Annotated in this window: 64 protein-coding genes (2 of these 64 only partly in view); 8 read left to right on the top strand and 56 right to left on the bottom strand. The window is 69.1% G+C overall.

Features of this window, described 5'->3' with window-relative positions; translation table 11 throughout:
• Positions 1–632 carry the end of an isocitrate lyase gene (locus ACFWHT_RS12965; protein WP_378829153.1) on the top strand. Its footprint begins 964 nt before the window's first position, so only the last 632 of its 1,596 coding nucleotides appear in the window; its start codon lies beyond the left edge, outside the window; its stop codon occupies positions 630–632.
• 69 nt (positions 633–701) lie between these two features.
• On the opposite strand, the gene ACFWHT_RS12960 is transcribed toward ACFWHT_RS12965, so the two are convergent.
• Positions 702–1,211 (bottom strand): Lrp/AsnC family transcriptional regulator, encoded by a 510-nt coding sequence (locus ACFWHT_RS12960; RefSeq protein ID WP_378829151.1) that lies wholly within the window; start codon positions 1,209–1,211, stop codon positions 702–704.
• A 115-nt stretch (positions 1,212–1,326) separates the two neighbouring features.
• Between ACFWHT_RS12960 and ald the strand changes: the two genes are divergently transcribed.
• Complete coding sequence (ald, locus tag ACFWHT_RS12955; RefSeq protein ID WP_378829149.1) at positions 1,327–2,421, top strand: alanine dehydrogenase; 1,095 nt, start codon at positions 1,327–1,329, stop codon at positions 2,419–2,421.
• A gap of 24 nt (positions 2,422–2,445) precedes the next feature.
• On the opposite strand, the gene ACFWHT_RS12950 is transcribed toward ald, so the two are convergent.
• Entirely contained in the window at positions 2,446–5,922 is a 3,477-nt protein-coding gene (locus tag ACFWHT_RS12950; protein ID WP_378829147.1) for a carbohydrate binding domain-containing protein, read from the bottom strand.
• Positions 5,923–6,103: 181 nt separating this feature from the next.
• Between ACFWHT_RS12950 and ACFWHT_RS12945 the strand changes: the two genes are divergently transcribed.
• On the top strand, positions 6,104–7,306 hold the full coding sequence (locus ACFWHT_RS12945) for a pyridoxal phosphate-dependent aminotransferase (protein WP_378829145.1): 1,203 nt from the start codon (positions 6,104–6,106) through the stop codon (positions 7,304–7,306).
• A gap of 62 nt (positions 7,307–7,368) precedes the next feature.
• Here the strand turns inward: ACFWHT_RS12945 and ACFWHT_RS12940 are convergent, their stop codons facing one another.
• The 7 genes from ACFWHT_RS12940 to ACFWHT_RS12910 form a co-directional block, all read right to left on the bottom strand.
• On the bottom strand, positions 7,369–8,520 hold the full coding sequence (locus tag ACFWHT_RS12940) for a UDP-N-acetylmuramate dehydrogenase (protein WP_378829143.1): 1,152 nt from the start codon (positions 8,518–8,520) through the stop codon (positions 7,369–7,371).
• Between the two features lie 2 nt (positions 8,521–8,522).
• On the bottom strand, positions 8,523–8,924 hold the full coding sequence (locus tag ACFWHT_RS12935) for a MaoC/PaaZ C-terminal domain-containing protein (protein WP_378829141.1): 402 nt from the start codon (positions 8,922–8,924) through the stop codon (positions 8,523–8,525).
• Positions 8,924–9,385, bottom strand: coding sequence for a MaoC family dehydratase N-terminal domain-containing protein (locus ACFWHT_RS12930; RefSeq protein WP_378829138.1), 462 nt, complete (start codon positions 9,383–9,385; stop codon positions 8,924–8,926). The genes ACFWHT_RS12935 and ACFWHT_RS12930 overlap by 1 nt, the downstream gene beginning before the upstream one ends.
• A gap of 63 nt (positions 9,386–9,448) precedes the next feature.
• Positions 9,449–10,243: a sulfite exporter TauE/SafE family protein gene (locus ACFWHT_RS12925; RefSeq protein ID WP_378829136.1), complete on the bottom strand. Its 795-nt coding sequence runs from the start codon at positions 10,241–10,243 to the stop codon at positions 9,449–9,451.
• 72 nt (positions 10,244–10,315) lie between these two features.
• Entirely contained in the window at positions 10,316–11,863 is a 1,548-nt protein-coding gene (locus ACFWHT_RS12920) for a tripartite tricarboxylate transporter permease (protein WP_378829134.1), read from the bottom strand.
• On the bottom strand, positions 11,863–12,408 hold the full coding sequence (locus ACFWHT_RS12915) for a tripartite tricarboxylate transporter TctB family protein (RefSeq protein ID WP_378829131.1): 546 nt from the start codon (positions 12,406–12,408) through the stop codon (positions 11,863–11,865). Before ACFWHT_RS12915 ends, ACFWHT_RS12920 begins: the two co-directional genes overlap by 1 nt.
• 1 nt (position 12,409) lies before the next feature.
• The gene (locus ACFWHT_RS12910) at positions 12,410–13,414 is read right to left on the bottom strand and encodes a Bug family tripartite tricarboxylate transporter substrate binding protein (RefSeq protein WP_378829129.1); all 1,005 of its coding nucleotides are present in this window, start codon (positions 13,412–13,414) and stop codon (positions 12,410–12,412) included.
• A gap of 158 nt (positions 13,415–13,572) precedes the next feature.
• Between ACFWHT_RS12910 and ACFWHT_RS12905 the strand changes: the two genes are divergently transcribed.
• On the top strand, positions 13,573–14,877 hold the full coding sequence (locus tag ACFWHT_RS12905; protein ID WP_378829127.1) for a PAS domain-containing protein: 1,305 nt from the start codon (positions 13,573–13,575) through the stop codon (positions 14,875–14,877).
• Between the two features lie 52 nt (positions 14,878–14,929).
• Positions 14,930–16,510 (top strand): AMP-binding protein, encoded by a 1,581-nt coding sequence (locus tag ACFWHT_RS12900; protein WP_378829125.1) that lies wholly within the window; start codon positions 14,930–14,932, stop codon positions 16,508–16,510.
• 68 nt (positions 16,511–16,578) lie between these two features.
• Here the strand turns inward: ACFWHT_RS12900 and rplQ are convergent, their stop codons facing one another.
• The 43 genes from rplQ to ACFWHT_RS12685 form a co-directional block, all read right to left on the bottom strand.
• On the bottom strand, positions 16,579–17,124 hold the full coding sequence (gene rplQ, locus ACFWHT_RS12895) for a 50S ribosomal protein L17 (protein ID WP_378829123.1): 546 nt from the start codon (positions 17,122–17,124) through the stop codon (positions 16,579–16,581).
• 34 nt (positions 17,125–17,158) lie between these two features.
• On the bottom strand, positions 17,159–18,148 hold the full coding sequence (locus tag ACFWHT_RS12890) for a DNA-directed RNA polymerase subunit alpha (protein ID WP_378829120.1): 990 nt from the start codon (positions 18,146–18,148) through the stop codon (positions 17,159–17,161).
• Positions 18,149–18,269: 121 nt separating this feature from the next.
• Positions 18,270–18,668: a 30S ribosomal protein S11 gene (gene rpsK / locus ACFWHT_RS12885; RefSeq protein WP_071644012.1), complete on the bottom strand. Its 399-nt coding sequence runs from the start codon at positions 18,666–18,668 to the stop codon at positions 18,270–18,272.
• 27 nt (positions 18,669–18,695) lie between these two features.
• Positions 18,696–19,070, bottom strand: coding sequence for a 30S ribosomal protein S13 (rpsM, locus tag ACFWHT_RS12880; protein WP_182254213.1), 375 nt, complete (start codon positions 19,068–19,070; stop codon positions 18,696–18,698).
• Positions 19,071–19,234: 164 nt separating this feature from the next.
• Positions 19,235–19,351 carry a 50S ribosomal protein L36 gene (rpmJ, locus tag ACFWHT_RS12875; RefSeq protein WP_071644008.1) on the bottom strand — a complete coding sequence of 39 codons (117 nt, stop codon included), beginning with the start codon at positions 19,349–19,351 and terminating at the stop codon, positions 19,235–19,237.
• A gap of 65 nt (positions 19,352–19,416) precedes the next feature.
• Positions 19,417–19,638: a translation initiation factor IF-1 gene (infA, locus tag ACFWHT_RS12870; RefSeq protein WP_005050493.1), complete on the bottom strand. Its 222-nt coding sequence runs from the start codon at positions 19,636–19,638 to the stop codon at positions 19,417–19,419.
• A gap of 151 nt (positions 19,639–19,789) precedes the next feature.
• Positions 19,790–20,458 (bottom strand): DsbA family protein, encoded by a 669-nt coding sequence (locus ACFWHT_RS12865; RefSeq protein WP_378829118.1) that lies wholly within the window; start codon positions 20,456–20,458, stop codon positions 19,790–19,792.
• 91 nt (positions 20,459–20,549) lie between these two features.
• Positions 20,550–21,398, bottom strand: coding sequence for a type I methionyl aminopeptidase (gene map / locus ACFWHT_RS12860; protein WP_378829115.1), 849 nt, complete (start codon positions 21,396–21,398; stop codon positions 20,550–20,552).
• Between the two features lie 8 nt (positions 21,399–21,406).
• Complete coding sequence (locus ACFWHT_RS12855) at positions 21,407–22,003, bottom strand: adenylate kinase (RefSeq protein ID WP_378829113.1); 597 nt, start codon at positions 22,001–22,003, stop codon at positions 21,407–21,409.
• On the bottom strand, positions 22,000–23,322 hold the full coding sequence (gene secY / locus ACFWHT_RS12850) for a preprotein translocase subunit SecY (protein WP_378829111.1): 1,323 nt from the start codon (positions 23,320–23,322) through the stop codon (positions 22,000–22,002). Before secY ends, ACFWHT_RS12855 begins: the two co-directional genes overlap by 4 nt.
• A gap of 113 nt (positions 23,323–23,435) precedes the next feature.
• Positions 23,436–24,038, bottom strand: coding sequence for a 50S ribosomal protein L15 (rplO, locus tag ACFWHT_RS12845; RefSeq protein ID WP_378829108.1), 603 nt, complete (start codon positions 24,036–24,038; stop codon positions 23,436–23,438).
• Complete coding sequence (gene rpmD, locus ACFWHT_RS12840; RefSeq protein ID WP_193596799.1) at positions 24,038–24,223, bottom strand: 50S ribosomal protein L30; 186 nt, start codon at positions 24,221–24,223, stop codon at positions 24,038–24,040. Before rpmD ends, rplO begins: the two co-directional genes overlap by 1 nt.
• Complete coding sequence (gene rpsE / locus ACFWHT_RS12835; RefSeq protein ID WP_378829106.1) at positions 24,223–24,918, bottom strand: 30S ribosomal protein S5; 696 nt, start codon at positions 24,916–24,918, stop codon at positions 24,223–24,225. The genes rpmD and rpsE overlap by 1 nt, the downstream gene beginning before the upstream one ends.
• Positions 24,915–25,274 carry a 50S ribosomal protein L18 gene (gene rplR / locus ACFWHT_RS12830; protein ID WP_378829104.1) on the bottom strand — a complete coding sequence of 120 codons (360 nt, stop codon included), beginning with the start codon at positions 25,272–25,274 and terminating at the stop codon, positions 24,915–24,917. The genes rpsE and rplR overlap by 4 nt, the downstream gene beginning before the upstream one ends.
• A 2-nt stretch (positions 25,275–25,276) precedes the next feature.
• Positions 25,277–25,813 carry a 50S ribosomal protein L6 gene (gene rplF / locus ACFWHT_RS12825; RefSeq protein ID WP_378829102.1) on the bottom strand — a complete coding sequence of 179 codons (537 nt, stop codon included), beginning with the start codon at positions 25,811–25,813 and terminating at the stop codon, positions 25,277–25,279.
• Positions 25,814–25,819: 6 nt separating this feature from the next.
• The gene (rpsH, locus tag ACFWHT_RS12820) at positions 25,820–26,218 is read right to left on the bottom strand and encodes a 30S ribosomal protein S8 (RefSeq protein WP_378829099.1); all 399 of its coding nucleotides are present in this window, start codon (positions 26,216–26,218) and stop codon (positions 25,820–25,822) included.
• A gap of 133 nt (positions 26,219–26,351) precedes the next feature.
• A complete protein-coding gene (rplE, locus tag ACFWHT_RS12815; protein ID WP_378829097.1) occupies positions 26,352–26,942 on the bottom strand; it encodes a 50S ribosomal protein L5 in 591 nt (196 codons plus the stop codon).
• On the bottom strand, positions 26,942–27,301 hold the full coding sequence (gene rplX / locus ACFWHT_RS12810) for a 50S ribosomal protein L24 (RefSeq protein WP_286301176.1): 360 nt from the start codon (positions 27,299–27,301) through the stop codon (positions 26,942–26,944). The genes rplE and rplX overlap by 1 nt, the downstream gene beginning before the upstream one ends.
• Before the next feature lie 2 nt (positions 27,302–27,303).
• The gene (rplN, locus tag ACFWHT_RS12805) at positions 27,304–27,672 is read right to left on the bottom strand and encodes a 50S ribosomal protein L14 (protein ID WP_053097479.1); all 369 of its coding nucleotides are present in this window, start codon (positions 27,670–27,672) and stop codon (positions 27,304–27,306) included.
• Positions 27,669–27,983: a 30S ribosomal protein S17 gene (gene rpsQ, locus ACFWHT_RS12800; RefSeq protein ID WP_378829094.1), complete on the bottom strand. Its 315-nt coding sequence runs from the start codon at positions 27,981–27,983 to the stop codon at positions 27,669–27,671. Before rpsQ ends, rplN begins: the two co-directional genes overlap by 4 nt.
• Positions 27,983–28,297, bottom strand: a complete 315-nt coding sequence (gene rpmC / locus ACFWHT_RS12795; protein ID WP_204974446.1) for a 50S ribosomal protein L29 — start codon at positions 28,295–28,297, stop codon at positions 27,983–27,985. Before rpmC ends, rpsQ begins: the two co-directional genes overlap by 1 nt.
• A complete protein-coding gene (rplP, locus tag ACFWHT_RS12790) occupies positions 28,297–28,716 on the bottom strand; it encodes a 50S ribosomal protein L16 (RefSeq protein ID WP_179410064.1) in 420 nt (139 codons plus the stop codon). Before rplP ends, rpmC begins: the two co-directional genes overlap by 1 nt.
• Positions 28,716–29,462, bottom strand: a complete 747-nt coding sequence (gene rpsC, locus ACFWHT_RS12785; RefSeq protein WP_193596808.1) for a 30S ribosomal protein S3 — start codon at positions 29,460–29,462, stop codon at positions 28,716–28,718. The genes rplP and rpsC overlap by 1 nt, the downstream gene beginning before the upstream one ends.
• Positions 29,462–29,860, bottom strand: a complete 399-nt coding sequence (rplV, locus tag ACFWHT_RS12780) for a 50S ribosomal protein L22 (protein WP_378829090.1) — start codon at positions 29,858–29,860, stop codon at positions 29,462–29,464. Before rplV ends, rpsC begins: the two co-directional genes overlap by 1 nt.
• Positions 29,861–29,898: 38 nt before the next feature.
• Positions 29,899–30,180, bottom strand: coding sequence for a 30S ribosomal protein S19 (gene rpsS, locus ACFWHT_RS12775; RefSeq protein WP_197220002.1), 282 nt, complete (start codon positions 30,178–30,180; stop codon positions 29,899–29,901).
• A 12-nt stretch (positions 30,181–30,192) separates the two neighbouring features.
• Positions 30,193–31,032: a 50S ribosomal protein L2 gene (rplB, locus tag ACFWHT_RS12770; protein ID WP_204974447.1), complete on the bottom strand. Its 840-nt coding sequence runs from the start codon at positions 31,030–31,032 to the stop codon at positions 30,193–30,195.
• A 20-nt stretch (positions 31,033–31,052) separates the two neighbouring features.
• Complete coding sequence (gene rplW / locus ACFWHT_RS12765; protein WP_378829087.1) at positions 31,053–31,373, bottom strand: 50S ribosomal protein L23; 321 nt, start codon at positions 31,371–31,373, stop codon at positions 31,053–31,055.
• Entirely contained in the window at positions 31,370–32,032 is a 663-nt protein-coding gene (rplD, locus tag ACFWHT_RS12760; protein ID WP_378829085.1) for a 50S ribosomal protein L4, read from the bottom strand. Before rplD ends, rplW begins: the two co-directional genes overlap by 4 nt.
• Before the next feature lie 2 nt (positions 32,033–32,034).
• Positions 32,035–32,694, bottom strand: coding sequence for a 50S ribosomal protein L3 (rplC, locus tag ACFWHT_RS12755; RefSeq protein ID WP_378829083.1), 660 nt, complete (start codon positions 32,692–32,694; stop codon positions 32,035–32,037).
• A 10-nt stretch (positions 32,695–32,704) separates the two neighbouring features.
• Positions 32,705–33,013: a 30S ribosomal protein S10 gene (rpsJ, locus tag ACFWHT_RS12750; protein WP_193596815.1), complete on the bottom strand. Its 309-nt coding sequence runs from the start codon at positions 33,011–33,013 to the stop codon at positions 32,705–32,707.
• Positions 33,014–33,470: 457 nt separating this feature from the next.
• Positions 33,471–33,683, bottom strand: a complete 213-nt coding sequence (locus tag ACFWHT_RS12745; RefSeq protein WP_378829081.1) for a hypothetical protein — start codon at positions 33,681–33,683, stop codon at positions 33,471–33,473.
• A gap of 140 nt (positions 33,684–33,823) precedes the next feature.
• Positions 33,824–35,017 carry an elongation factor Tu gene (gene tuf / locus ACFWHT_RS12740; RefSeq protein WP_378829079.1) on the bottom strand — a complete coding sequence of 398 codons (1,194 nt, stop codon included), beginning with the start codon at positions 35,015–35,017 and terminating at the stop codon, positions 33,824–33,826.
• 157 nt (positions 35,018–35,174) lie between these two features.
• On the bottom strand, positions 35,175–37,289 hold the full coding sequence (fusA, locus tag ACFWHT_RS12735) for an elongation factor G (RefSeq protein WP_378829077.1): 2,115 nt from the start codon (positions 37,287–37,289) through the stop codon (positions 35,175–35,177).
• 77 nt (positions 37,290–37,366) lie between these two features.
• On the bottom strand, positions 37,367–37,837 hold the full coding sequence (gene rpsG, locus ACFWHT_RS12730) for a 30S ribosomal protein S7 (protein WP_017201608.1): 471 nt from the start codon (positions 37,835–37,837) through the stop codon (positions 37,367–37,369).
• A 5-nt stretch (positions 37,838–37,842) separates the two neighbouring features.
• Positions 37,843–38,211, bottom strand: coding sequence for a 30S ribosomal protein S12 (gene rpsL / locus ACFWHT_RS12725; RefSeq protein WP_029145644.1), 369 nt, complete (start codon positions 38,209–38,211; stop codon positions 37,843–37,845).
• A gap of 217 nt (positions 38,212–38,428) precedes the next feature.
• The gene (locus tag ACFWHT_RS12720; protein ID WP_378829074.1) at positions 38,429–42,226 is read right to left on the bottom strand and encodes an SCO7613 C-terminal domain-containing membrane protein; all 3,798 of its coding nucleotides are present in this window, start codon (positions 42,224–42,226) and stop codon (positions 38,429–38,431) included.
• A complete protein-coding gene (locus tag ACFWHT_RS12715) occupies positions 42,223–42,438 on the bottom strand; it encodes a helix-turn-helix domain-containing protein (protein ID WP_378829072.1) in 216 nt (71 codons plus the stop codon). The genes ACFWHT_RS12720 and ACFWHT_RS12715 overlap by 4 nt, the downstream gene beginning before the upstream one ends.
• Positions 42,438–42,914 carry a DUF2975 domain-containing protein gene (locus ACFWHT_RS12710; protein ID WP_378829069.1) on the bottom strand — a complete coding sequence of 159 codons (477 nt, stop codon included), beginning with the start codon at positions 42,912–42,914 and terminating at the stop codon, positions 42,438–42,440. Before ACFWHT_RS12710 ends, ACFWHT_RS12715 begins: the two co-directional genes overlap by 1 nt.
• Positions 42,915–43,028: 114 nt before the next feature.
• A complete protein-coding gene (locus ACFWHT_RS12705; protein ID WP_378829067.1) occupies positions 43,029–43,676 on the bottom strand; it encodes a spermidine/putrescine ABC transporter substrate-binding protein in 648 nt (215 codons plus the stop codon).
• 49 nt (positions 43,677–43,725) lie between these two features.
• On the bottom strand, positions 43,726–44,217 hold the full coding sequence (locus ACFWHT_RS12700; protein WP_378829065.1) for a hypothetical protein: 492 nt from the start codon (positions 44,215–44,217) through the stop codon (positions 43,726–43,728).
• Positions 44,218–44,221: 4 nt separating this feature from the next.
• Positions 44,222–45,256, bottom strand: a complete 1,035-nt coding sequence (locus ACFWHT_RS12695; protein ID WP_378829064.1) for an ABC transporter — start codon at positions 45,254–45,256, stop codon at positions 44,222–44,224.
• A 96-nt stretch (positions 45,257–45,352) separates the two neighbouring features.
• On the bottom strand, positions 45,353–45,508 hold the full coding sequence (locus ACFWHT_RS12690) for a hypothetical protein (protein ID WP_378829062.1): 156 nt from the start codon (positions 45,506–45,508) through the stop codon (positions 45,353–45,355).
• A gap of 64 nt (positions 45,509–45,572) precedes the next feature.
• On the bottom strand, positions 45,573–46,832 hold the full coding sequence (locus ACFWHT_RS12685) for a chitosanase (RefSeq protein ID WP_378829060.1): 1,260 nt from the start codon (positions 46,830–46,832) through the stop codon (positions 45,573–45,575).
• Between the two features lie 140 nt (positions 46,833–46,972).
• Between ACFWHT_RS12685 and ACFWHT_RS12680 the strand changes: the two genes are divergently transcribed.
• The 3 genes from ACFWHT_RS12680 (at position 46,973) to ACFWHT_RS12670 (ending at position 49,776) form a co-directional block, all read left to right on the top strand.
• The gene (locus ACFWHT_RS12680; RefSeq protein ID WP_378829057.1) at positions 46,973–48,181 is read left to right on the top strand and encodes an ROK family protein; all 1,209 of its coding nucleotides are present in this window, start codon (positions 46,973–46,975) and stop codon (positions 48,179–48,181) included.
• Positions 48,182–48,512: 331 nt separating this feature from the next.
• A complete protein-coding gene (locus ACFWHT_RS12675) occupies positions 48,513–49,001 on the top strand; it encodes a YajQ family cyclic di-GMP-binding protein (RefSeq protein ID WP_378829055.1) in 489 nt (162 codons plus the stop codon).
• 127 nt (positions 49,002–49,128) lie between these two features.
• On the top strand, positions 49,129–49,776 hold the full coding sequence (locus ACFWHT_RS12670) for a GntR family transcriptional regulator (RefSeq protein WP_378829053.1): 648 nt from the start codon (positions 49,129–49,131) through the stop codon (positions 49,774–49,776).
• Here the strand turns inward: ACFWHT_RS12670 and ACFWHT_RS12665 are convergent.
• The 4 genes from ACFWHT_RS12665 to ACFWHT_RS12650 all read right to left on the bottom strand — a co-directional run.
• Complete coding sequence (locus ACFWHT_RS12665; protein ID WP_378829051.1) at positions 49,761–50,765, bottom strand: alpha/beta hydrolase; 1,005 nt, start codon at positions 50,763–50,765, stop codon at positions 49,761–49,763. The genes ACFWHT_RS12670 and ACFWHT_RS12665 overlap by 16 nt on opposite strands.
• 30 nt (positions 50,766–50,795) lie before the next feature.
• Positions 50,796–52,169: an FAD-dependent oxidoreductase gene (locus tag ACFWHT_RS12660; RefSeq protein ID WP_378829049.1), complete on the bottom strand. Its 1,374-nt coding sequence runs from the start codon at positions 52,167–52,169 to the stop codon at positions 50,796–50,798.
• 13 nt (positions 52,170–52,182) lie between these two features.
• On the bottom strand, positions 52,183–53,244 hold the full coding sequence (locus ACFWHT_RS12655; protein ID WP_378829046.1) for a polyprenyl synthetase family protein: 1,062 nt from the start codon (positions 53,242–53,244) through the stop codon (positions 52,183–52,185).
• Between the two features lie 62 nt (positions 53,245–53,306).
• Positions 53,307–54,426, bottom strand: partial view of an isochorismate synthase MenF gene (locus ACFWHT_RS12650; protein ID WP_378829044.1) — the 3' portion only. 146 nt of this gene lie beyond the right edge of the window; only the last 1,120 of its 1,266 coding nucleotides appear in the window; its start codon lies off the right edge, out of view — the gene reads right to left on this strand; it ends in the stop codon at positions 53,307–53,309.

The raw sequence follows: 54,426 nt of genomic DNA, 5'->3' as shown, positions 1-54,426 counted from the left end.
TGTACCAGTTCCGGCCGGGAACCGGCGAGGAGCGCGTCGTGCTCGACTGCATCACGTCGCTGCGCAACGGCGCGGACCTGCTGTGGATCGAGACCGAGAAGCCGAACGTGGAGCAGATCGCCGGCATGGTCGACGCCATCCGCGCCGAGGTCCCGGACGCGAAGCTGGTCTACAACAACAGCCCGTCGTTCAACTGGACGCTGAACTTCCGTCAGCAGGTGTACGACCTGCTCGTGGAGCGCGGCGAGGACGTGTCGGCCTACGACCGCAGCTCGCTGATGAGCGTGGAGTACGACGACACCGAGCTCGCCCGGCTGGCCGATGAGAGGATCCGCACGTTCCAGCGCGACGGGTCCGCCCGGGCAGGCATCTTCCACCACCTCATCACGCTGCCGACCTACCACACGGCCGCGCTGTCGACCGACGACCTCGCGAAGGGCTACTTCGGCGACGAGGGGATGCTCGCCTACGTCACAGGCGTGCAGCGCCGTGAGATCCGCGGCGGCATCGCCACCGTCAAGCACCAGAACATGGCCGGAAGCGACATCGGCGACAACCACAAGGAGTACTTCGCCGGAGACGCCGCGCTCAAGGCCGGCGGCCAGCACAACACCATGAACCAGTTCACCTGAGGCTCCCCGCCATGCCCCTCACCGCACGGCGCGGTGAGGGGCATCGCGCTGACGAGCCGGCGTCGCCGCTCACAGGAACGAGGCGGCCACGGCGTTGCGGTGGTAGTCGAACACGATGCTGGTGCGGGTGGAGGCGACGCTGCTCTGCGCCGAGAGGTGCTCGAGGACGAACTCACGCAGCTGGGATGAATCGGCGACCGCGATGTGCAGCAGGAAGTCGTCATCGCCGCCGAGGAAGAAGACCTGGATCACCTGCGGCAGCGCGCGCACGCGCTCGGCGAACGCGACGATGCTCTCCCTGCGGGCACTGGGGCGCAGGCTCACCCCGATCACCGCCTGCAGACCCGCGCCGAGCATCCGCTCGTCGACGCTGGCGTGGAAGCCGGTGATCACACCGCGCTCGAGCAGGGATCGCAGACGGGTGTGAGCCGTGGACGGCGCCACCCCGAGCTTCGCGGCGAGCTGGGCATTGGTCATCCGTCCGTCGGCGGTGAGCAGCCGCACGATGCTGGCGTCGATCGCGTCGAGCGACGGCTCCCGAACGCTGTTCGGAGGAGTGGGCGAGGAAGAGATGTCCATCCGAATGATTATTCAGGATCCGCGTCGTCACCAAAACTTCTTCGGGTCGGGCTCGGATTCTCCGCTCATTCTGCGATTCTGTATCTCTGAGTTTCCCACCCGTACAGGAGGATCGATGAAGATCGGCGTACCCGCAGAGGTCAAGAACAACGAGAACCGCGTCGCGCTGACGCCCGCGGGCGTCGACCGTCTGGTGAACGAGGGGCATCGCGTGCTGGTGCAGGCCGGGGCGGGCCTCGGCTCGCACCTCGACGACGACGCCTACCGCGCTGCGGGGGCGGAGATCGTCGCGACGGCGGAGGATGCCTGGGGCGCGGCGGACCTGCTGCTGAAGGTGAAGGAGCCGATCGAGCAGGAGTACGGGTTCCTGCGCGACGACCTCACCCTCTTCACGTACCTGCATCTGGCCGCCGACCGACCGCTCACGACGGCGCTGATGGAGGCCGGAACGACCGCCGTCGCCTACGAGACGGTGCAGCTGCCCGACCGCAGCCTGCCGCTGCTGACTCCGATGAGCGAGATCGCGGGGCGGCTGTCGGTGACGATGGGCGCGAACGCCCTGCTGCGCTCGCACGGCGGCCGGGGAGTGCTGCTGGGCGGCATCGCCGGAACGCCCCGCGCGAAGACCGTCGTGATCGGAGGCGGCGTGGCGGGTGAGCACGCCGCGGCGAACGCCCTGGGACTCGGTTCGACGGTGACGGTGATCGACATCTCGCTGCCGCGACTGCGCGAGCTCGAGCAGCGTTACGGCGGAGCGCTGGAGACCCGGGCGTCGAGCCGGTACGTCATCGCCGAGGAGCTCGCCTCGGCGGACCTGGTCGTCGGTTCCGTGCTGATCCCGGGCGCCGCGGCGCCCAAGCTCGTCACCGACGACATGGTCGCGGGCATGAAGCCGGGCTCGGTGCTCGTCGACATCGCGATCGATCAGGGCGGCTGCTTCGAAGGATCCCGCCCGACCACCCACGACGACCCGACGTTCGCGGTGCACGACTCGATCTACTACTGCGTGGCGAACATGCCGGGCGCCGTGCCCGAGACCGCGACCCGTGCGCTCACCAACGCCACCCTCCCCTACGTGTCGGCCATCGCCGGCAAGGGCTGGGACCGCGCGGCGGCGGATGACGCCGCGCTCGCGAAGGGACTCAACGTGCGCGCGGGAAGCATCACCCTGCCGGCCGTGGCCGAGGCGCACGGGCTCGACGCGGCCTGATGCCCGGGCCGGCATGCGATCCGCTCATCGCATGCCGGACACGCGCCGGCGCCGCTGCACGCGCATCAGCACGGCACCTCCGACCAGGAGCAGCAGGCCCGCCCACAGCGCGGCCGTCGGGAGGTCGGCGCCGGTCTGCGGCAGTGACCCTCCGGAGCCCTCCGCTGCCGCGCCGTCACCGCCGTCGTCGCCCGGCTGCCCGGGTCGGCCGCCGCCGGGTCCCCCGGGTGCGCCGAGCGACGCGAGGGTCTGCACCCGGTCGATGCTCACCGAGCCCGCCGGGGCCGCGGCGAGGCGCATGCGACCGGCATCCGCGTCTGTGTCGCCTTCCCCGCCGGTGATGCCGTAGCCGCGCACCGCGGTGAGGCTCAGCCCGTCGTCCGGTGCACCCGGCACCTGCGCCTCGGCGCGTCGGAACTCGTCGAAGGGCAGCTCGACGAACCGCCAGCCGACCGCATCGTCGGTGAAGCCGGCCTCGAAGCGCTCGGCGGTGTCGGGCTCCTGATACACGCGCACGTAGTCGAGCCGGTACTCCTGGGGGAACTCCAGATCCGCGGCCAGCGGACCGCCGAAGTTGCCGCCGACGGCCATGTTCGCGATCAGGAAGAAGGGATGCTCGAACACCCAGTCGTTCGGCGCGACGGTCTCGGGCGTGGCTCGGAAGAACATCACCGGCTCCTCGCCGTCGCGCTGCGCGTACCAGCGGATCTCCTCCGGCTCCCACTCCACGGCGAAGGTCAACCACTGGCCGCCGATGTTCTCGCCGTAGTCGTGGATGTCGCCGATGCTCCCGCCGCCGGAGTATCCCGGGCCGTGCAGGGTGCCGAACACCTCGTTCGGCAGCTTGCCGACGTACTCCATGATGTCGATCTCACCGGTTCCGGGCCATCCCACCTGGCGGAAGTCGGCGCCCAGTGCCCAGAACGCCGGCCAGATGCCGGCCTTGCCCTCGGGCAGCTGGGCACGCGCTTCGATGCGTCCGTGCAGGAACTCGGCCTTGTTCTCGGTCACGAGCCTCGCCGAGGTGTACTGGCAGGGGCCGTACCAGCATTCCAGCCCGCCGGCCTGCGGGTCCTCGACCTTCCGCGTGGTGATCAGCAGGTTGCCGTCGCCGTCGTGAGCGGCGTTGTCGGTGGAGTCCGTGTAGTACTGCAGCTCGTCATTGCCCCAGCCCCAGCCGCCGGTCTCATAGGTCCACAGCCGCGGGTCGGCGGGCGTGCCGGCCTCGCCCTCGAACTCGTCCGCCCACGCGAGCGTCCAGCCCTCGGGGCCGGTGGCGGGGGCGGCGTCGTCCTTCAGCGAGACGATGACTGGCCGCCCGTCGCCTCGGCCGCGGTACCAGAAACCGATTCCCTCGGCTCCGCTCAGATCGCGCGGCTGCGCGAAGTCGTGCGCGTAGCCCCCGGCGCCGACGATGTCGAGCACGTTCTCGTAGCGCTGCTGACCGGGGTAGGCATCGTCCGATCCCGACACGGTCTCCCGCGCGGCGAGCCGTGCTCCCCCCTGCGGGCTGAGCTTGCCGATGCCCTGCTCGAAGTCGTCGATGATGTGCGCGAAGTCGGCCGGGTCCTCGTCGTCGACGATGCTCACCCGTCCTGCGGTCGTGGCGGGCAGGTCTGCTCCGACGGCATCGTGGATGCGCACCAGGAAGGTCTCGTCGACCTCGTGCTTGCCGTCGTCGATCGTCGGGATGCGCAGCGTCGCCGTGCGCGCGCCCGCGGGTATCGTCACCTCGCCGGACGTCGCCACGTAGTCACGTCCCGCCGTGGCCGACGGATCCTCGGACGAGGTGCGATCGACGGCGTCCTCGGTGCGGTAGGAGAAGCTCACGTCCTCCTCCGACGGGCGGTTGAGCGACACGGTAACCACCGCCTGCTCCCCCTCGGTCACCGGGAAGATCGAGCGCGCGAAGTTCAGCAGCATCGGCCGGTCCGGATCGGGTTCGCCGTACAGCGCCACGTCGTCGATCCGGATGGTGGTGCTCACCCGGGGCGACACCTGCTCGATGCCGATGCCGAAGCCGTGCATCTCGCTGAGGGTGAGGCCGTCATCGGGCGCGCCGTTGTTGACGTTCTTCCGGGTGAACTGCTCGAACGGGAACTGCACGAAGCGCCACCCGTTCCAGTCATCGGCGAAGCGTACGCTGAAGCGCTCGGCGTCGTCGATCTCGGAGTCGGGCGTGCGGTTGTCGAGGATGTCCACGAACATCGGCGCTCCCGAGTTGGTGCCCTTCATCCAGAAGCCGAAGCCCCCGTGCGCACTCCAGTCCTGTGCGTGCCAGGCGGATCCGTCGTCGGTGAAGGCGTCGATGAGCACGGCCCACGAGGTGCTGTCGAGACCGAGGTCGAGCACCGTGTTGCCCTCTGCGGCATCCGGCCGGTCCGCGCCGTCGGCGCGCTCGAACGAGGGCACGTTGCCGGCGCCCTGGGCCGTGAACCAGCCCAGCGGGGGCGCGTCGGCCGGATCGCCCGGCAGCAGGTCGCTCTCGAAGTCCACGATCGTGGTGTAGTCGGGCGCGGGCTCTCCCGCGGCGACCTCGTCGTCGCGGACGGTCACGGTGGTCTTCGCGGCGCCGAGGGTGGCACCGACGGCTGCCGACAGCTCGACGGCGAACTGGGCGTTGCCGTCCGCCTCGTCGTCGTCGACGGTCGGGATGACGAGGTCGGCGCTCGTGGCGCCGGCGGGGATGGTGAGCGTGCCGGATGCCGCGGCGTAGTCGGCGGGTGCCCGCGCCGTGCCGTCGACGGTCGCGTAGTCGACCGCGACGTCGGTCTCGGATGCCCGGCTGAGCCGCACCGTGATCACCGCGTCGTCGCCCTCGACGACGTCGACCGCCGCCGCGGCGGTGCCCACGGTGGGTGGGACGGCCCCGTCGGAGGAGAACAGCGCGATGTCGTCGATCTTCACCGTGCCCGCACCGTCGTTCGCCGGGAAGAGGATGCCGCGCACGGCGGTGAGCTCGAGCACTCCGTCGTCGGCGGCCCCGTCGTCCTGGAAGTCGGCAGCGCGCGAGAACCGGTCCCAGGTCAACTCGACCAGCCGCCATCCGGCGGCTCCGGAGGGCACGATCAGGTCCCACCGCTCGTAGGTGCCCGGAGCGGACTCGGGGGCCGGGGCGTCGAGCAGCTCGACCTGGAAGGAGCTCTCGCCGCCGTCACCGTAGAGCCAGAACTGCACACCGTCGTACGCCGACCAGTCCTGCGAAGCCGCGGCGAACTCGAACCCGATTCCGCCGTAGCCGGGTGCCGCCGTCAGGTCGAAGCCGTAGGAGAGCGTCTTCGAACTGGCGGGGTTCTGCGCGTTGACGAGCTCGCCGGTGACGTCCTGGATACCGGCGCCGGCGGCCTCCCACTGGATGTGACGGTCGATGCCGTCCTCGAAGTCGAACAGCGTCTGCACCGAGCCGTCCGCGCCGGAGGCTGCGAGAGGGACGAGACCGGCGGCGATCACGCCGACGGCCGCGGCGGCGGCGAGGGTGCGCCGGCGAAAGGGTGTGGACATCACGAGGACTTCCTTGTCTGGGTGATCGGCCGGGGACTCGAACAGGCCGTGGGAGCGCTCCCGAGGCTTCGCTCGATCATAGGGAGCGCTCCCACGGCTCGTCAACGGTGAGGAAAGTACCGGCAATCTTCACGGCCGCGACCCTCACCGCGGCACAGCTGGCCCGGCTAGGCTCTAAACCGTGACCGAACGCGCACCCCTCTCCCGCAAGCTCTCCGCCATCGCCGAGTCCGCCACCCTGAAGGTCGACGCCAAGGCCAAGTCCCTCAAGGCCGAGGGCAAGCCCGTCATCTCCTACGCCGCCGGCGAGCCCGACTTCGCGACCCCGCAGTTCATCGTGGATGCCGCCGCCGAGGCTCTCGCCGATCCGGCCAACTACCGCTACACGCCCGCCGCGGGACTGCCCGCGCTGCGCGAGGCGATCGCCGCGAAGACGCTGCGCGACTCGGGGCTGGAGATCTCGCCGTCGCAGGTCATCGTCACCAACGGCGGCAAGCAGTCCGTGTACCAGGCGTTCCAGATGGTCCTGAACCCCGGCGACGAGGTGCTGCTGCCCGCGCCGTACTGGACCACCTACCCCGAGGCGATCCGCCTCGCAGACGGCGTGCCCGTGGAGGTGTTCGCCGGCGCCGAGCAGGACTACAAGGTCACGGTCGAGCAGCTCGAGGCGGCCCGCACCGACCGCACCACGGTGCTGGTGTTCGTCTCGCCCTCGAACCCGACCGGCTCGGTGTACTCCGCCGACGAGACGAAGGCGATCGCGGAGTGGGCGCTCGAGCACGGCATCTGGATCGTCTCCGACGAGATCTACCAGAACCTCACCTACGACGGCGTGAAGGCCACGTCCGTCGTCGAGGCGCTGCCCGAGATCGCGAACCAGACCATCCTCGTCAACGGCGTCGCCAAGACGTACGCGATGACCGGGTGGCGAGTCGGCTGGATGATCGGCCCGGCCGATGCCATCAAGATCGCGGGCAACCTGCAGTCCCACCTGTCGAGCAATGTCAACAACGTCGCGCAGCGGGGCGCGATCGCCGCGCTCACCGGCCCTCAGGACGAGGCCGAGCAGATGCGCGAGGCCTTCGACCGCCGACGCCGCCTGATCGTCTCGGAGCTGTCGAAGATCGGCGGCCTCGTCGTGCCGAACCCGACGGGGGCGTTCTACGTGTACCCCGACGTGCAGGGGCTGCTCGGCCGCACCTGGGGCGGCGTGACGCCGACCACCTCGCTCGAGCTCGCGGATCTCATCCTCGAGCAGGCCGAGGTCGCCGTCGTCCCCGGTGAGGCCTTCGGCCCGTCGGGCTACATCCGCATGTCGTACGCGCTCGGCGACGACCAGCTGCTCGAGGGCGTGCAGCGCCTGCAGCGGCTGTTCGCCGCCTGACCTCCGCCGAGACCCCGCTGCGGTGGCGACCGTGTGCACGACCGTGGCGCATGCAGGGGAAGCTAGAGCTCGACGCCCACCAGGACGGGCTCGGGCTGCAGGAGCAGGCCGAACTCGGCGTGCACGCGGCTCTGGATGAAGCGGGCCAGCTCGCCCAGCTCCGCCGCGGTCGCACCGCCCCGGTTGGTGAGCGCGAGGGCGTGCTTGGTCGAGATCGCGGCGCGCGAGCGCGGCAGCTTGAACGCCTTGCCGATGCCGGAGTTCTCGATCAGCCATGCGGAGCTGACCTTCACGAGTCCCTCGGGCCTCTCGGCTCGCGGGGCGAGGCCGGCGTAGGCGTCCAGGGGGATGACGGTGAGCGTGTCGAGGTCGGGCTCGACGGGCCAGCGCGGGCACTCGGCCGGCAGCGCGCGGGCGATGTGCTCGGGCACGATGGCGTTCTGGAAGAACGATCCGGCGCTGTAGGTGTCGGGGTCGTGCTCGTCGAGCAGCATCCCCTTCGCGGCCCGCGTGGCGAGGATGCGCTCGCGCACCCAGGTCAGCGGAACCGGCTCGAAGTCCTCCAGGCCGAGGGCACGGCGCAGCTGATCGCCGCGCACGACGCGACCGGCGTCGCCCGTGACCGCGAGGTCGAGCGTGACCGACAGGATGACGGCACGGCGCCCCTGCGCCTCGCCGTAGTGGTGTTTCAGGACGGAGGTGCGAAACCCCAGCTCGAGTTCGGCAGCCGGCACGACGACGGGCGCATGCGCCCCCTCGTCGATCAGCTCCACCTCGACGAGCGTCTCCTGGATCTCCTGCCCGTACGCGCCGACGTTCTGCACGGGGGCGGCCCCGACGGTGCCGGGGATGCCGCTCATCGCCTCGATGCCGGCGTACCCTCGCTCGACCGCGTGCGCGACGAGCTCATCCCAGTTGTGCCCCGCCTGCACGCGCAGACGCACTCGTCCCTCATGGGGCGAGGGGAGCTCCTCGATGCCGGAGCCGAGGATGCGGATGACCGCGCCGTCGAAGGGCTCATCTCCCACGAACAGGTTGGATCCGCCGCCGAGGACGAACCAGTCGTCACCCGACGCCCAGACCTGCTGCAGCGCGTCGACGAGCTCTGCCCGGGTCGTGGCGTCGAGCATGCGTGCGGGCGCGGCGCCGGTGCGCAGGGTCGTGAGCTCCCGCAGCGGGATGGGCGCCGTCTCGAGCGCGTCGGTGGGCGCCATGGTCAGAGCGCGACCCGCAGCTGGGCCTTGACGAGCACGGTGGTGTCGGCCGACTTCACGGTCAGGTCGATGCGCGCGGAGGTCTCGTCGAGGGCGCCGACCTTCGCGACGACGTGCACGTCGGCCCCGGCGTCGGGATCGACGACGACGGGCTTGGTGAAGCGCACGCCGTAGTCGATCAGGCGAGCGTCCGCGGGGAGGGCCGCGACCACGACGGAGGAGGCGATCCCCATGGTCAGCATCCCGTGCGCGAGCACGCCGGGAAGGCCGACGGCTTGCGCGATGTCATCGCGGTAGTGGATCGGGTTGAAGTCGCCGGATGCGCCGGCGTAGCGCACGAGCGACTCGCGGGTCAGGTGCACGGTGCGCTCGGCGACGACGTCGCCCAGGGTGAACTCGGCCATCACGCTCCCTCCCCCTCGCTCTGCGATCCGACCAGCAGCACGCTCGTCGCGGTGACGACGTGCGCCCCGTCGGCATCCGTGATCGTCGCATCGCTGGTGATCATGGCGTTGCCGCCGAGCGCGCGGATGCCGGTGACCGCCAGCTGGGCCGTGAGCTCGTCGCCGGCGACGATGGGACGCGAGTACGCGAAGCGCTGCTCGGCGTGGATCGTGCGCGCCAGCACGATGCCGGAGTCCGGCTCGGCGAGCAGCTGCTGCAGCGTGAGATCCTGGATCACCATCGCAAAGGTGGGCGGGGCGACGACATCCGCGTAGCCGGCTGCCTGAGCGGCGGCGACGTCGGTGTGCTGCGGGGCGTCGGCGAAGACGGCGCGGGCGAACTCGCGCACCTTCTCGCGTCCGACGAGATACGGGGATGTCGGCGGGAAGACCCGGCCGACCAGTTCGTTGTTCACGGGCACCCCCCGATCCTATCCGGGCGGCGCCTCACCGACCGGGGAACGAGCCGGGAGCCCGGCCGGCGCTCAGCGACCGCGACCGCGGACGGCCTTGATGCTCATCTGCACGGCGATCACGACGAGGTAGGCCGCGAACAGCATGTTCCCCGCCTGCGGATCGATCAGCGTGGCGAGCCAGGCGCCCAGCGCCGTCATCGTGCACGCCGAGATCCCGATGGTGCCTGCGGCGACGAGGTCGACGTTGCGGTGGCGCAGGTTGCCGACGGTGCCGGAGAGGGCGGTGGGGATCATCATCAGCAGCGAGGTGCCCTTGGCGACGAGGTCGCTGGTGCCGAACAGCAGCATGAGGACGGGAACGACGATCACCCCGCCCCCGACGCCGATGAGTCCGGCGATGACGCCGGTGACCACGCCCACGACGGCGAGCCCGGCACCGCTGAGCCAGGTGAGCTCGAACTCGGCGCCCCGCGAGGGGATCACCACGAACAGGCTGACGATCACGAGCACGAGGAAGGCGACGAATCCCCAGCGCAGCGCGGTCTGCGAGATCCTCGGCAGCAGCCGCGAGCCGAGCTGCGCGCCCACGACGGCGCCGGCGGCGAGGATGAGAGCGGGGATCCATGCGACCGAGCCCGACATCGCGTAAGAGATCACGCCGACGCTCGCAGTGGGCACGATGGCGGCGAGCGAGGTTCCGGCCGCGCGTCGCTGGTCGAAGCGCAGCAGGAGCACCAGTAGGGGAACGATGACCGTTCCGCCGCCGACTCCGAACAGACCCGAGAGCAGTCCGGCGGTCAGGCCGATGGCGACGAAGCTCAGGTATGCGCGGGGCCCCCGGGTGATCGCCTGTTCGTCCTGCACGAGGACCAGACTATCCCCCGGGGGCCCGCCGGCATCGTGCCGCCGACCACGCTCCACCCGCGGATCGGCGGTTCAGACCTCCTGATCGGCCTTGATGGGCACCGCGATCGTCTCGGTCAGATGCTGCTCGTACCGGGTCTGCCGACGGCGCAGCCACAGAGCGCCGAGGATCAGCACCGCGAGCACGCCGTACGCGGCGGCGGCGAACGGCTGCAGGATGAGGGTGCTGGGATCGCCCTGGCTCAGCTGCAGCGCCTTGCGCAGCTCGGCCTCCCCCATCGGACCGAGGATCATCCCGACGACCAGCGGCGCGACGGGTATGCCGTAGCGGCGCATGAAGTAGCCGAGCACGCCGATGACCACCAGGATGACGATGTCGCTGATCGAGAACTTCACCGCGTAGGCGCCGAATGCCGCGAACATCAGGATGCCCGCGTACAGGTACGGCCGCGGGATCTGCAGCAGCTTGACCCACATGCCGACCAGCGGCAGGTTCAGCACGATGAGGATGAGGTTGCCCAGATACAGACTCGCCACCAGCGCCCAGACCAGCGCCGGCTGGTTGGTGAACAGCTGCGGTCCCGGCTGGATGCCGTAGGACTGGAACGCGAAGAGGATGATCGCCGCCGTCGCCGTGGTCGGCAGCCCGAGCGTCAGCAGGGGGACCAGCACGCCGGCGGCGGCGGCGTTGTTGGCGGCCTCGGGACCGGCCACGCCTTCGATCGCACCCCGTCCGAACTCCTCCTTGCGGCGGGACAGCTTGCGTTCTGCCGCGTAGGAGAGGAAGGTGGCGACGTCGGCGCCTCCGGCGGGGATCGTGCCGATCGGGAAGCCGATCGCGGTGCCGCGAAGCCACGGCTTCCACGACCGCCTCCAGTCGTCCCGCGTCATCCAGCTGCGCCATCCTCTGGTCACCGGGATGACGTCGACGCCGCCGTGACGCAGCCGTGCGGCCACGTACAGCGTCTCCCCGACCGCGAACAGGCCGACGGCGACGAGCACCACGCTGATGCCCTCCCCCAGCACCGGGATGCCCATCGTGTACCGCTGTTGACCGGAGAGCACGTCGGTGCCGATGAGTCCGATGAACAGTCCGATCGCCAGCGAGAGCACGCCGCGCGACACCGAGCGCCCCATCAGCGCCCCGACGGTGATGAAGGCGACGACGATGAGCGCGAGCTTGTCGGCGGGCCCGAGTGAGACGGCGAAGGTGGCGAGCACCGGCGCCAGGACGGTGAGCCCGACCGTGGCGATGGTCCCGGCCACGAACGAGCCGATGGCTGCTGTCGCCAGAGCCGCGGCTCCGCGGCCGGCCTTCGCCATTCGATTGCCTTCTATCGCGGTGACGATGGAGGCCGATTCGCCCGGGGTGTTCAGCAGGATGCTGGTGGTGGACCCGCCGTACATCCCGCCGTAGTAGATGCCGGCGAAGGTGATGATCGCGGCGGTCGCGTCGAGCGAATAGGTCAGCGGCAGCAGGAGTGCCACGGTCATGGCGGGGCCGATGCCGGGCAGGACCCCGACCGCGGTGCCGATGAAGACGCCGATGAACGCCCACATCAGGTACTGCGGCTGAAGCGCCGTCGCGAAGCCTTCCAGGAGCAGGGACCAGCTGTCCATCAGAACATCCCTCCCAGCCAGCCGAACACGGGACCCCACGGCAGGGAGAGCCCGAGCAGGCCGCCGAACACGATCTGCACGACGAGGGCGACCACCAGTCCGATGACGAAGCCGAGCCACCAGCGCTTGGCGCCGAGCGCCCAGGCCACGATGCCGAACAGCAGTGCTGCGGCAGGTGCCCAGCCGATGATCTCCAGCAGCACGAGGTGCACGACCACGGCACCGACGAGCTCGGCGAGCGTGATCCAGTCGGTCTTCGCGCCGGGATCGATGTCCTCGCCCTCCTCGGGCTCGCCGCGACGACCGCGGAGGACTCCGACGAGCACCGCCGCCGATGCGCCGATGAGCAGCACCGAGACGGCGATCGGGAAGACGGTGGGGCCGACCTGCACGCCGACGGGGACGTGGATGCCGAGGGCGCCGACGAGCGCGAGCACGCCGAGGGCGAGCATGAGCAGGGCGAAGACGAGCTCTCCGAGGGGAACCCGCGGGGCGGACCGAGTCGCCTCAGCCCGCCCGTTCGCCCCGAGGATCGGGGCGGCCATGTCAGATCAGCCCGATGTTCTTCAGGGTGCCGGTGACGTCGGCGATGTTCTGCTTCACGAAGTCGTCCAGCTCGGAGCCGGTGAGGAAGGCATCCGCCCACCCCTTGGTCTCCAGCTCGTTCTTCCACGCATCCGCGTCGTGCATCTCGGTGACGATCCGCTCCAGCTCGGCCCGATCGGCGTCGGAGATGTCGCCCGGGGCGATCACACCGCGCCAGTTGGTGAGCACCACGTCGTATCCCGCGTCGGTGATGGTGGGCACGTCGGGCAGCTGCTCGACCGGCTCCGCGCTCGATACGGCCAGGGCGCGCATCGTGCCGGCCTCGATGTGCTGCTGGAATTCGGCCACGCCGGAGATGCCGGCCGCGACCTTGCCTCCCAGGATGAGCGAGACGGCCTCTCCACCGCCGGCGTTGGGGGTGTAGTTCAGCTTCTTCGGGATCTCGGCGCCGTCGAGGCCGGCCGCCTCGAGCATCAGCCCGGCGAGGATGTGGTCGGCACCGCCGGCGGAGCCGCCCGTGACGGTGACCTTCTGCCCGTTGTCGACGATGTCCTCGACCAGGTCCTCGAGGCCGTCGTACGGCGAGTCGGCCGGCACGACCACGACGAGCGGCTCGTCGGTGAGTCGTGCGATCGGAGTGGTGTCCTCCAGTCGCACCTGCGACCCGTTGGTCTCGATCGCGCCGACCATCACGAGGCCGTTGACCATGAGCGTCGCCGGATCCTTCACGTTCGCGAGCTGCGCGAGACCGATGGTTCCCCCGGCGCCGCCGACGTTGGTGACGGGCGCGGTCTTCACCACGCCCTCCTCGGTGAGGACCTTCGCGATGGTGCGACCGGTCTGGTCCCACCCGCCGCCCGGGTCGGCGGGGACGATGATCGAGACGTCCGAGAACGTGGCCTCGCCGTCGTCCGCGCCGGTGCCGCCGCCCTGTGACGAGCATCCGGCCAGGGCGAATGCGGTGACCGCCGCGATCGCGACGAGTGCTGTGCGTGACTTCTTCATGCGCTCCTCCTTGAGCGGTGTGGGATGCTGGCCACCGTACGCATCCGAGAGGCGCGGGCACCCCTTCCGAAATCATTGGTCGGCATTCGGAAACTATTGGTCACGGATGCCCGCCCGCTGCGCTTCCTCCCCCTCGCTCGCGCGAGGAGAATGGCTCCGTGGCCTCGAAGACGAAGCGCGCATCGCTGGAGATGCAGGACGGCAGGATGCCGCTGCGGGTGCAGCTGATCCTGCTCCAGGCGCTCATCGTCGCGGTCGTGACCCTCGTGGCCGGGGTCACCGCCGGCGTCATCCAGGCGCACACGGTGCGGGACGCCTACGAGGACCGGATGCTGGCGGTCGCCCAGTCCATCGCGTCGATGCCCGTGATCCGCGCCGCCTTCGACGACGACGATCCGGCGGCGACGATCCAGCCGCTCGCCGAGACCATCCGCAAGGCGTCGGAGCTCACCTACGTGGTCATCGCGAACGCCGACGGCATCCGCTATTCGCATCCGAACCCCGCACGCATCGGCGAGCGCGTCTCGACCGACCCGTCTGTGCCGCTGTCCGGCCGGGTGTGGATGGGCACCGAGACCGGAACTCTCGGCCCGTCGTGGCGGGTCAAGGTCCCGATCTTCGCCGACGACTCCACGGTGATCGGCACGGCATCGGTCGGCATCCTCGAATCGGAGGGCGACGGCGAGTTCGCCGGCAACCTCTTCTGGATCATCGGCGCCATGCTCGTGGCGGTGGTGCTCGGCGTGTTCGGTTCGGCGTGGGTCACGGCGGTGATCCGGCGCCGCATCCACCGCCTGGAGCCGCACGAGATAACCGCCCTCGTGCGCAACCACGAGACCACCCTGCACGGGCTGAGCGAGGGCGTGATCACGGTGGATGCCCAGGGCACGATCACGCTCGCGAACGACGCCGCCGCCCGGCTGCTGGGCGCGGAGCCACAGACCCTCACCGGCTCCCGCGCCGAAGAGGTGCTGAGCCCGGAGCTCATGTCGGTGCTGGGAGACGGCGAGGATGCCGGCCGACCCGTGATCGTCGGCAGCAGCGTGCTGGTCGCCCGCAGTACCGGCGCGCACGTCGACGACGAGACCGTCGAGGCCACGCTCCTCCTGCGCGATCACACCGAGCTGCATGACGTGGTGCGTCGGGTGGAGGCGGCGGATGCCATCATCGCCTTCCGCCAGCGCGCCGGGCTGCCCAAGGGCCTCAGCGCGGAGACGCTGGAGCGCGTCGCGACGGCACTCGCCCGGCATCCCGACGTGTCCGCGGCCGAGCTCGGCGCGGTGCTCGACATCTCCCGCGTGAGCGCACGACGATACCTCGAGCACCTGTCCAGCACGGGCCGGGCGCTGCGGTCGCTGGACTACGCCACGAAGGGGCGACCGGGCACGCGATACCGCGCGAACGATCCGGTCGGGCCTGCGACGGAAACCGTTGGGACCGTGTCTCCCTCTGTGCGAGACTGACTCCCAACCGCCCGGTGCGCCTGACGCGGGGCGATCGATCGAAGGAGATCACATGCTTCGCAGCGCCTACCCCGATGTCGAGATCCCGGACGCGTCCGTCTTCGATTACCTGTTCGGCGGTCTCGCCGACGACGACCTCGATCGCATCGCGATCGTCGACGGCACCTCTGGCGCCGAGACCACGTACCGGCAGCTGGTCACGCAGATCGGGCTGTTCGCCGGCGCGCTGGCCGCCCGCGGCGTCCGGGTCGGCACGACCGTCGGCGTGCTGTGCCCGAACGTACCGGCCTTCGCCACCGTGTTCCATGGCATCCTGCGCGCAGGTGGCACGGCCACGACGATCAATTCGCTGTACACCGCCGACGAGATCACCGGCCAGCTGGAGGACGCCGGGGCGGAGTGGCTCGTCACCGTCTCTCCGCTGCTCGCCGGCGCGAAGGAGGCGGCGGCGCGTCGCGGCATCGCCGACGATCACCTGATCGTGCTCGACGGCGCCGACGGGCATCCGGGTCTGCGAGACCTGCTGAGCGAAGGCCACTCCGCTCCCGACGTCTCGTTCGACCCGGCCACGCATCTCGCGGTCCTGCCCTACTCGTCCGGCACGACGGGGCGCCCCAAGGGCGTGATGCTCACGCACCGCAACCTCGTCGCGAACGTCGCGCAGTGCAGGCCGATGCTCAGCGTCGACGAGACCGACCGCGTGCTCGCTGTGCTGCCGTTCTTCCACATCTACGGCATGACGGTGCTGCTGAACTTCGCGCTGCGTCAGCGCGCGGGCCTGGTCACGATGCCGAGGTTCGATCTGCTGGAGTTCCTGCGGATCATCGCCGAGCACCGCACCAGCTGGGTGTTCGTCGCGCCGCCCATCGCGGTGGCGCTGGCCAAGCATCCGGCGGTCGAGCAGTACGACCTCTCGGCCGTCAGAGTGATCTTCTCCGGAGCCGCGCCGCTGGATGGAGCATTGGCGGCCGCCGTCGCCGCGCGACTCGGATGCGAGGTCGTCCAGGGATACGGCATGACCGAGACCAGCCCGGCCGTGAACCTCATCCCCGCCGAGCGCACCGACATCGACAAATCGTCCATCGGCCCCCTCGTGCCCGGCACCGAGGCACGCCTCGTGGATGCCGACACCGGCACCGACGTGGAGGTTCCGTCGCAGGGAGTCAGCGCCCCTGGCGAGCTGTGGGTGCGCGGTCCGCAGGTGATGACGGGCTACCTGAACCGCCCCGAGTCGACGGCCGAGATGCTCGACGCCGACGGCTGGCTGCACACCGGCGACATCGCGACGGTGACCGCCGACGGCATCTTCCGGATCGTCGACCGTCTCAAGGAGCTCATCAAGTACAAGGGCTACCAGGTCGCTCCCGCCGTTCTCGAGGCGGTGCTGCTGGAGCATCCGCAGATCGCGGACGCCGCTGTGATCGGCGCGAGCGACGAGGACGGTCAGGAGGTGCCGAAGGCGTTCGTCGTATCGCAGGCGGATGCCCGGCTGTCGGCGGACGAGGTGATGGACTTCGTGGCGTCGAGGGTCGCCCCGCACGAGAAGGTGCGGCAGGTGGAGTTCATCGACGCGATCCCGAAGTCGGCATCCGGCAAGATCCTGCGCAAGGACCTGCGCGCCCGCACCGCCTAGCGCGCTGAGCACGACGAAGCCCGCCGTCCCTTCTCGGGACGGCGGGCTTCATCATGATGCGGGAGGGCTTACTCGGCCTTCTCCTCCGCAGCGGTCTCCTCGACCGTGGTCTCCTCAGCGGCGGTCTCCTCGACCGGAGCCTCCTCGACCGGAGCCTCCTCGACCTTCTCGGTCTCGGCAGCCTTCTCGGCCTTCGGAGCCTTCTCGGCCTTCGGAGCAGCCTTGGCGGCCGACTTCTTCGCCTTCGGGGTGACAGGCTCGAGCACGAGCTCGATCACGGCCATGGGGGCGTTGTCGCCCTTGCGGTTGCCGACCTTCGTGATGCGGGTGTAGCCGCCCTCACGGTCGGCGACGAGCGGCGCGATCTCGTTGAAGAGGACGTGCGCGGCATCCTTGTTGGAACGCAGCACCGTCAGCGCGCGACGACGGGCGTGCAGGTCGCCGCGCTTGCCGAGCGTGATGAGGCGCTCAGCCAGCGGACGAAGGCGCTTCGCCTTGGTCTCGGTCGTCTTGATCGACTTGTGGACGAACAGCGCCGCCGCGAGGTTCGCGAGAAGAAGGCGCTCGTGGGCGGGGCCGCCTCCGAGGCGGGGACCCTTGGTGGGCTTGGGCATAATCGTCTAACTCCTGGTCAGAAAAGGTCGGGTTTCAGAAGGACTCGTCTTCGCCTGCGCTGTAGAAGTGGGCGCCGTCGAAACCGGGCACCGAATCCTTCAGCGACAGACCGAGCGAGACGAGCTTGTCGCGCACCTCGTCGACCGACTTCTGTCCGAAATTGCGGATGTTCATCAGCTGCGTCTCGGAAAGGGCGACCAGCTCCGAGACGGTGTTGATGCCCTCGCGCTTGAGGCAGTTGTAGGAGCGCACCGACAGATCGAGGTCCTCGATCGGCATGGAGAGCTCGCTGGAGAGCACGGCCTCGACCGGCGCGGGGCCGATCTCGATGCCCTCGGCCTCGACGTTCAGCTCGCGGGCGAGACCGAACAGCTCGGTGAGGGTCTTGGCGGCCGAGGCGACGGCGTCGCGGGGGCTGATCGCCGACTTCGTCTCGACGTCCAGGACGAGCTTGTCGAAGTCGGTGCGCTCGCCGGCGCGCGTGGCGTCGACGCGGTAGCTGACCTTGAGCACCGGCGAGTAGATCGAGTCGACCGGGATCTGGCCGGCCTCGGCGTACTCGTTGCGGTTCTGCGCAGCGGACACGTAACCGCGGCCGCGCTCGATCGTGAGCTCGAGCTCGAAGCGCGCGGTGTCGTTCAGCGTCGCGATGACCAGGTCGGGGTTGTGCACCTCGACGCCCGCCGGAGCGGAGATGTCGGCGGCGGTGACCTCGCCGGCGCCCGTCTTGCGCAGGTACGCGGTGATGGGCTCGTCGCGCTCGCTGGAGACGACCAGCTGCTTGATGTTGAGGATGATCTCGGTGACGTCCTCCTTCACACCGGGGATCGTGCTGAACTCGTGCAGCACGCCGTCGATGCGAATGGTGGTGACCGAAGCGCCGGGGATCGACGAGAGCAGGCTGCGACGCAGCGCGTTGCCGATCGTGTATCCGAACCCGGGCTCGAGCGGCTCGATGATGAACCGGCTGCGGTTCTCGGAGATCTTTTCCTCGTTGAGAGTGGGACGCTGTGCGATGAGCACTATGTGTTCCTTTCGATCACATGCCCGCTATATGACATGTGTGGGGTGAGGTCTTGAGTTGTGGGAATCTGCGGGCGACTGTGCCGGTCCCCGCGGCGGGGACCGGCACGGTCAAGCGAGATCAGACGCGACGGCGCTTCGGCGGACGGCAGCCGTTGTGCGCCTGCGGGGTGACGTCCTGGATGGACCCCACCTCGAGGCCGGCGGCCTGCAGCGAGCGGATCGCGGTCTCGCGGCCCGAACCCGGACCCTTCACGAAGACGTCGACCTTCTTGACGCCGTGCTCCGCGGCCTGGCGGGCAGCGGACTCCGCTGCCATGCCGGCGGCGTACGGCGTCGACTTGCGCGAGCCCTTGAAGCCCACGCCACCCGACGAGGCCCAGCTGATGACAGCGCCGGACGGGTCGGTGATCGAGACGATGGTGTTGTTGAACGTCGACTTGATGTGGGCCTGGCCCAGCGCGATGTTCTTCTTTTCCTTGCGGCGCGGCTTGCGCGCGGCGGCCTTGGGTGCAGCCATGAAAGTGTTCTCCTATTCCCTGGCCGCTTAGCGGGCCTTCTTCTTGCCGGCGACGGTGCGCTTCGGGCCCTTGCGGGTGCGCGCGTTGGTCTTGGTGCGCTGACCGCGGACCGGAAGGCCGCGACGGTGGCGCAGACCCTCGTAGGAGCCGATCTCGACCTTGCGGCGGATGTCGGCGGCGACCTCGCGGCGCAGGTCACCCTCCACCTTGTAGTTGCCTTCGATGTGGTCGCGGAGCGCGACCAGCTGCTCGTCGCTGAGGTCCTTGACGCGGATCGACTCGTCGATCTCGGTCGCCTTGAGGATCTCGACGGAGCGGGTGCGGCCGATGCCGTAGATGTAGGTGAGGGCGATCACCACGCGCTTGTCGCGCGGGATGTCAACGCCGGCAAGACGTGCCATGCGGTTCTCCTGGAGTGTTGTGGAGGTGTGGAGCAGCATCCGGTCCCGGGCCTCCGCCCCGAGGTGTCCCCCGCCTGCGCGGGTTCCGATGCTGCCTGTTGTTCGATATCGAGTTGTCGTTCAGTTGTCGGACCGGATGCCTGAGCACACGGCCCGACCCCTGCTCAGCCCTGGCGCTGCTTGTGGCGCGGGTTGCTCTTGCAGATCACCATGACGCGACCGTGACGACGGATCACGCGGCAGTGGTCGCAGATGGGCTTGACGCTGGGGTTGACCTTCATGATGTTTCCTGTTCGCTGTCTTCACCGGGCAGGCGGGAGCGCCTGGGGTGTTACTTCTCGACCGATCAGCGGTAGCGGTAGACGATGCGGCCGCGGGTCAGGTCGTAGGGCGAGAGCTCCACGACCACGCGGTCCTCGGGGATGATGCGGATGTAGTTCTGCCGCATCTTTCCGGAGATCGTCGCCAGAACCTTGTGTCCGTTGGTGAGCTCAACGCGGAACATCGCGTTGGGCAGCGCCTCGGACACGACGCCCTCGATCTCGATGACACCGTCTTTCTTAGCCATAGCCTCGCTGACGCTTCTGCAGACCGGTCGATCTGCGGTGGATGGGTGATGATCGGTGCCGCCTCATGCGGACACGCCGACACAAGGCGCAAGGCACCAAAGATCTATGTTAGTCCGTTCCGGGTGCGTCCGGCAACTCGAGGACCGCGGCTCAGCTGATGAGGTCGGTGAACTTCTGGAAGTCGGTGCTGTTGCTCATGTCGAGACGTTCGCCGTTGACCTCCACGGTCGGCGTGCCCTTGATGTCGTTCTTCGACGCCTGCGCGGTGCCCCACTTCTTGTAGGTTCCGTCCGCGATGCAGTCGGCGGCGGCACCCGCACCCACCTCCTCGGCATAGCCTGCGAGCTCCTCGTCGGTACGGCCGGCCGTGTTCTCGGCGGGCTGGTTGGTGAAGAGCGACTCCATGTAGTCCAGCGCCTTGTCCGGCGCCTTCTCCGCGACGCAGAACATCGCGTTGGCTGAGCGTGACGAGTACTCCGAGCCGCCGGTCGAGTAGTGGTCCAGGATCGCGATCGGGTGGTACTCGAGCGTGATCTCGCCGTCGGTGACGGCCTTCTGCATCGCCTCGCCGTAGGTCTGCTCGAACTGGTTGCAGATCGGGCACATGAAGTCGATGTAGACGGCGACGGTGTCCTCGCCGTCTCCGTACGTGAGCGCGCCCGTTTCGGAGTTGATCAGCTCGCCCTTGGGCGCGGGCCCGGCGTCGGTCGCCTGGTTGTTCATCCACACCACGACGCCACCGAGCGCGACGAGCACGACGACGACGACGATGGAGATTCCGATGGCGAACCAGTTGGGCTTGCTCTGTGCCTGGGCCATGACAGTCCGATCTGTATGCAGAGACATTGACACCCCATTGTGCCGCCTTCACGCTATGCCCCGCATGTGAACCAGGGTTCCGGGCGGAGCGCTACGGGATGGGGACCGGGGTGACGCCGAAGGGGGCGAGGCCGGCGGCTCCGCCGTCCGCCGCCGTCAGCACCCAGATGCCGTCGGCGTGACGCGCGACACTGTGCTCCCAGTGCGCGCCGTCGGTTCCGTCGATGGTCGAGACCGTCCAGTCGTCGTCCTCGACGAACGTGGCCTCTCCCCCGGCGGTGACCATGGGCTCGATCGCCAGCACCAGGCCCGGCCGCACTTCGGCGCCGGCGTCCGGCGTGCGGTAGTTGAAGACGCTGGGGGCCTCATGCATCCTGCGCCCGATGCCGTGGCCGACATACTCGCGCAGGATGCCGTACGTCTCGCCGGACACCTCCGAGACGCCCTGTGCCTCGATGTAATCCTGGATCGCGGCGCCGATGTCACCGAGGTGAGTGGCGGTCGCCATCGCGGCGATGCCGGCCCACATCGAGCCCTCGGTGACCCGGGACAGCTCCTCGCGTCGCGCGACCAGCTCGGGGCGTGCAGCATCCGGCACCACGAAGGTCACCGCGCTGTCGCCGTTCCACCCCTGATACTGGGCCCCGCAGTCCACCGAGACGATATCGCCCGGTTCGAGCACGCGGTCGCCGGGGATGCCGTGCACGACCTGCTCGTTCACCGAGATGCAGGTGGTGTGACGATAGCCGCGCACGAGCTGGAAGTTCGACTCCGCTCCGCGCGCGACGATCGTGTTCTCGGCCACCGCATCCAGCTCAGCGGTCGTGACTCCCGCCCGCACCAGCGGCCGGACCGCTTCCAGCGCGGCCGCGGTGACCAGACCGGATTCGACCATGGAGCGCAGCTGCGCCGCGCTCTTGTAGATCGACTTGCGGAACATCCCGGCGCTCAGACGAGCTGGCCGAGGTTGCGCGCGCCCAGTGCGGACATGATGCGAGCGGTGATCTCGTCGAGCGAGCCGACGCCGTCGATCCGGTCGACGATGCCGCGCGGCTCGTAGAGGGAGATGATGGGGGCGGTCTCGTTCTCGTAGATGTCGAGCCGGTGGGCGATCGCCTCGTCGGTGTCGTCGGAACGGCCCTGCTCCACGGCACGCAGACGGAGGCGGGCGATGCTCTCCTCGCGCGGGACCTCGAGGAGGATCACGGCGTCCAGCGCCGCTCCGCCCTCGGCGAGGAACGCGTCGAGGTGACCGACCTGCGTCGTGTTGCGCGGGTAGCCGTCCAGCAGGAAGCCGCCGGCGGCGTCCTCCTGCGAGAGCCGGTCGCGCACGATCTCGCTGGTCAGCTCGTCCGGGACGAGGTCGCCCGCGTCGAGGATGGCGGTGACCTGCTGGCCGAGGTCCGTGCCCTGCTTGATGTTGGCGCGGAAGATGTCGCCGGTCGAGACCACGGGGATGCCCAGGGTCTCGGCGATGCGCGCACCCTGGGTGCCCTTTCCGGAACCCTGCGGGCCGACGATGAGAAGACGTGCGGGAGCGGTCATCGGAGGAGCCCTTCGTAGTGGCGCTGCTGCAGCTGCGCGTCGATCTGCTTCACGGTCTCGAGGCCGACGCCCACGATGATGAGGATGGAGGCCCCGCCGAACGGGAAGTTCTGGTTCGCCTGCACGGTGGCCAGCGCGATCAGCGGGATCAGCGCGACGATGCCGAGGTAGAGCGAGCCGGGGAACGTGATGCGGGTGATGACGTAGTCGAGGTACTCCGCGGTGGGACGGCCGGCCCGGATGCCCGGGATGAACCCGCCGTACTTCTTCATGTTGTCGGCGACCTCGACGGGGTTGAACGTGATCGCGACGTAGAAGTAGGTGAAGGCGATGATCAGCAGGAAGTAGATCGCCATGTACAGCGGCTGGTCGCCCGAGACCAGGTAGGTCATGATCCACGCGACCCACGCCGGCGGCTCGCTGCCGTCGGTGGGGGTGTTGAACTGCGCGATGAGCATCGGCAGGTACAGCAGCGAGGAGGCGAAGATGATCGGGATCACACCCGCCATGTTCACCTTGATCGGGATGTACGTGTTGGTGCCGCCGTACGTGCGCCGGCCCACCATGCGCTTGGCGTACTGCACGGGCACGCGGCGCTGCGACTGCTCGACGAAGACGACCATGGCCATGACGACCAGACCGATCAGCAGCACGAGCAGGAAGGTCTCGAAGCCCTTGGCCTCCCAGATGCCCCACATGGCGGACGGGAAGGTCGCCGCGATCGAGGTGAAGATCAGCAGCGACATGCCGTTGCCGATGCCGCGCTCGGTGACGAGCTCGGCCATCCACATGATCAGGCCGGTGCCGGCGGTCATCGCCATGATGATCAGCAGCTGCGCCCACCACACGTCGTTGGTGAGCAGGTTCTGGCAGGCGGCGAGATCGGTCTGGCCGAAGAGCTGCCCGGTGCGTGCGACCGTGACGACGGTGCTGGACTGCAGCAGGGCCAGCGCGATCGTCAGGTAGCGGGTGTACTGGGTGAGCTTGCTCTGTCCCGCCTGACCCTCCTTGTGGAGCGCCTCGAAGTGCGGGATGACCACGCGCAGGAGCTGGGTGATGATCGTCGCGGTGATGTAGGGCATGACGCCCAGCGCGAAGATCGACAGCTGCAGCAGCGCACCGCCGGAGAAGAGGTTGACCAGGCCCAGCAGGCCATCGGTGCCCGCGGTCGCCGCGAGGCACTGCTCGACGTTCGGGAAGTGCACGAACGGAGCCGGCACGTTCGAGCCCAGGCGATACAGGGCGACGATGCCGAGAGTGAAAAGGATCTTCTGCCGCAGGTCGGGCGTGCGGAAGATTCGCGCGATGGCGCTAAACAAGGGCGTTCCTCCTGAAGGGATTGCCGAACGTCGAAGGACGGCCGAAAGTCCAGGGTAACGCACAGGAGGGGCCGGAGAATCTCCGACCCCTCCCTGCGTTGCTCACCTGCGTGTCAGTTGACCGAACCGCCGGCGGCGACGATCTTCTGCTCAGCACTGCCCGAGACCTTGTCGACCGAGACCGACAGCTTGACCGAGATGTCGCCGTCGCCGAGGACCTTGACCTTCTCGTTCTTGCGGACGGCACCCTTGGCGACCAGGTCGCTGACGGTGACGTCACCGCCCTTCGGGTACAGCTCCGCGAGCTTGGCCAGGTTCACGACCTGGTACTCGACGCGGAACGGGTTCTTGAACCCGCGCAGCTTCGGGGTGCGCATGTGCAGCGGCATCTGGCCACCCTCGAAGCCGACCCGCACGGTGTTGCGAGCCTTGGTTCCCTTGGTGCCGCGACCGGCGGTCTTGCCCTTGGAGCCCTCACCGCGACCGACACGGGTCTTGGCGGTGTTGGCGCCGGGGACCGGACGCAGGTGGTGCACCTTCAGCACGGCCGGACGCGAGGCCGGAGCCTCGGCATCCTTCTTGGCCGGAGCCTTCTTCGCGGCGGCCTTGGCCGGAGCGGCCTTGGCTGCAGCCGGCTTCTTGGCGGCAGCGGACTTGGGCGCTGCCGCCTTCTTCGGGGCCTTCTCGGCCTCGACGGCTTCGTTCTTCTCAGCCATTAGTCGATCTCCTCAACCTTGACGAGGTGAGCGACGGTGCGGACATAGCCGCGCGTCTGCGCGTCGTCCGGACGGACGACCGAGTCGCCGATCCGCTTGAGACCGAGCGAACGCAGCGTGTCGCGCTGGTTCTGCTTCTCACTCACCTTGGACTTGATCTGCGTGACCTTGAGGCGCTCGGCCATCAGGCACCTACCTTCTGCGCGGCGGCGGCAGCAGCTGCCTTCGCCTCGTTGCGGATGATGATCTCCGGCACGACCGCGTCGTAGTCGAGGCCACGACGCGCGGCGACGGCGCGGGGCTCCTCGAGACCCTGCAGGGCCTCGACGGTCGCGTGCACGATGTTGATCGTGTTCGACGACCCGAGCGACTTCGACAGGACGTCGTGGATGCCTGCGCACTCGAGGACGGCGCGGACGGGACCACCCGCGATGACACCGGTACCGGCAGCCGCCGGGCGCAGCAGCACGACGCCGGCTGCGGCCTCGCCCTGCACCGGGTGCGGGATGGTGGAGCCGACGCGGGGCACGCGGAAGAAGTTGCGCTTGGCCTCTTCGACGCCCTTCGAGATCGCCAGGGGCACCTCACGGGCCTTGCCGTAGCCGACGCCGACCAGGCCGTTGCCGTCACCGACCACCACGAGAGCGGTGAAGCTGAAGCGACGACCACCCTTCACGACCTTCGAGACGCGGTTGATGGTGACGACGCGCTCCAGGAACTGGTTGTCGCCACGGTCGCGCGAGTTGCGGTCGCGGCTCTGGCCGCGGTCGCGTCCGCCACGACGGCCGTCGCGCTGCTCGCGCTGCGGCTCGCTCTGGGCCTGGCCCTCGGCAGCAGGCTGCTCGGTGGTCACTTCGCTGTTCTCCTTGATGTCACTCACAGTGCCAGCCCCCCTTCACGGGCGCCATCGGCGATGGCTGCGACACGACCGGCGTAGCGGTTGCCGCCGCGGTCGAACACCGCCTCGGAAAAACCGGCGGCCTTGGCGCGCTCGGCGAGGAGCTCGCCGACCTTGCGGGCCTTGGCGGTCTTGTCACCGTCGAAGGAGCGCAGGTCGGTCTCGAGCGTGGAGGCGGAGGCCACAGTGTGGCCCTTCGCGTCGTCGACCAGCTGCACGAACACGTGGCGCGCGGAGCGGTTGACGACCAGACGCGGCCGGACGTCGGTGCCGACGATCTTCTTGCGAAGACGTGCGTGGCGACGCGCGCGGGCGGCGGACTTGGACTTGACAGCCATGGTTACTTACCAGCCTTTCCGGCCTTGCGACGCACGACCTCGCCGGCGTAGCGCACGCCCTTGCCCTTGTACGGCTCGGGCTTGCGGATCTTGCGGATGTTCGCAGCTGCCTCGCCGACAGCCTGCTTGCTGATCCCGCTGACGGTGACCTTGTTCGTGCCCTCGACCGTCAGGGTGATGCCGGCGGGCGGGTCGACCAGGACCGGGTGCGAGAAGCCGAGGGCGAACTCGACCGAGCTGCCCTTCTGCTGCACGCGGTAACCGGTGCCGACGACCTCGAGGCCCTTGGTGTAGCCCTGGGTCACGCCGATGATGTCGTTGTTGATGAGGGTGCGGGTCAGGCCGTGAAGCGACCGCGACTCACGCTCGTCGTCGGGGCGGGTGACCAGAACCTGGCCCTCCTTGACCTCGACCTCGATGGGGGATGCGACCGTCAGGGTGAGCTCACCCTTCGGGCCCTTCACCGCGACCTCGCGGCCGTCGACCGAGATGGTCACGCCCGCGGGGATCTCGATGGGAAGTCGTCCGATACGCGACATGTCAGATCACCACACGTAGGCGAGAACTTCTCCGCCCACGCCCTTCTGCTCAGCCTGACGGTCGGTGAGAAGACCGGAGGAGGTGGACAGGATGGCAACGCCGAGGCCACCGAGGACCTTGGGGAGCTCGGTCGACTTCGCGTAGACGCGCAGACCGGGCTTCGACACGCGCTTGATGCCGGCGATGGAGCGCTCACGGTTCGGACCGTACTTGAGCGACAGGGTGAGGCTGCTGCCGACGCGGGCGTCGGTGACCTCGAAGCCGGAGATGTAGCCCTCCTGCTGGAGGATCTCGGCGATGTTCGTCTTGAGCTTGCTCGACGGCATGGTCACGGAGTCGTGGTGCGCCGAGTTCGCGTTGCGCAGACGGGTCAGCATGTCTGCGACCGGGTCTGTCATTGTCATGTGTGATTTCCTTCGTTCATGAGGTTCCGGCTGCCGTTACACGACAGACGGCCTGCGATGAGCACGCAATCTTCAATTGTACGCGAACCCAGGTGGGCCCGGAGACCAGCAGGTCACCGGGCCCACCCGAGGGTCACGCTGCGGCGTCGGCGGCCTTGAACGGGAAGCCGAGCGCGCGCAGGAGTGCACGTCCCTCGTCATCCGTCTTGGCCGTGGTCACCACGGTGATGTCGAAACCGCGGACGCGGTCGATCTTGTCCTGGTCGATCTCGTGGAACACGCTCTGCTCCTGAAGACCGAAGGTGTAGTTGCCGTTGCCGTCGAACTGCTCGGCCGACAGACCGCGGAAGTCGCGGATGCGGGGCAGGGCGAGGTTGACGAGGCGGTCCAGGAACTCCCACGCGCGGTCACCGCGGAGGGTGACGTGCGCGCCGATGGCCTGACCCTCGCGCAGCTTGAACTGCGCGATCGACTTGCGAGCCTTGGTGACGATCGGCTTCTGACCGGTGATCTTGGTGAGGTCGTCGACCGCACCCTCGATCACCTTGCTGTCACGAGCCGCCTCACCGACACCGGTGTTGACGACGACCTTGACCACGCCGGGGATCTGCATGACGTTGGCGTAGCCGAACTGCTCCTGCAGAGCCTTCTTGATCTCGGTGTTGTACTTCGCCTTCAGGCGGGGCTGGATCCTGCCAGCCGCCGCGGCGTCAGTCGCTGCCATCAGAGGTCCTTACCTGACTTCTTCGCGTAGCGCACGCGGACCGTGCGCTTCACGCCGTCCTTGACCTGCTCCTCGACGCGGTGACCGACACGGGTCGGCTTCTTGGTCGAGGGGTCGACGACGGCGACGTTGGAGATGTGGATCGGGGCCTCGACGGTCTCGATGCCACCGGTCTTGGTCCCGCGCTGGGTCTGGCCGACGCGGGTGTGCTTGGTGACGTAGTTCACGCCCTCCACCACGACGCGGTTCTGCTCGACGAGGACCTCGAGGACCTTGCCCTGCTTGCCGCGGTCGCCGCCCTTGTCCTGCTTGCGGCCGGTGATGACCTGAACCAGGTCGCCCTTCTTGATGTTCGCCATGATCAGATGACCTCCGGGGCGAGCGAGACGATCTTCATGAACTTCTTGTCGCGAAGCTCACGACCGACCGGCCCGAAGATGCGGGTGCCGCGGGGCTCCCCGTCGTTCTTCAGGATCACGGCGGCGTTCTCGTCGAACTTGATGTACGAGCCGTCGGGACGGCGCGTGGACTTGACGGTGCGGACGATGACGGCCTTGACCACATCGCCCTTCTTGACGTTTCCGCCCGGGATCGCGTCCTTGACCGTCGCGACGATGGTGTCGCCCAGGCCCGCGTAACGGCGGCGCGAACCACCGAGGACGCGGATCGTGAGCAGCTCCTTCGCGCCGGTGTTGTCGGCGACCTTGAGGCGGGACTCCTGCTGAATCACTTGGCCTTCTCCAGAATCTCCACCAGACGCCAGCGCTTGGTGGCGCTCAGCGGCCGGGTCTCGTTGATGACAACGAGGTCGCCGATGCCGGCGGTGTTGTTCTCGTCGTGAGCCTTGACCTTCGAGGTCACGCGGATGACCTTGCCGTAGAGCGGGTGCTTCACGCGGTCCTCGACCTCGACGACGATGGTCTTGTCCATCTTGTCGCTGACGACGTAGCCACGACGGCTCTTGCGGTAGCCGCGAGCGTCCGCGTCGCGCACGTCGTGCGCAGCGTGCTCCACAGCCTCAGCTGCCTTCTTCTCAGCCATTACTCGGCCTCCTCCTTCGGCGCTTCGGCCTCATCGGCCTTCTTCGCCTTCGCCTTGGACGCCTTCTTGGCCGGAGCCTCGACCGGAGCGGGCGTCGCACGGATGCCCAGCTCGCGCTCGCGGATCACGGTGTAGAGGCGCGCGATGTCGCGCTTGACGGCGCGGATGCGGCCGTGGCTCTCCAGCTGGCCGGTGGCCGACTGGAAACGGAGGTTGAACAGCTCCTCCTTGGCCTTGCGCAGCTCCTCGACGAGGCGCTGGTCTTCGAACGTGTCGAGCTCGGCAGGTGCGAGCTCCTTGGTGCCGATCGCCATTACGCGTCGCCCTCCTCGCGCTTGATGATGCGTGCCTTGAGCGGCAGCTTGTGAATGGCCCGGGTGAGGGCCTCGCGTGCGAGCTCCTCGTTCACGCCCGCGACCTCGAAGAGGACACGGCCCGGCTTGACGTTGGCGACCCACCACTCGGGCGAACCCTTACCGGAACCCATGCGGGTCTCGGCGGGCTTCTTGGTGAGCGGACGGTCGGGGTAGATGTTGATCCACACCTTTCCACCGCGCTTGATGTGACGGGTCATCGCGATACGAGCGGACTCGATCTGACGGTTGGTCACGTAGGCGGGGGTCAGTGCCTGGATGCCGAACTCACCGAAGGAGACCTTCGTGCCGCCGGTCGCCTGGCCCGAACGCTTCGGGTGGTGCTGCTTGCGGTACTTGACCTTGCGGGGGATGAGCATTATGCCGACGCTCCTTCTGCGACAGGTGCCTCGTTGCGCGGGGCACGACGACGGTCGCCACGCTCGCGCTGGGGCTTCATGTTGGCCTGCTCGCGGGCGAGTTCCTTGTTGGTGAGGTCGCCCTTGTAGATCCAGACCTTCACGCCGATGCGGCCGAAGGTGGTCTTGGCCTCGTAGAAGCCGTAGTCGATGTTCGCGCGCAGCGTGTGCAGCGGCACACGACCCTCGCGGTAGAACTCGGAGCGGCTCATCTCCGCGCCGCCGAGGCGGCCGGAGACCTGGATGCGGATGCCCTTGGCGCCGGCGCGCTGCGCGCCCTGCAGACCCTTGCGCATCGCGCGACGGAACGCCACGCGAGCAGAGAGCTGCTCAGCGATGCCCTGCGCGACGAGCTGAGCGTCGGCCTCGGGGTTCTTCACCTCGAGGATGTTCAGCTGGATCTGCTTGCCGGTGAGCTTCTCGAGGTCGCCGCGGATGCGCTCCGCCTCGGCGCCGCGGCGGCCGATGACGATGCCCGGGCGTGCGGTGTGGATGTCCACACGCACGCGGTCGCGGGTGCGCTCGATCTCGATGCCCGAGACACCGGCGCGGTCGAGCTGCGTCTGCAGCAGGCGACGGATCTTGATGTCCTCGGCGACGTAGTCGGCGTAACGCTGGCCGGGCTTCGTCGAGTCCGAGAACCAGCGAGACACGTGGTCCGTGGTGATGCCGAGGCGGAAGCCGTACGGGTTGACCTTCTGGCCCATTACTTGCTCGCCTTCTTCGTCGTGGCCGCCGCAGCCGCGTCAGCGACCTCGGGGGTGGCCAGCACGACCGTGATGTGGCTCGTGCGCTTCTTGATCTGGAACGCGCGGCCCTGGGCGCGGGGCTGGAAGCGCTTGAGCGTCGTGCCCTCGTCGACGTACGCGTTCTTCACGTACAGGTCCTGCTCGTCCAGGTGCTCGCCGTCGCGATCCGCCTTGACCTGTGCGTTCGCGATCGCAGCGGCGACGAGCTTGTAGATCGGCTCGCTGGCGCCCTGCGGGGCGAACTTCAGAATGGCCAGTGCTTCCTGCGCCTGCTTGCCCTTGATGAGGGCGACGACACGACGAGCCTTCTGAGGGGTCACGCGGATGTGCTTGACGCGTGCGATGGAATCCACCATTGTTCTCCTCCTCTGTTTCTCTCCAGAGCGTCACCGCGTCAGCGGCGACGGCCCTTCTTGTCGTCCTTCTCGTGGCCGCGGAAGGTGCGGGTGGGCGCGAACTCGCCCAGCTTGTGGCCGACCATGGTCTCGGTCACGAACACGGGGATGTGCTTGCGACCGTCGTGGACGGCGATCGTGTGACCGAGCATCGCGGGGATGATCATCGATCGGCGCGACCAGGTCTTGATGACGTTCTTGGAACCGGCCTCGTTCTGACCGACCACCTTGCGAAGCAGGTGCTCGTCGACGAAGGGGCCCTTCTTAAGACTGCGTGGCATCTTCCTCTACTCCTACTTGCGCTTCTTGCCGGCGTTACGGCGACGCACGATGTACTTGTCGCTTTCCTTGTTGGCGTGACGGGTACGACCCTCAGCCTGGCCCCACGGGGAGACGGGGTGACGACCACCGGACGTCTTGCCCTCACCACCACCGTGCGGGTGGTCGACCGGGTTCATGGCGACACCGCGGACGGTCGGGCGGACGCCCTTCCAGCGCTTGCGGCCGGCCTTGCCCCAGTTGATGTTCGACTGCTCGGCGTTGCCGACCTCGCCGATCGTCGCACGGCAGCGCGCGTCGACGTTGCGGATCTCGCCCGAGGGCAGACGCAGCTGAGCGTAGGGGCCGTCCTTCGCGACCAGGCGCACCGAGGCGCCGGCCGAACGTGCCATCTTCGCTCCGCCGCCGGGACGCAGCTCGATCGCGTGGATCACGGTACCGGTGGGGATGTTCTTCAGCGGCAGGTTGTTGCCCGGCTTGATGTCAGCGCCAGCACCCGACTCGATGACATCGCCCTGCTTCAGCTTGTTCGGCGCGAGGATGTAGCGCTTCTCGCCGTCGAAGTAGTGCAGCAGCGCGATGCGAGCGGTGCGGTTGGGGTCGTACTCGATGTGGGCGACCTTGGCGTTGATGCCGTCCTTGTCATTGCGACGGAAGTCGATGACGCGGTACTGGCGCTTGTGTCCACCACCGATGTGACGGGTCGTGATGCGGCCCTGGTTGTTGCGACCACCGGTCTTCGAGAGCGGGCGCAGCAGCGACTTCTCCGGCGTCGATCGGGTGATCTCGGCGAAGTCGGCCACCGACGAACCGCGGCGACCCGGGGTCGTGGGCTTGTACTTGCGAATAGCCATTATCTGTCCTTATCCCCCGGTCAGCCGACTGCCGTGAAGATGTCGATGGAACCCGACTTCAGCGAGACGATGGCGCGCTTGGTGTCCTTGCGCTTGCCGGTGCCGAAGCGGGTGCGACGGGCCTTGCCGACGCGGTTGATCGTGTTGACCGAGGCCACCTTGACGCCGAAGATCTTCTCGATGGCGAGCTTGATCTCGGTCTTCGAGGCACGGGTGTCGACGAGGAAGGTGTACTTGCCCTCGTCGATCAGGCCGTAGCTCTTCTCGGAGACGACCGGGCCCAGGATGATGTCGCGCGGGTCCTTGTTCAGGGCCGTTGCGAGGACGTTCTGCTCAGTCATGCCGAGACCTCCTCGGTTGCGCCGGTCTTCGAGGCGATGAAGCCCTCGAGGGCGGCCTTGGTGAAGACGATGTCGTCGGAGACGACCACGTCGTAGGCGTTCAGCTGGTCGAAGCTGAGCACGTGCACGTTCGGAAGGTTCCGGACGCTCTTCACGGTCAGCTCGTCGCTGCGCTCGATGACGACGAGCACGTTCTTCGGGCCGGCGACGGCGGCGAGCAGGCTCGCAGCGGTCTTGGTCGAAGGAGTGCTGTCGGCGACGAACGCCTCGACGGCGTGGATGCGCTCACCGCGGAAGCGGTCGCTGAGTGCGCCCAGCAGGGCGGCGGCGATCATCTTCTTGGGGGTGCGCTGCGAGTAGTCGCGCGGCTTCGGACCGTGCACGATTCCACCGCCGGTCATGTGCGGCGCGCGGATCGAACCCTGACGGGCGTTACCGGTGCCCTTCTGCTTGAAGGGCTTGCGGCCGGCACCGGAGACCTCACCGCGACGCTTGGTCGAGTGGGTGCCCTGACGTGCCGCGGCGAGCTGCGCGACGACGACCTGGTGGATCAGCGGGACGTTGGTCTTGACGTCGAAGATCGCGGCGGGCAGCTCGATGGAGCCTGCCTTCTTGCCATCGACCGAGACGACGTCGAGCGCGAGGGTGGAGTCAGCCATGTTCAGGCACCCTTCACTGCGTTGCGGACGAAGACGATGCGGCCACGCGCGCCGGGGACGGCGCCCTTGACGAGCAGCAGTCCCTTCTCGACGTCGATGGCGTGCACCGTGAGGTTGAGGACGGTCACGCGCTCGCCGCCCATACGGCCGGCCATGCGCATGCCCTTGAAGACGCGGCTCGGGGTCGACGATGCGCCGATCGAACCGGGCTTGCGGTGGTTGCGGTGCGCACCGTGCGATGCCGAGACGCCCTTGAAGTTGTGGCGCTTCATGACACCCGCGGTGCCCTTGCCCTTGCTGGTGCCGACGACGTCGACCAGCTGGCCCGCCTCGAAGGTGCCGTCGACCGTGAGCTCCTGGCCCAGCGCGTAGTCAGCGGCGTCCGCGGTGCGGATCTCGGTGACATGGCGGCGCGGCGTGACGCCGGCGGCCTCGAAGTGAGCGGTCAGCGGCTTGTTGACCTTGCGGGGATCGATCTGCCCGTAGGCGATCTGAACCGCGTTGTAGCCGTCCTTCTCGGGGGTGCGGACCTGAGTGACCACGTTGGGTGCCAGCTCGATGACGGTGACGGGAACGAGCTTGCCGTTCTCGTTCCACACCTGGGTCATGCCGAGCTTGGTGCCGAGCATGCCCTTGGAGACCTTGGAGTTGATGTCGACCATGCCAGACTCCTTACAGCTTGATCTCGATGTTGACATCGGCCGGGAGGTCGAGGCGCATCAGCGAGTCGACGGCCTTGGGCGTCGGGTCGACGATGTCGATCAGGCGCTTGTGGGTGCGCATCTCGAAGTGCTCGCGGCTGTCCTTGTACTTGTGGGGCGAACGGATCACGGCGATCACGTTCTTCTCCGTCGGAAGCGGCACCGGGCCGACGACAGTCGCGCCCGCACGGGTCACGGTGTCGACGATCTTGCGCGCCGACGTGTCGATGACCTCGTGATCATACGACTTCAGGCGAATGCGGATCTTCTGTCCCGCCATTGTCTGCTCTCTCTCTATAAGCGTCTTACCGTCCGGGGCCGGGTGACCCTGGGGCATTGGACGCACGTCGGCGCTGTTCACGCCTCGGCGCTTGCGCACCACTGTTCTCTTTTCACCCCGCCGACAGCAGCACGGATGCCCGGTGTCGTTCAGGTGGGAGATGCACGTCGTCTCGGGCTTCGCCCTCGCTCAGTACAAGTTCTGCTGCCCGCGGCCTAGAACCCTGCGCCTGCTCAATGAGGGCGCCGCCTATGCACTGTCGCGACAGTGATCCCGCGCAGAGCACAGGAATGTGGAACCTGTCTATTCTGCCATGCCGGATTCGACTACTGCAAACCCGGGCGTGTCGCGCCCGTCCGGGGAGCGTCCGGAGCGCCTGCGCGGTCCGCCCCCTGCCCCCGAACACGCGACGACGGCCCCTCCGCCCGGAGGAGCCGCCGTCGTCTGTGCGGAGAGGCTACTCGTTGCCGACGGCCTTGTCGGCGCTGTCGCGGATCTCGTCGATCTTGTCCGCAGCCCCTGGCGCGATCTTCTTCGCGAAGTCCGCCACCCCGTCGAGGACCTTGTCGCTCACGTCCTCGGCCTGCTCGCTCTTGACCGCCTCGGCGATCTTGTCCTTGTTCTCCTCGTAGAGATCCTTGCCCTTGTTGACCAGGTCCTCGATGCCCATGGGTTTCCTCCCCCTGTCGGTTCACGCCGTCATCTGCGGCATGTCCCTTTCTACGCGATCCCGACCGGATGCAACAGTCCCGCGAAACACAAGAGGGGCCGGACCCGCAGGTCCGACCCCTCTTGCTGTGCAGCAGATGCTTACGCGACGACCTTGGTCACCGTGCCGGCGCCGACGGTGCGGCCACCCTCACGGATCGCGAAGCCGAGGCCCTCTTCCATGGCGATGGGCTGGATGAGGTCCACCTTCATGTCGGTGGTGTCGCCGGGCATGACCATCTCGGTGCCCTCGGGCAGCGTGATGACGCCGGTGACGTCCGTGGTGCGGAAGTAGAACTGCGGGCGGTAGTTCGTGTAGAAGGGGTTGTGGCGGCCACCCTCGTCCTTGGACAGGATGTACGCGGTGCCCTCGAACTCCGTGTGCGGGGTGATCGAGCCCGGCTTCACGACGACCTGGCCGCGCTCGACGTCCTCGCGCTTGGTGCCGCGGAGCAGCAGACCGCAGTTCTCGCCGGCCCATGCCTCGTCGAGCTGCTTGTGGAACATCTCGATACCGGTGACCGTGGTCTTCTGGGTCGGGCGGATTCCGACGATCTCGACCTCGGAGTTGATGGCCAGCGTGCCGCGCTCGGCGCGACCCGTGACGACCGTTCCACGGCCGGTGATGGTGAAGACGTCCTCGATCGGCATGAGGAACGGCTTGTCACGGTCACGCTCGGGGTCCGGAACGCTGTCGTCCACGGCCTGCATGAGCTCGAGGATCGAGTCGACCCACTTCTGCTCGCCCTCGAGCGCCTTCAGCGCCGAGACCTTGACGACGGGAGCGTTGTCGCCGTCGAAGCCCTGCGACGAGAGCAGCTCGCGCACCTCGAGCTCGACGAGCTCCAGGATCTCCTCGTCGTCGACCGCGTCGGACTTGTTCAGCGCGACGAGCAGGTAGGGAACGCCGACCTGCTTGGCGAGCAGGACGTGCTCACGGGTCTGAGCCATCGGGCCGTCGGTGGCGGCGACGACCAGGATCGCGCCGTCCATCTGGGCGGCACCGGTGATCATGTTCTTGACGTAGTCGGCGTGGCCGGGGGCGTCGACGTGCGCGTAGTGACGCTTCGGGGTCTCGTACTCGATGTGCGAGATGTTGATGGTGATACCGCGCTGACGCTCCTCGGGAGCCGAGTCGATCGAGGCGAAGTCACGCTGGACGTTGGTGTCCGACGGGTACTTGTCGGCGAGCACCTTCGAGATCGCGGCAGACAGGGTGGTCTTGCCGTGGTCGACGTGACCGATCGTTCCGATGTTGACGTGCGGCTTGGTCCGCTCGAACTTGGCCTTGGCCACTGGGTCCTCCTCAGGACGTTCGTGTAGGGATCGCCGGGCACTGGATTGTGACCGGCTCCCTACGGATTTCGGTTTCTCAGTTTAGTGGAGAGTGAATGTGAAGTTGTGGGGTGTCCGGGATGCCGGGGACGATGCCCCGGCATCCCGGACGAAGGGCTTACTCGCCCTTGGTCTTCTGGATGATCTCGTCCGCGACGGCCCGCGGGACCTCCGCGTAGCTGTCGAACTCCATCGCGTAGACGGCACGGCCCGAGGTCTTCGAGCGCAGGTCGCCGATGTAGCCGAACATCTCCGACAGCGGCACCGACGCGCGCACGACCTTGACGCCCTGGGCGTCCTCCATGGACTGGATCTGGCCGCGACGCGAGTTCAGGTCGCCGATGACATCGCCCATGTACTCCTCGGGGGTACGCACCTCGACCGCCATGAGCGGCTCGAGCAGCACCGGGTTGGCGCGCCGTGCGGCCTCCTTGAAGCCCATGGAGCCTGCGATCTTGAACGCCATCTCCGAGGAGTCGACGTCGTGAGCGGCACCGTCGACGATCGTCGCCTTGACGCCCACCATCGGGTACCCGGCCAGCACGCCGACGTTCATCGCGTCCTGGAAGCCGGCATCGATCGAGCCGATGTACTCGCGCGGGATGCGACCGCCGGTGACCGCGTTGACGAACTCGTAGGTCTTGTCGCCGTCGAGCTCGAGGGGCTCGATGTTGAACTGGATCTTCGCGAACTGGCCCGATCCACCCGTCTGCTTCTTATGGGTGTAATCGTGCTTCTCGACGGTCTTGCGGATCGTCTCGCGGTAGGCCACCTGGGGCTTGCCGACGTTCGCCTCGACGCGGAACTCGCGCTTCATGCGGTCCACGAGGATGTCGAGGTGCAGCTCGCCCATGCCCTTGATGGTCGTCTGACCGGTCTCGGGGTTCAGCTCGGTGCGGAAGGTCGGGTCCTCTTCGGCGAGCTTCTGGATCGCCAGACCCAGCTTCTCCTGGTCGGCCTTCGTCTTCGGCTCGATCGCGACCTCGATCACGGGCTCGGGGAACGTCATCGACTCGAGGACCACCGGGGCGGCCGGGTCGGCGAGGGTGTCACCGGTGGTGGTGTCCTTCAGGCCGATGACGGCGTAGATGTTGCCCGCGGTGAGCGAGTCGACCGGGTTCTCCTTGTTGGCGTGCATCTGGAAGATCTTCCCGATGCGCTCCTTCTTGCCCTTGGTCGAGTTGACGACGGCGGAGCCGGAGTCGAGGTGACCCGAGTACACGCGTACGTAGGTGAGGCGACCGAAGAACGGGTGCACGGCGACCTTGAACGCAAGGGCCGAGAACGGGTCGTTGGCGTCGGGGTGACGCTCGATGACCTTCTCCTCGTCCTTCGGGTCGTGCGCCTCGATGGCGCCCACGTCGAGCGGGTTCGGAAGGTAATCGACGACCGCGTCGAGCATCGGCTGCACGCCGCGGTTCTTGAACGCCGAGCCGCAGAGCACCGGGTAGATCTCGTTGGCGACGACCAGCTTGCGGATGGCGCCCTTGATCTCGGCGACCGTGAGCTCCTCGCCGCCGAAGAACTTCTCCAGGAGCGCGTCGTCGGTCTCGGCGACGGTCTCCAGCAGCTGCTGGCGGTACTCCTCGGCCTTCTCCTTGAGGTCGGCCGGGATCTCCTGCACCTCGTACGAGGCGCCCATGGTCACGTCACCCTTGGCATCGCCGGGCCAGACCAGCGCGCGCATCTCGACGAGGTCGATGACGCCGAGGAAGTCGTTCTCGGCACCGATCGGCAGCTGGATGACCAGCGGCTTCGCGCCGAGGCGGTTCACGATCGTGTCGACGGTGTAGTAGAAGTCGGCGCCCAGCTTGTCCATCTTGTTGACGAAGCAGATGCGGGGCACGCCGTACTTGTCGGCCTGACGCCACACGGTCTCGGACTGGGGCTCGACGCCCTCCTTGCCGTCGAAGACGGCGACGGCACCGTCGAGCACACGGAGCGAGCGCTCCACCTCGACCGTGAAGTCCACGTGACCGGGGGTGTCGATGATGTTGATCTGGTTCTTGTTCCAGAAGCAGGTCACGGCGGCGGACGTGATCGTGATGCCGCGCTCCTTCTCCTGCTCCATCCAGTCGGTCGTCGAAGCGCCGTCGTGGGTCTCGCCGAGCTTGTGGTTGACACCCGTGTAGAACAGGATGCGCTCGGTGGTGGTGGTCTTGCCGGCATCGATGTGCGCCATGATGCCGATGTTGCGGACCTTGCTCAGGTCGGTGAGCACTTCTTGTGCCACGGGGGTTCCTCCGGGATGGTTCAGGAACGAACAGAGAGTGGGAGCGGATGCCGCGGTCACGGCATCCGCTCAGCCCCTTACCAGCGGTAGTGGGCGAAGGCGCGGTTCGACTCGGCCATCTTGTGGGTGTCCTCGCGGCGCTTGACCGCGGCTCCCAGGCCGTTCGACGCGTCGAGGATCTCGTTCTGCAGGCGCTCGGTCATCGTCTTCTCACGACGGCCCTTCGCGTAGCTGACCAGCCAGCGCAGCGCGAGCGTGTTCGCGCGGTGCGGCTTGACCTCGACGGGCACCTGGTAGGTCGAGCCGCCGACGCGGCGGCTGCGGACCTCGAGGGTGGGGCGCACGTTGTCGAGCGCCTTCTTGAGCGTGGCGACGGCGTCCTGGCCGTTCTTCGCCTCGACGCCGCGGAGGGCGCCGTAGACGATCGACTCCGCGAGCGACTTCTTGCCGTCCACGAGGATCTTGTTCACCAGCGAGGTGACGATCGGGGCGCCGTAGACCGGGTCGTTGACGACGGGGCGCTTGGGAGCGGGTCCCTTACGAGGCATCTATCTCAACCCTTCTTCGCGCCGTAGCGGGAACGAGCCTGCTTACGGTTCTTGACGGCCTGCGTGTCGAGCGCACCGCGCACGATCTTGTAGCGGACACCGGGAAGGTCCTTCACACGACCACCGCGGACGAGCACGAGCGAGTGCTCCTGCAGGTTGTGGCCCTCACCGGGGATGTAGGCGGTGACCTCGGTGCCGTTGCGGAGCTTCACGCGGGCGACCTTGCGCATCGCCGAGTTCGGCTTCTTCGGGGTGGTGGTGTACACGCGGGTGCACACGCCGGCCTGCTGCGGGTTCGACTTCAGAGCGGGCGCCTTGGTCTTCGAGACCTTGGGCGTACGACCCTTGCGAACCAACTGCTGAATAGTTGGCACGTTCTCTCCTCTTGGTGCTGCACGGTGACAGCGTGATGGGGTTTCACATCATGACCCACCGGCACAGCGGAACCGCTCTGCCTTTGGTGTGATGGGTATGCCGTGGGGGCGAACCGGCGGTGCCGGCGCCCTGCACGCGCGCACGGGTGTGCGCACACTCGATCAAGTGTAATCCTGCGTAACCGTGACGGTCAAATGCCGCAAGGCGCCACGCCGCTCACCGCAGATCGCGCACGCGGGCGATCACGCCTCCGCCCCCGTCCTGCCTGCGCTCCCCGGCGACCGCGATGATCAGCAGCACCGCCCCCATCGTGGCGAGCGTGATCCACCACGGCATGGACTCGATGCCGCGGCCGAGCTGCACTGAGAAGACGAAGACGTTCTCGATCGGCAGGACCACCAGTCCGATGACGAACGGGGCGGCCAGCCGCCGGGCCGCGCCGACGAGGATCGCGGCGAGCGCCAGGGCCATCACCAGTATCGCCCGCCAGGTGAGCGGATCGGTGAAGGTCGACACGACGGATGCCGACGTCATCACGATCAGTCCGGGAGCCAGCAGCAGCCACGACCCGCCGCCGACCTGCGGCCACGACCCGGGGCCCTGGCGGACCGGCATCCCACCGTCGTCGGCTCGTGACGCCGCCATGCCGCGCACTCCGGCGGCGAGGAGGAACAGTCCGAGCGGGAGCGAGAACATCTCCACGCGCAGCTCGCGCGGGCTCCAGGCGACGACCGCGGTCACGAAGGCGATGCCGAACAGCACCCACACCGGCGGCAGTGCCGACCCGCCGCGCCGGGCGGCGTGGAGCATGACGGCGAGCCAGCACAGCATCAGCGTCCACATGCCCCAGATCACGAACCAGTCCCGTTCGATCGCCGGCCACACCCCGACGGCGAGCGCCAGGGCCGCGGGAACGCCCACCCCGCGCGTCAGGGCGAAGCGGTCGATGACCTCCGCCGTCCCGGGCGAGGCCGTGCCGTCCGCCGACCCGACCCCGTTCCGGGGTCGCCGCAGCTGCCGTGCAGCGGTGGACCGCAGCATCCGCGCGGCCACGACGAGTGCGAACGCGGCGATCGCGCTGAACGCGACGCAGAGCAGGAGCACTCCGGCGGCGCCGCCCGAGACCGGCGAGGCGTCCAGCCCGGTCCCCCAGCGCACGGCCTGGACTGTGCCGGCGAGCGCTGCCGTCGACGCCGCGACGATGGTCGCCTCTCGCAGCGATCGCAGCCGTCGCGCGCGTCCGGCGAGCGCCGCCGCCGCGAGCAGCAGCCAGGCGGACGCGAGCAGCGCGTGGGCGCGCCACGGCACGGCGTCCGCCGCGCCCGCGATGAGCAGCACGAGCACCGGCACCACCGCGCCGGCCAGGCCGGCGGCGAACAGAGCGGTCGCGGGCCGCCCCCGCAGGGTCAGCAGCACGGCGACCGCGGCGGCGCCGACGGCCGGCGGCAGGAGATACGCCTCGGCGAGCTCGACGCCGTTGAGCGCCCACAGGGACCAGAGCGCGCCGGTGAACGACACCGCGGCCACCCACCAGCCGTACCGGCGTCCGGCCAGCAGGGAGGTCAGCGCGGCACCGACGCCCACGATGACGAACACGAGACACGCGGTTCCCAGCCCCGCCGCCTCGCGTGTGAGCGCGAGGAGAACGGCGATGGCTGCGGTGACCAGAGCGGATGCCTCGATCGCGAAGCGCGCCGCGTCGGCGGTCGACGCCATCCGACCGCGGCCGACGAGCAGGTCACGGATGAGGCCACCCGAGGGAAGCGCCAGCGCGACCAGGAGCGCGACGACCGGCAGCACGACGGGTGATCCGCTCTGCACCAGCAGCTGCGCACCGAGGCAGAGCACCACGACGGCGAGCGACGGGACGAGCGTGGCCGCGGCGAGCGTGCGCACCACGACGGTGAGCCCGGCCCGCCTGGTGAGCAGCAGCGACACCGCGAGGACGAACATCAGTCCGGTGGACAGCGCCGTCCAGCCGCTGCGCTCGAACACCACCTGCACGATCCCGGTGGCGAACGGCACGGTCGCGACCACCAGTATGGTCTGCCAGGCGCGGGCGCCGACGACGGGCAGGAAGGTGGCGACGATGGCGACGAGCAGTCCGGCGGATGCCGTGAGGCACAGCAGGGCGACGCCGCCGACGCCGGTCAGGGAGAGACCGACCGCGAACACGACGAGCGCGTATCCGAAGCCGGCGCCCACGTGCAGGAATCGGGATCCGCGCCTCACGGTGCGCGCGACGACCGCCAGGACGGCGATGGTCGCCGCTCCCGCCACCGGCACGAGCTCCAGGTCCTGCCAGGCGATCAGGACGGCCACGATCAGGGCGAGATGCGCACTCACGGTGAGGACGCCCCGAACGGCGGCGCCGCCGCCGCGACGCGCCCTCTCGCTGACGAGCACCGCGGCGCAGCCGGCCACGGCGAGCAGCAGCACGCCGATGGCGACCGGACGCGGCAGCACCTGCGCGCTCGCGAGGCACAGCACCGCCGCGGTCGCATAGAGCGCGGTGACGACGCGTGCCTGTCCGCGCAGCGGAAGGATGGCGGGTCTCGCTCGTGCGCACAGGGCGAACATCGCGAAGCCCGCGGCGATGACGGCCAGGGCGATGATCATCGGCCAGGTCTCGCCGCCGAGCGCGGGGCCGCCGGGGGCGAATCCGCCGCCGAGCGGCGTGCGTGCTCCGGCGTCGCGGACCAGTGCGCCGGCGACCAGCATCCCCGAGATCACCGCGGGTGCGCTCGTGATGCCGGCAGCGAGGCCCGCACCGACGGACAGCGGAACACGCGGCGTGCGCCGCGGAAGCGGCACGAGCGCGCCGACCACGAGGGCGAGCACGGCACCCGCCGGCACGACGGCGATGCCCCACATGACGCCGGCGGCACCGCTCAGCGCGCCCGAGGCGGCGAACGCCCCGGCGCCGACCGCAAGGACGCCGGCGCCGAACGCCCAGACGCGCGGCATCGCGTGCGGCGAGGCGAGCACCGCGTGCACGGCCAGCGCAGCCAGGACCGCCGCGATCGCCATCGGCTCGGAGTGCGCGAAGAGGATGCGGGCGATCGCGAAGACGACCGCGATGAGCTGCACCGCGGTGAGCACGACGACTTCCGGGACGAGCACGCCACGGGTCGGGGCGGCATCCGGCGCGGTGGCCGGCTCGTGCGGCTGCTCGCGCCGGGGGAAGGCGTCCACGAACCGCGGGAGCAGCGTCAGGAGTCCGGTCGCGGTCGCCCCGGCGGCCGCGAGCAGCAGGGCGGCGGGCAGGGCGCTCTGCACAGCGAACCCCAGAGCCGCCGGCACCGCCGCCAGCGTCGGCAGCGCGGCCCACAGCCAGATCCGGATGCGGAACCGCAGCCCTGCGAGCAGCAGCAGGCCGCCCGCCACCGCCATGGCGAGCGCCGCGGAAGACCACGACGCCGCATCGTCTCCGAAGGAGCCGGCGACGGCCTGCACGTCGAGGCCGACGAACACGAGGCCCAGCCCGCCCACGGCCTCGGCCGAGGACTGCAGCCGCCGCCTCGCCAGCAACAACGCCCCGCCGAGGAAGGCCACGGTGACGAGCGCGATGATCGTGCTGCGGGCGGCACGATCGGCCAACTCGGGGTTGAAGAAGGTGAAGACGATCGCGGCGACCGCGAAGAGACCCGCTCCCGCCGTCGCGAGGACGGACTGCAGGCTGGCGCCTGCCGATGCGTTCGCCGGGCCCGGCGTGCTCACCGCGACGGACGCGGCGTGTGGCCGACCCGTAGGTCCCGGTGCCGCGGCGACCACGGCGGAGGGGCGCTGCGGTGCCGCCGCCGTGCGGGGAACGCGCGAGAGCACGCGATGACGTGCGCGCAGGGCGTCCGCGGCCGCCAGCGAGGCGCTCCACAGCGCCGCGCCGTGCTCGCCTCGCAGATCGGCGCCGCAGCGCGCGCAGCATCCGCCGGCCAGCGCAGCGGACTCGCATACCGGGCAGGTGCGCGCATCCGCCAGTCGCGCAAGCGCGGTGTCGGCCCAGCCCGCGCTCACGACCGCTCCCCCGGCGCGTACCGCAGGATGTCGCCGGGCTGGCATTCCAGCACCCGGCAGATGGCGTCGAGCGTGGTGAAGCGCACCGCCTTCGCGCGCCCGTTCTTGAGCACGGCGACGTTCGCGGGGGTGATGCCGATCGCGTCGGCGAACTCCTGAACACTCATCTTGCGTCTGGCGAGCATGACATCGATGTCGATCACGATGGCCATCAGACGACCTCGGACAGATCCTGCTCGAGCTGCAGCGCCTTGCGCAGCAGCCCGCGCATCACCCCGACGAGCAGGGCGAGCGAGAAGCTGACGACGATGCCGAACACGGCGAGCACGAGGATGCCCGGGCTGACGGCGCGGCCGAGGCTCAGCACGATGAACGACGCGATCAGCAGCACGGCCGAGGCGAGCATGGTGCCGATGATGACGTCGACGTACCGGAAGGCGCGGGGGCTGAAGATCCGATCCGTGCGCACGAGCGAGAGCAGCACGAACACGCACACCAGGACGACTTCGACGAGCAGGAGGAAGAGCACGGCGCCGACGATGCCCGGCACCTCCAGATACCCGAGATCGGGGTTGCGCGCGGCGGTCTCGGCGGCGACCGCGGGGATCAGGAGCACCTGCACGAAGATCAGGAGTGCGATCAGGACGACGATCAAGCCCCTGAGGACCAGGGTGGCGACGGGCTGCATGGTGCTCCTATCGAAAGACGACATGTATCTATCGAAAAACGATAGCCATGGGATGCGCACGGCTCAAGCCGGCGCAGGTCTTTCCCAGGCACGCGCGCACTCTCGCGCTGAGTGCTACGAGTTGTCGGGGTCGAAAGGCGAGTCGAGAGCCTGGCTCAGTTCCGCGAGCATCGCCTCGATCTGCGGTTCGACGTACCGGGAGATCGCGGCCTGCACGCTGAGTCGATGACGCAGCAGCAGACCGCAGATCTCGCGTCCGACCATGTTCGCGTAGTCGTCGGCGAGGGCGACCTCCTGGCGCAGTGCCGCCTTCGCCTCGTCGGTCAGCGGGGGAAGCGGGGGAAGCTCGGCCGCGGCATCGTCCGCGAGCCCGGCCACCGTGAAGAGGAACGGAGCGCCGGGCACCGGATCGGGGTCGAGAGGCATCCCCTCGTACTCGGGATCGAGGCCCTCGGTCGGACGGTAGCCGCGTGACCTGTTGCGGTCCGCCTGCTGGTCGAGCTCGGCCTGCAGCATGGGCAGGTTGCGCGCGGTGTAATCGGCGACCGCGTGGTCGACGATCGCCTTGATCCGGGTGGAGAGGCCGTGCTGCACGCCGTGCGGCACATTGCCCCCGATGCCCGCGGCCGACAGGATCGGCGAGCCCAGGCAGCGACGGCACGGAGCGACCCTCCCCTTGTGCGTGGCAGGCGCCCACCGCGGCACCCAGCGCAGCCAGGCATCCACAGCCTGGCCCACCTGGGATTCCAGAGACCTCTCCACGATTACAGGGTACGGCCGGGCGCGTCTTTCGGCGCGGCATCCGGGCGTGTCACTCGGAGTCGTCCTCCCATGGCCAGCGAGGCGCGCGCGATCCGGTGCGGCGCAGTGCGATCGCCGCCCACGACGCGACGAGGGCGGCGAGCAGCACCACCGGGCTCGAGCCGTGGGTGACGAGCTGCGACGCCGCCGACAGTGCCGCGGTCGCGCCCCCTCCGCTCAGCAGCGCGCCCAGCCCGACGGCGACGAGGTGCACGACGGCGGCGACGAGAGCCACCGGGATCACAGCCGTGAACGGCGCGCGATCCTGCGCGAGGGCAGGCCACAGCATCCAGGCGAACGCGCCGACCGCCACGACCATGCCGACGATGCCGGGCCACCAGTCCACCCCGGGGACCGTCAGGATGTCCGAGTCGGTGAAGAAGGTGAGCATCCCGAGGCCCAGGATGCTCAGCGCGGCGAAGCCGACGACGCCGATCACGAGCGCCAGAACGGCGGAGACCCCCGTCGGCGCACTGCCGCGGGGGTCTCCGGTCGTACTCATGGTGTCAGCGGAGTGCGGCGGGGCCGGCCTCGAGCGTGCGTTCGTACTCGGCCTGCGCCTCGGCGTTGAGCACCTTCTTGCGTGCGCCGCTGCGCGAGACCCAGGCGCCGAACCAGATGGTCAGCTCCCGGGCGAAGATGAAGGCGGCGATGGCGAGCGGGGCGAGCAGCTGCTCGTTGACGAGTTCAGCGGATTCGGTGGCGGTGATCCGCCAGAAGGGCGCCTGGAACAGCTGACCGAGCACGTGCCCGCCGTAGGTGGCGACGGCCACCAGCAGCCCGAAGATCACCCACTTGCCCCAGCGGGCGCGGTTGATGAAGGCGCCCAGCAGCCAGAACGAGAGGAAGAAGACCACGACGGGCACCCAGAACGACCAGGTCGTCAGGGGCGCGAGGGCGGCACTGCCGATGTTTCCGCCGTCGACGTCGCCTCCCAGAGCACCCAGCCCCAGGATCGCTCCCAGATACAGGATCGCGAAGGCGAGCGTGGCGACGAGTCCGATGGCACCGGCCGCGCCGCGGTTGCCCAGTTCGCGCGGGGGCTCCGGCGCCTGCACGAAGATCGGCTGCGGCGCCGCCGGCGGGGCCACGGGTTCGGCGGGCATGACCTGCGTCTCGGCAGCGGCCGCCGCGGAGGCGGCTCCGGCGGCGTACGCCGTGTCGGCGACGGAGTCCGCGTGAGCGCTGTCCGTCGTCTCGGTCACGTCTGCACGGGCGGACGCGACGGACTCCTCGGGCTCGACGACCGGGGCGACGGGCTCGGGCCGTTCGAAGACCTCCTGCACGGCGGCACTGTCGTCCCCGGGCTCCACGGCATCGGTCGTCTGCACGTCCTGCTTCTCGGCGGGCGTGCCGAAGGTGCCCGGGAAGTCGCGCTCGGCGGCGGCGAACGCCTCCGCATCGGGGTCGACGGGCGCGGCGCCTTCGGCCGGGACATCGGCACGAGCCGCGGCGGCGGCGTCGAGTCCCTCGTTGGCACTGCCGACGACGTCGTCGATGTCCTTCGGCTGCTCGTTCTGGGGAACCTCGGGGTCGCTCATGGCTTCGCCTCTCATGGATGGGTGCACAGTGAGGGTAACGCCCGCGCCGAAGCGCGCGACGGAGGCGTGCCGACGTGTCGGTGGTTCACTCGCCGGCTAGCCCCGGGAGCCCCCGAGCATCATCCCGACGATGGCGAGCAGGCTCGGGCCCGCGGGCAGCGACAGCCAGACCAGTCCGCCGACCACACCGGCGCAGAGCACGCCGGCGATCCAGCTGATCGCCAGGTTCCGCCCGCCCACGCGCGCCCTCATGACCACACCGTACGACCGGGGGCGCCGTCCCTGCACCTCACACGCCGGGACGGCGCCGTTCCGATCACACCGTGCCGTACACCTCGATCTCGAACAGCGAGTACCCGTACGAGGTTCCCCGGGCGGTGCCGTAGATGCGCAGGTACCGACCGGTGCCGTTCAGGTCCGTGAACGCATAGGTGCCGCCGTCGCCGGCGTCCTCCGTCGCCAGCGTCGACCACGACGAGCCGTCGGCGGACATCTCCACCCGGTACTTCCTCGCGTACGCCGCCTCCCAGGTCAGCACCACCTTCGACACGGACGCGCCGGCACCCAGGTCCACGCGGATCCACTGCGGGTCCACACCCTCCTCGCTCGCCCAGCACGTCGTCGTACTGCCGTCGACCGCCTTCGCGCCCTCGAGCCCCGCGGCCTCGATCGACGACGTCGTCACGGGCCTGTTCGCCGAGATCAGCGTGGCACCCCCGGGCTGCTCGGTGGGCGCGCCCGTGCCGCCGTCGATCTCGCTCGCCGGCCAGTGGGGCGTCGGGTCGGACGGGATGGAGAACGCGTCACCGTAGACCGACCAGTTCAGCGGCGTGTGCAGGTCGAGGTTGCCGGCCTGGAGCCAGAGGCGCTGTGCCGTCTCGATGCGGGTCACATCCTCGTGAGCCGCCTCCTTCTTCATCTCCACGACGCGCTCGTCGAGGAACTCGTCGAGGTAGGCGCTCTCGTCGCCGCCCTGGGCGGGCGTGGACGCCGAGGACCGAGCAGCGGAGCGGATGCTCTCCAGCCCTGAGAAGCCGTGCACGACGGCCGCGTCGTAGTATGCGAACTGCCCGAGCGCGCCCAGCCCGTCCCCGATCGCGAGGCTGACGGAGGGCTCGAAGTACCATTCGTTGGCCAGATCCCGCTGTGCGCGCTGGAACTCGGGCTTGTTCGCCTCTGCCACCCAGGCGACCTCGTAGGCGCTCCCGAGGCCGGCATGCGAATCGGTTCCGTCGACGGCTCTGAGGGCAGGCAGATAGCCGGCGAGGCCGTTGTTCGGGTAGTCGTCCGTGTAGCGCTCGACGAGCTCGAGCATGTCGCTCGTGCCCGAGGTGAAGCCGATGATGCCGCCGGTGTAGCCGCGACCGTCATCGATGTCCTCGATGTAGCCGTAGCGGTTGTACCAGTCCAGGTTCGAGTTCTCGGCCGAGGTGATGATCTGCTGCGCGATCTCGCGCTTGACGGGATCCCGAAGCGTGCTGGTGACCGCCGCGTGCGCTGCGCTCACCACCAGCCCCGAGAGGGGGATGACGACCGCCGCGGTCAGCAGGGCGATCAGGGGTCGACGTCGACGCATGATTCCTCCGGTTTCTCTCACATGACGTAGTTTGGAAACATTCTTTACGATGAGTTATACCCGACGGCGATGGCGAGCGCAACGGGTTCGTCCCCGGGCAGCCGATAGCATTCGTGCAATCACTCGACCCGAAGGAAGCCGTGCCCACTCGCCCGACCGGAACCAGCGTCGTCCGTGCCATCAATGCTCGCGGCGCCTTCCGCCTGCTTCTGAGCCAGGGCCCGCTGAGCCGCCCCGAGATCGCCGCTCAGCTCGCCGTCTCCAAGCCCACGGCATCCCACCTGCTCACGCAGCTGCAGGAGAGCGGGCTGGTCAGGAGCGACGGCAATCGCGACGGCGCGATCGGTCGAGCCGCCGAGCTCTTCCGCGTGGACGGCACGGTGGCTCACGCCGCGGCGGTCGACGTCACGCCGGAGCGGATAGCCGCGGTCGTCGTCGACCTCACGGGTGCGCGGATCGGCGAGTTCGAGCTTCTGACGCCCGAGCACGGCGTCCCCGACCCCGGGGCGCAGCTGCTCGCGGCCCTGCGCGGCGCATGCGACGGGACCTCGGTCGCACCCGAAGACCTGCGGCGCGTGGTGATCGGCATCCAGGGTGCGATCGACCCGACGACCGAGCGACTGCGCTTCGCCGCCCACCTGCCCGGATGGCAGGACGCAGCACTGACGCCGACGCTGCGGGAGCATCTCGGCGTGCCCTTCGACATCGAGAACGACGTGAACCTGGTCGCGATCGCCGAGCACGCTCACGGGGCGGCGGTGGGCAACGACAGTTTCGCGGTGCTGTGGGTCTCGGACGGCATCGGCATGGGCCTGATGCTCGGCGGACGGATGCTTCGCGGACGCACGGGCGGCGCCGGCGAGATCGCCGACCTGCCGGTTCCGGGCGCTCCGGTCGCACCGGAGGTGGACGAGCACGAGGCGAGCGGCCTGCAGGCGCTGGCCGGGGCACCCGCGCTCGGCGAAGTGCTCGCGAACCACGGCTTCGACGCCGCAGCACCGGTGGAGGCGATGGCGGCCGCGGCCGCTTCCGACGCAGCCGGAGGCGCGACCGCGCTCGACGAGGTCGCCCGCCGTCTCGCGCTCGGTCTGTCGGCGGTGGTGGCGGTCGTCGACCCCGATCTCTTCGTGCTCGCCGGAGACATCGCGCTCGCGGGGGGCGAGCGCCTGCGCGGTCTCGTCGAGCACCACCTGCACGCCGGAGTCGTCGCGCGCCCCCCGGTGCTGCTCTCCGAGCTGCCGGGCAATCCGGTGCTCGACGGTGCGGTGCGCCTGGCCGTCACGAGCGTGCAGGAGGAGCTGCTGCGCACGATCAGCGGCGGTCAGCCGCGCGCGGCGACGGGCGACTGAGGCGGCTTCGCGCCGGCCGTCTGGCCCAGACGGGGCAGCTTTCGGTGCCCAGGTCGCGATTCGTCCTGGAAAAGCGAGCCTTCCGGCATCCAGGTCGCAGTTCGTCTCGCTCTGGCTCGCGCATACCGGGGCAGACTGCGACCTGGGCGGGTGAGGCGAGAGCATACCGGGGCAAACTGCGACCTGGAGGGCCGAGGCGAGCGGATACCGGGACCGACTGCTCAGTCTGAGCGCCGCAGCGATGGCGAATCCCCCGTGCGGGTCACCACGATGCAGACGCTGACGTGCGTTCGGATCGGCGCGGCGGAGGCGGGATCGGTAGACTTCCGGCATGGCTGACTCTTCGTTCGACATCGTGTCCAAGGTTGACCACCAGGAGGCGGACAACGCCCTCAACCAGGCCCGCAAGGAGGTCGAGCAGCGCTACGACTTCAAGGGCACCGGCGCCTCGATCTCCTGGAGCGGCGAGCAGATCCTCATCGTCGCGAACTCCGAGGAGCGCGCGAAGGCCGTGCTCGACGTGTTCCAGTCGAAGCTCATCAAGCGCGGCATCTCGCTGAAGAGCCTGGAGTCCGGTGACCCCGTCGCCAGCGGCAGGGAGTACCGCATCGTCTCGAGCCTGAAGGACGGCATCTCCAGCGAGAACGCCAAGAAGATCGGCAAGATCATCCGTGACGAAGGCCCCAAGGGGGTCAAGAGCCAGATCCAGGGCGACGAGCTGCGCGTGCAGTCCAAGAGCCGCGACGACCTGCAGTCCGTGATCGCCCTCCTCAAGAGCAGCGATCTCGACATCGACCTGCAGTTCATCAACTATCGCTGACATCCGCCGCATCCCATCGACGGCGGCTCCCAGCCGACGGTGTCGGGCGAGCCGGTAGAGTGCAGCGTGTAGAGCTGGGGCGAGGTGTTAGGGGCACCTCGAGCGCATTCTGGGGAGAGGGGCGACGGTGCACGTCGAACATCAGCGGTTGGGGACTGCGGAGATCACGGCGAAGAAGCAGCTGCTCGCAGAGGGCCTGTTCCACCTGATCGGCGAGCGGATCGCGAGCGGCGAGCTGCCACCCGGCACCCGCATCCGCGACGCGGACCTCGCGAGCGAGCTGGCCGTGTCGCGCACCCCGGTGCGCGAGGCGCTGCAGCGACTGGAGCGCATCGGGCTCGTGATGATGTATCCCAGCCGCTTCACCGAGGTCAGCGAGCTGACGCCCGACTCGGTGCGCACGGCGCACGCCTTCGCCGGCCTTCAGGCCGGGATCGTCGTGCGCCTGTCCTGTCCGCGGCTGACGGATGCGGAGCTCGATGAGGTGTCGTCGCTGATCGCGCGGATCGCGGACGCCGTCGACGATCCCGCCGCCTGCTCCCAGGCCCGCCGGGAGGCCATCGGGTATCTCGCCGTCCGCACGGGCAACCACCTGCAGCAGTCCCTCGTCGACGATGCCAGCATCGCGCTGGCCAGGGCGCTGCGCGGACACGCCATCTCGCCCGAGCACCGACCGCGCCTGATCGAGGGGTGCGCCGCGCTGACCGAGGCGCTGCGAGTGAGAGACGCGGATGCCGCCGAGCACGCCTGCCGGGTGATCTACGGCGTGGACTGAGCGCCCGCGGTCGCCGCCCAACCGGCGACCCAGCGCCCCAACCGGTCGTACGCCTCGTTCCGCGCCTCGCGCCGCGACAGGAAGACGTCGTGCAGCGCGCCGTCGATCCGCTCGACGGTCACCGATCGCCCCAGCCTGAGCGCGGCCCGGGCGATGTCGTCGACGACGAGCACGCTGTCGGCACGCGTCAGCTCGGGCGACCAGCGGGTCGGCACCGCCGTGCGCGCCGAGAGAAGCACGCACACCGGCGCCTCGATGTTCAGCCCCGCGGACACGGCCCGGTGACCCTCCAGGATCGCGTGCAGCCAGGCGGCGTGCACGGTCATGCTCTGCTCCGGCCGCCAGGCCAGGTCGATCTCCATCGGGTCGTCGAGGTCGGCCACCTCGTTCTGCGCGCGCGTGTAGAAGCCCAGATCGATCTGCGGCGCGGCGTCCTTGGGCCACCAGCGCGCCTGCAGCCCCACGACCGGCGCGATCGCCGCGCGCGCGGCGCCGAGCTGGAACTCCAGCCACGGCGAGTTGAGGACGACGGCATCCGCCTCACCCGGATGCCGTGACGCCCACAGGCTGAGGACGAGCCCGCCGGTCGAGTGGCCCAGCAGCACCAGCCGGCGGCCCGTGACATCGCCTCGCGCGGCCAGAGCCGCGGCGATGTCGGCGTCGTATTCCCCGAGGTCGGTGATGTACCCGGGCGTCTGCCCCGGCCGCAGGCTCCGCCCGTACCTGCGCAGATCGAGAGCGAAGAAGCGCGCTCCGCGAGAGGTCCAGAACCGCGCGAGCCGCTTCTGGAAGAAGTAGTCCGACCAGCCGTGCACGTACAGCACGTCGACGTCGGCCAGCGGGCGGCTGTCGTGCAGCCGCCACCACCGTCTGACCGGCGGAAGCGCACGCACCACCGTCGCGACGACCTCGCCCTCGGCATCCGGCTCCAACGTCAGCGTCAGCTGCTCGAACCCGTCGCCGAGCACATCAGGAGCCCACTCGCCCATGCGAGACACCCTAGCGACCGGTCCGCGCGATCACTCCCCGCGCGAGACCTTCACCATGTCCTCACGCGGCACGAGCTTGATGCGCGCCCGCTCGTGCGGGGCGCCCAGGGAGATCTCGTGCTCGTCGAGGCGGTGCCAGCCCTCCAGGTCGGTCCACGACACGCCGCGCTCGGCGAGCAGGGCGGGGATGGCCTCCTCGGAGGGGTCCTCCGGCTGCCACCAGGAGCCCTGATCGTTGATCAGGTGGCGCACCGTCTCCATGGCATCCGACTTGGTGTGGCCGATCAGGCCCACCGGGCCCCGCTTGATCCAGCCCGTCGCGTAGATGCCGGGCACCCGCTGGTTCGACTTGGCCTCGAGCACCTGTCCCTCGCGGTTCGGGATCACGCCGTGCTTCTTGTCGAAGGGCACGCCGGGAAGCGGCGAGCCGAAGTAGCCGACCGCACGGTACAGGCTCTGCATGGCGATCTCGCGCAGCTCGCCGGTGCCCACTGCGCCGCCGGCGCCGTCCGACGCCGTGCGCTCGTAGACGAGCGCCGCGACACGGCCGTTCTCGTCCTTGCGCACCTCGACCGGGCGGGCCCAGAAGTGCATGTGCAGGCGACGGGACGCCGTTCCGCCGGCGTTGTTGACGGAGTCGCGCTTGCGCCAGGACTGCAGGATCCGATCGATCACCATGACCTGCTTGTTGCTGGACACGGCGTCCTTGGACGCTTCGTCGTAGTCGAAGTCCTCGTCGTACACGACCATGTCGACGTCGCGCAGCTCGCCGAGCTCGCGCAGCTCGAGCGGCGTGAACTTCACCTGAGCGGGTCCGCGACGACCGAACACGTGCACGTCCGTCACCCGGCTCGCCTTCAGCCCCTGGTAGACGTTCTCGGGCACCTCGGTGACGAGCAGGTCGTCGGCGTGCTTCGCGAGCATCCGGGCGACATCGAGCGCGACGTTGCCGTTGCCGATGACGCCGACCGACTCGGCATCCAGCGTCCAGTCGCGGGGCACGTCGGGATGCCCGTCGAACCAGCTGACGTAGTCGGCGGCGCCGAAGGAGTGGTCGGCGTCGATGCCCGGGATGTCGAGCCCGGCGTCGCGCACCGAGCCGGTCGCGAAGATGACGGCGTTGTAGTGCCGCTTGAGGTCGTCGAGGGTGAGGTCCGTGCCGAAGCGCACGTTGCCGAACAGACGGATGTCGCCGCGGTCGAGCACGTCGCGCAGCGCCGTGATGATGCCCTTGATCCGCGGGTGATCGGGAGCCACGCCATAGCGGACGAGTCCATAGGGTGCGGGCAGCTGCTCGAACAGGTCGATGGAGACGTCGAACTTGCGCTCGGCCTTGAGCAGGATGTCGGCGGCGTAGATGCCCGCCGGTCCCGCCCCGACGATGGCCAGTTTGAGCTTCGTCATGGGGTTCCTTCCGTCAGCTGCTGCGATCAGCGAGGGTGTCCGCGAACCGGGTCAGCGCGTCGCGCACCGTGCCCTTAGGCAGCGGCTCGAGCGCCGCGATGGCGTCGGTGGTCCAGGTGCGGGCGAGTTCCAGGGTGCGTGCGGTGGCCGCGTGATCGCGCAGCTCGGCGAGCGGACCGTCGAGGATCGCGGGATCCTCGCCGTCGGCGATGCGGGCGACGCCCGCCTCGATACGGCGGGCCAGGTCGACGTCGGCGGGTGCGGTGCCGGTGCTGAGCAGCAGCGATGGCATGGTCGGAACGCCCGCGCGCAGGTCCGTGCCCGGCACCTTGCCGGTCTCCTCGGCATCCGCCGACAGGTCGATCACGTCGTCGAGCAGCTGGAAGGCGACCCCGACCTTCTCGCCGTACACGCGCATGGGCTCCTCGAACTCCGCGGGCGCATCGGAGAAGATCACGCCGCCCTGCGTGGCGGCGGCGATGAGGGAGCCGGTCTTGTCGGCGAGCACCTGCAGGTAGAACCCGATCGGGTCGTCGCCCTGCTGCGCGCCGACCGTCTCGTGCATCTGCCCGAGCACCAGGCGCTCGAACGTGTCGGCCTGCAGCCGCATGGCGCGCTCGCCGTAGCGGGACATGATCTGGCTGGCGCGCGAGAACAGGATGTCGCCCGTGAGGATCGCGACGTTGTTGCCCCACACCCCGTGGGCCGCCGGCACGCCGCGCCGGGTGTCGGCGCCGTCCATGACGTCGTCGTGGTACAGCGAGCCGAGATGGGTGAGCTCGAGCGCCTTGGCGACGTCGATGACCGCGGGGATGTTCCCCTCGCCCAGCTGGGCTGCGAGCAGCGTGAGCACCGGGCGGATGCGCTTGCCGCCGGCCTCGTAGAGGTAGCGCGCCGCTGCGTCCGCGACCGGGTCGGCGACCTTCAGCTCGTCGGCGAGACCCGCCTCGACGAGTTCCAGACCCTCCTCGATGCGCGATGCGATGTGTCGGGCGGCGGGACCGAGGAAGACGCGGTCGCTGAAGCCGAGTCGGCTCGCCAGTCGCGTGCCCGGGGAAGCGGGGCTCGAAGTCACGCTTCCAGCCTACCTGCGCCCGCACCCGTCGACGTTCGTGCCGCTGTGCGGCCGCTCGGCACTCAGGCGAGGGCGTCGACCAGCGGACGGAACTTCACCCTGGTCTCGAGCAGTTCCGACTCGGGGTCGCTGCCCGCGACGATGCCCGCGCCGGCATAGGCGGTGACCCGGCGCGCCCCGGATTCGGCGTCCGGAGCATCCGCGAACTGGGCGCAGCGCAGGGCGATCGCCCACTCGCCGTCGCCCGCCGCATCGATCCAGCCGACGGGGCCGGCGTAGCGCCCGCGGTCGAAGGGCTCGAGCCGGCGGATCGCCTCGATCGCGGCGTCCGTCGGCGTCCCGGCGACGGCCGCGGTGGGATGCATGGCGCCGACCAGGTCCAGCGCCGATGCACTGTCGTCAAGGGCGCCCTCGACGTCGGTCGCGAGGTGGAAGAGGTTCGGCAGCTCCAGGACGAACGGCCGATCGCCGGCGGTCAGCGCCCGGGCGTGCGGACGCAGCGTGGCGAGCACGCTCTGCACGGCGTAGCGGTGCTCGGAGAGGTCCTTGGCGCTGGCGGCGAGCGCAGCGGACGCCACGGCGTCCTCTGCCGGGTCGGCACCGCGCGCGATGGTGCCGGCGAGCACTCGCGCGGTCACCGTCCGTGCGTGCGCCGTCACGAGCGTCTCGGGGCTGGCGCCGATGAGGCCGTCGACCGCGAAGGTCCACGTATCCGGGTACCCGGTGGACAGGGCGCGTACGAGCCGGCGCAGGTCGGCGTCTCCCGGCACGGTGCCGGCGAGGTCGCGGGCGAGAACGACCTTGCCGTACTCGCCCGCCGAGATCTCGTCGAGCGCCTGGCGCACGGCATCCTGGTAGCCCTGCGGGTTCTGCGCGCCCGGGCCGACCCGCCCGGCCCAGTGCGGGCCGTTCGCGATCGGGTCGGGGACCGGGGCGAAATCCGTGTCCGCCGTGCGGATGCGGGTGATCCAGCTGCGCCCGTCGCGGCGACCGATCACGGTGTGCGGGACGACGAGGATGCTCTCCGCCGCCGAGCGCTCGTCGAAGACGAGCGCTCCGAACGCGACGAGCCCGGTGCCGTTCAGGCCGACGGGGTCGTCGATGACGGCGGATTCGGCGATGTCGCGCCACGCGTCGGCCAGCGCATCCGAACGCCGCCGATCGCCGCCGCCGGGGATGCGG

The organism is Microbacterium sp. NPDC058342 (assembly GCF_042723935.1).
Classification (GTDB): domain Bacteria; phylum Actinomycetota; class Actinomycetes; order Actinomycetales; family Microbacteriaceae; genus Microbacterium.
Note: the sequence above shows the minus strand (reverse complement) of the source record. Positions and strands in the feature narration are given on the sequence as shown.

Bases quoted from the DNA above. Each gene is read 5' to 3' on its own strand.
- rplC (WP_378829083.1), bottom strand. From the start codon at position 32,694: ATGGTCGACATCAACTCCAAGGTCTCCAAGGGCATGCTCGGCACCAAG.
- rplQ (WP_378829123.1), bottom strand. From the start codon at position 17,124: ATGCCCAAGCCCACCAAGGGTCCCCGCCTCGGAGGCGGCCCCGCCCAC.
- ACFWHT_RS12690 (WP_378829062.1), bottom strand. From the start codon at position 45,508: ATGAGGGCGCGCGTGGGCGGGCGGAACCTGGCGATCAGCTGGATCGCC.
- rplW (WP_378829087.1), bottom strand. From the start codon at position 31,373: ATGACTGAGCAGAACGTCCTCGCAACGGCCCTGAACAAGGACCCGCGC.
- ACFWHT_RS12920 (WP_378829134.1), bottom strand. From the start codon at position 11,863: ATGGACAGCTGGTCCCTGCTCCTGGAAGGCTTCGCGACGGCGCTTCAG.
- ACFWHT_RS12710 (WP_378829069.1), bottom strand. From the start codon at position 42,914: ATGCAGCCCGTCGCCACCCTGGTCCTCAGGGGCTTGATCGTCGTCCTG.
- ACFWHT_RS12940 (WP_378829143.1), bottom strand. From the start codon at position 8,520: ATGGCGCCCACCGACGCGCTCGAGACGGCGCCCATCCCGCTGCGGGAG.
- ACFWHT_RS12675 (WP_378829055.1), top strand. From the start codon at position 48,513: ATGGCTGACTCTTCGTTCGACATCGTGTCCAAGGTTGACCACCAGGAG.
- rplD (WP_378829085.1), bottom strand. From the start codon at position 32,032: ATGGCTGACTCCACCCTCGCGCTCGACGTCGTCTCGGTCGATGGCAAG.
- ACFWHT_RS12715 (WP_378829072.1), bottom strand. From the start codon at position 42,438: ATGGCCATCGTGATCGACATCGATGTCATGCTCGCCAGACGCAAGATG.
- rpsC (WP_193596808.1), bottom strand. From the start codon at position 29,462: ATGGGCCAGAAGGTCAACCCGTACGGCTTCCGCCTCGGCATCACCACG.
- rpsK (WP_071644012.1), bottom strand. From the start codon at position 18,668: ATGGCTGCACCCAAGGCCGCCGCGCGCAAGCCGCGCCGCAAGGAAAAG.
- ACFWHT_RS12865 (WP_378829118.1), bottom strand. From the start codon at position 20,458: ATGGCCCAGGCACAGAGCAAGCCCAACTGGTTCGCCATCGGAATCTCC.
- rplF (WP_378829102.1), bottom strand. From the start codon at position 25,813: ATGTCGCGTATCGGACGACTTCCCATCGAGATCCCCGCGGGCGTGACC.
- ACFWHT_RS12960 (WP_378829151.1), bottom strand. From the start codon at position 1,211: ATGGACATCTCTTCCTCGCCCACTCCTCCGAACAGCGTTCGGGAGCCG.
- rplR (WP_378829104.1), bottom strand. From the start codon at position 25,274: ATGGCTGTCAAGTCCAAGTCCGCCGCCCGCGCGCGTCGCCACGCACGT.
- rpmC (WP_204974446.1), bottom strand. From the start codon at position 28,297: ATGGCGATCGGCACCAAGGAGCTCGCACCTGCCGAGCTCGACACGTTC.
- ACFWHT_RS12855 (WP_378829113.1), bottom strand. From the start codon at position 22,003: ATGACCGCTCCCGCACGTCTTCTCATCGTCGGCCCGCAGGGTTCCGGA.
- ACFWHT_RS12745 (WP_378829081.1), bottom strand. From the start codon at position 33,683: ATGGGCATCGAGGACCTGGTCAACAAGGGCAAGGATCTCTACGAGGAG.
- map (WP_378829115.1), bottom strand. From the start codon at position 21,398: ATGTTCCGCAAGTCGATCTACAAGAGCGCGGCGCAGCTGCGCTCCATG.
- rplO (WP_378829108.1), bottom strand. From the start codon at position 24,038: ATGGCTGAGAAGAACGAAGCCGTCGAGGCCGAGAAGGCCCCGAAGAAG.
- ACFWHT_RS12685 (WP_378829060.1), bottom strand. From the start codon at position 46,832: ATGCGTCGACGTCGACCCCTGATCGCCCTGCTGACCGCGGCGGTCGTC.
- rpsH (WP_378829099.1), bottom strand. From the start codon at position 26,218: ATGACAATGACAGACCCGGTCGCAGACATGCTGACCCGTCTGCGCAAC.
- ACFWHT_RS12915 (WP_378829131.1), bottom strand. From the start codon at position 12,408: ATGGCCGCCCCGATCCTCGGGGCGAACGGGCGGGCTGAGGCGACTCGG.
- ald (WP_378829149.1), top strand. From the start codon at position 1,327: ATGAAGATCGGCGTACCCGCAGAGGTCAAGAACAACGAGAACCGCGTC.
- rplB (WP_204974447.1), bottom strand. From the start codon at position 31,032: ATGGCTATTCGCAAGTACAAGCCCACGACCCCGGGTCGCCGCGGTTCG.
- rplX (WP_286301176.1), bottom strand. From the start codon at position 27,301: ATGGCGAACATCAAGAAGGGCGACCTGGTTCAGGTCATCACCGGCCGC.
- ACFWHT_RS12900 (WP_378829125.1), top strand. From the start codon at position 14,930: ATGCTTCGCAGCGCCTACCCCGATGTCGAGATCCCGGACGCGTCCGTC.
- rpsG (WP_017201608.1), bottom strand. From the start codon at position 37,837: ATGCCTCGTAAGGGACCCGCTCCCAAGCGCCCCGTCGTCAACGACCCG.
- rpmJ (WP_071644008.1), bottom strand. From the start codon at position 19,351: ATGAAGGTCAACCCCAGCGTCAAGCCCATCTGCGACCACTGCCGCGTG.
- ACFWHT_RS12935 (WP_378829141.1), bottom strand. From the start codon at position 8,924: ATGGCCGAGTTCACCCTGGGCGACGTCGTCGCCGAGCGCACCGTGCAC.
- ACFWHT_RS12700 (WP_378829065.1), bottom strand. From the start codon at position 44,217: ATGAGTACGACCGGAGACCCCCGCGGCAGTGCGCCGACGGGGGTCTCC.
- rpsQ (WP_378829094.1), bottom strand. From the start codon at position 27,983: ATGGCTGAGAAGAAGGCAGCTGAGGCTGTGGAGCACGCTGCGCACGAC.
- rplE (WP_378829097.1), bottom strand. From the start codon at position 26,942: ATGGCAGCGACTGACGCCGCGGCGGCTGGCAGGATCCAGCCCCGCCTG.
- ACFWHT_RS12660 (WP_378829049.1), bottom strand. From the start codon at position 52,169: ATGACGAAGCTCAAACTGGCCATCGTCGGGGCGGGACCGGCGGGCATC.
- rpsM (WP_182254213.1), bottom strand. From the start codon at position 19,070: ATGGCACGTCTTGCCGGCGTTGACATCCCGCGCGACAAGCGCGTGGTG.
- rpmD (WP_193596799.1), bottom strand. From the start codon at position 24,223: ATGGCCGAGCGCCTCAAGGTCACGCAGATCAAGTCCAAGGTGAGTGAG.
- ACFWHT_RS12695 (WP_378829064.1), bottom strand. From the start codon at position 45,256: ATGAGCGACCCCGAGGTTCCCCAGAACGAGCAGCCGAAGGACATCGAC.
- rpsS (WP_197220002.1), bottom strand. From the start codon at position 30,180: ATGCCACGCAGTCTTAAGAAGGGCCCCTTCGTCGACGAGCACCTGCTT.
- rplV (WP_378829090.1), bottom strand. From the start codon at position 29,860: ATGGTGGATTCCATCGCACGCGTCAAGCACATCCGCGTGACCCCTCAG.
- ACFWHT_RS12665 (WP_378829051.1), bottom strand. From the start codon at position 50,765: ATGGGCGAGTGGGCTCCTGATGTGCTCGGCGACGGGTTCGAGCAGCTG.
- rpsJ (WP_193596815.1), bottom strand. From the start codon at position 33,013: ATGGCGGGACAGAAGATCCGCATTCGCCTGAAGTCGTATGATCACGAG.
- rplP (WP_179410064.1), bottom strand. From the start codon at position 28,716: ATGCTCATCCCCCGCAAGGTCAAGTACCGCAAGCAGCACCACCCGAAG.
- ACFWHT_RS12950 (WP_378829147.1), bottom strand. From the start codon at position 5,922: ATGTCCACACCCTTTCGCCGGCGCACCCTCGCCGCCGCCGCGGCCGTC.
- infA (WP_005050493.1), bottom strand. From the start codon at position 19,638: ATGGCTAAGAAAGACGGTGTCATCGAGATCGAGGGCGTCGTGTCCGAG.
- ACFWHT_RS12910 (WP_378829129.1), bottom strand. From the start codon at position 13,414: ATGAAGAAGTCACGCACAGCACTCGTCGCGATCGCGGCGGTCACCGCA.